Genomic DNA, 57,671 nt, shown 5'->3' with positions numbered 1-57,671 from the left:
CGCGACCGAGGACGCCCCGACGAGCGGGATCGCCGGTACGTCGGCGCCCATCATCCACGCGAGCACGACCTGGTTGACCGTGCCGCCCGAGGACCTGGCGACCTCGCGCAGCGCCGTCAGCCGGGCCTCCTTGCTGCCGTGGTCGTGGCCGGGGCCCAGCGGCTTGTCGTCGCGGACGTACGCGCCGGCCAGCAGCGGCGAGTACGCGACCAGCGTCAGATCGTCCTCGGCCCGCACCATGCTCAGCAGATTGCCGTCCGTCGCGCCGAGCGTGCCGTCCGGCGACAACTGGTCGGGCAGATCGGTGCGGTGGCGCAGATAGCTGTGCTGGTACTGGAGCACCTCGTACCCGGCGAGGCCCTCGGCCCGCGCGATCGCCCGGGCCCGCTCGACCTGCCACGCCCAGTGGTTGGAGACGCCGAGCAGTCCGACCGTGCCCTCCCGCACCAGTGCCCCGAACTCCCTTACCGTCTCGGCGAGTTCGACCTTCGGATCCGGGATGTGCGCGTAGAGGAGGTCGAGGCGCTCGACCCCGAGCCGAGCCCTGCTGCCCTCCACGGCCGCGCGGATCGCGGGCGCCGACAGGCCCTCCGCGTTGTCCACGTACCCCGTGCCCGGCGCGAGCGGCGCCGCGCCCAGCTTTGTGGCGATGACGACCTCGTCGCCGATGCCGCGGCTGCGCCGCCAGTTGCCGAGCACGGTCTCGCTCTCGCCGCCGACGCTGCCGGTCTGCCAGAACGCGTAGTTGTCGGACGTGTCGACGAACGTGCCGCCCGCCTCCACGTACCGGTCGAGGATCGCGAACGCCGTCTTCTCGTCGGTGAGCGTGCCGAACAGCATCGCGCCGAGGCTGAGCACGCTGACCTCGCGGCGCGTCGCCGGGTCGGTGCCGATGGTGCGGTACTTCATGCGGTGCGTCATACGGGTACCCCCCTCGCCGGGCCCGGCCGCCGGATGCGTGCCGGGCTACGGGAAGGGAGTCAACGCGTTGGAGCGCACGCGAAGTCAAGCCCTCGCGTCGGCGCCGGCCGCCTCGGGGGCCTTGTCAGGGGGTGCTCCGGGTGAACGTCATCGTCCAGTTCGTCAGCCACGTCCGCCCTTCGTCGAGGGAGAACGCCTGCTCCCAGCGCGCGGTCGTCGCGCTGATCCCGGACCACACGAAGCGCACCCGCACCTCCTTCCCGTCGTGCGTGTCGTCGCCCTCGAACACGCCGAGCCCGTCCTTGAAGCTGCCGGTCACCGGAGGGAAGAGGCGGCCCGTGCGGTCGGTGGACCAGTTCAGGGACCAGGTGCGGTGCACCGGGTCGAACAGGCGCAGCGTGAGGCCCGTCCAGCCCTGCGCGGGCACCGACAGCTCGTCGATGTTCGCGGCGCCGCCGAACAGGCTCCAGCAGCGGCTCGTCGCCGTGAACTCCTCCCAGCCGCTGTCCGGGTCGAGGAAGTCACGGCGCCGCAGATGGGCGACGTCCCACTCCCCGACGAAGAAGTCGAAGTCGTGCGCGGTGCTGTCGTGCGTGATGGTGTGCGCGGTCATGACCGGCGGTCTCCTGTCGTTCCTTCGGGCAAGGTGTCGTGCAGATACGCGTCCAGGTCGGGCCGCGCGGGCGCCAGCAGATGCCGCACCCAGGCGTCCCGCTCGTGCAGCAGCGGCGGCAGCTCCCACACGCAGCCGATCAACGGCCTTTCCAGCAGCACGAAGTGCGTGGGGTCGCGGTCCGGGCAGCCGAGCGCCGGCTGGCCCGCGACCGCGCCCCGGAAGTGCACGGCGTTGTCCCACACCCAGCTGTACGCGTTCAGGTACGCGCCGTCGTCGCCGCCGCGGTGCAGCACGACGAAGGTGCCGGGCGGCGTGCCGTCGGGCTCCGGCAGCAGCGTGGGCAGCATCGCGTACGCCGCCTGTGCCACCTCGGGCGCGATGCCCGCCGGGTCCGCGGTCACGTGGTAGCGCTTGATCCGGCGGCCCGCCACCTCGATGGGCGGTGGCACCGTCAGACGTTTCTCCTCGAAAGCCATGCCGGGACGGTAGGACCGCTTCCCTGACATCCTGTGTCAGTGAAGTCCCGGCGACTTGTCTCGATCCTGCTCCTGCTGCAGACCAGGGGCCTGATGACCGCTGCCCAGCTGGCCGCCGAGCTGGAGGTGTCGGTCCGTACCGTCTACCGGGACGTCGAGGCGCTGCACGCCGCCGGCATCCCGCTGTACGGCGACTCGGGGCACGCGGGCGGCTACCGGCTCGTCGACGGCTACCGCACCCGGCTCACCGGTCTGACCGCCGACGAGGCCGAGGCGCTCTTCCTCGCCGGGGTGCCGGGCCCGGCCGCCGACCTCGGGCTCGGCCCGGTGCTCGCCGCGGCCCAGTTGAAGGTCCGGGCCGCGCTCCCCGCCGAACTGCGCGCGCATGCCGACCGGATCAGTGCCCGCTTCCACCTGGACGCGCCCGGCTGGTACGCGCAGCACGACGACGCCGCCGCCGAGCAGCTGCCCGCGGTGGCGGCAGCCGTGTGGAACCGCCGCGTCCTGCGCGTCACATACCGCCGCTGGCGCGAACCGACGGATGTGGAACGGCGGTTGGAGCCGTACGGGCTCGTCCTCAAGGCGGGCCGCTGGTACGTCGCGGCGTCGGCGGGGGCGGGCGGCCCGCGCGTCTACCGCGTCGACCAGATCCTCGAACTGCGCACGACGGACGAGGAGTTCATTCCCCCCGACGGCTTCGATCTGGCGGCGTTCTGGGCGGCGTACCAGGAGGACTTCCACCGGCGCCTGCACACCGGCGAGGCCGTCGTCCTGCTCACGCCCGCCGGGGCCGGCCGCCTCACCGGCGCCGCGGCGCGCGCCGCGCACGCCACCGGTGTCACCGAACCCGACGGCAGGCTGCGCGCCCGGCTGCCCATCGAGTCGATCGACCACGCGCACGACGACTTCCTGCGCCTGGGCGCGGACATCGAGGTGCTCGAACCGCCCGAGCTGCGGCGGCGGATCGCGGCGACGGCGGGGGCGCTGTCACGCACGTACGCGACGCCGACGGAGGAGGCCGGTACCGCGTAGCGCCCCGTTCCGCTGGCGGCACTTCCCATGGGCGCAAAGGAAACTGACGGAACCCAAGCCTTCCGCTCGCCGGCCCCGTGTCGGTCCCTGCTCGAGGTCTCGCCCGAGAACAGGCATGCGCGGGTGTCCCGTGGGGCGCGCCGGAACTGGAAGGCCGCCGCGGAGCATGGGGGCTCCTGGCGGCCATCACCATCCGAACGGAGATCTGTTGCTGACCGTGCGGATCCCTGGTGGCCGGAGGAATGAGCCGAGGCGGCAGCACGGCCGGTCGGCTGGTGACGGAACGCGTGACCCGAGGATTCGCCGGTCTCATGAACGCTCCGTGTCCGACGACGCGTTCCTGGTCACTGTGGTGGGAACCACCCACCCCCACCCTCTTGGCCCGGAACCCACGGACCGGGACCGGACAGCCGGCCCGGCCACGGCGCGCAACCGTCAGGGGGACGACATCGCCGGTCTGGGATTCGACTTCGGAAGCCACGACTCCGTCCTGTCGCTGTGGGCGGTGTCGCCACACAGCGGGCAGCGGCACCACATCATGGATGCCCGCGGCTTCACACGCGACCAGTGGGACGAGTTGGGGCGCTGCGCTTCCGCCCTGACCGGAGGTCGCCTGACCGTCGACCTCGCGAGACTCGACGAGCCGGGCACAACGAGAGACTCCTGAAGTCCGCCAGGAACCGACGGGAGTCTGGCGAAGGGACTCACACGTCGCCGAGGAAACCCGGATCGCCCGGCCCCATCTGCCGGGCGAAGTCCGCCGCGACGCCGAGCACCTCGCGCATCGGCACGGCCCGGCGACTGGTGGCCGCGAGATCGGTGTGGGCCTCCTCGGACCACAGGAAGGGGTACACCGTGATGCCCTGCGAGAAGGTCAGGGCCGCCGTCTCCTCGCGCCAGCCCGGCCAGCGCAGTCCGTCGTAGAACGTGTCGAGGCGGCCCGAGAGCAGCCAGGAGAGCCACCCGGCGTGGCCCATGTCCAGCGGCTCCCACTCCAGGGTGTCGGGGGCGAAGTACGTCATCCGCCCGGGTTCCCCGGGGCGGCCCCCGGCCGCCGGATCGCCGCCGTTCAGCGCGAAGACCCCGCCGACGACGTCCTGGCCCACGACCAGGCCCGCCGCGGGATGCCAGCCGGGATCGAAGTCCGCGGGAAAGCGGTTGACCCGCGCCAGGCCCGGGAGCCCGCCGGCCTCGACGGAACCCCCGCCGAAGACCCGCACCCAGCCGTCGTCCACGAGCAGCCCACCGGTGTGCAGGGCCAGCGCTCCCAGCATCGAGCGGGCGCTGACCTGCATCTGGAGCAGCGCGCGTCGCCCCTCACCGGCGTCGCCGGGCAGCAGGCGCGCTGCCACGGGGCTCGCCCCGAGCATCTCCTGGAGTTCCGGCCACGCCGGATCGTCGACCTGGGCCAACTCGTCGAACTGTCGCATCCGAGGATGCTCGCACCCCGCGGCCCGGCGGCGACGACCGGGTACGGCGGGCCGAAGCCGGGCCGGGTGACTTCCGGCGCCCCGTCACATCCTGCGTGACTTGATGAACCAGACGGCGGCGATGGCCAGAACGACGAGCACGATCAGTATCTTCATGTGGTCCTCTTGCCCCTGGATCGGTCTGCCAGTCCAGTAGAACACCACACCCGCCGTCGGACGTCAGCTGTAGCTCCACCTCCACGCGTTGGAGCTGTAACGGCAGGTGATCGCCGCGCCGCTCGCGGTCGTGGTCGAGGCGCCGTGGTCGCTGTTGCGGCAGTACTGGCCGGCCGAGTAGCAGTTCCCGGAGTTCGAGACGATCGAGCACGTGCCGGTGTCGGCCTGGCTCCCGCTCCCACTGCCGGACGACCCGGAGCCGCTGCCCGTCGCGGACTTCGCGGTCACCGTGACCTTGACCTTCACGGTCTCGGTGGTGGTGACGGTGGGCGCCGGTTCCGGCTCGGCCGACTCGGTGGCGGTGGCCGTGGCGGTCGTCGTGACGGTGGCGGTCGGCCGTGCCTGACTCGCCGCCGCCACCTTGGAGCTGCCGCCGTCGCTCCCGTCCCCTCCGGCCGCGCCGATGGCACCGCCGAGGAGGAGCGCGACACCGAGGGCGGGTATCGCGACGCGCTTACGGGCCCAGCGGGGCACGGCGCGCATGCCGGGCCCCGGCGGCGGCACGGGCGTGTACGGGTTGGTCATGAGGTTCCCCCCTGCTGCTTGCTGAGGAGGGCGAGGCTATTGCGTGCAGGATGAATGTGGAGGTTGTGTGAACCCGAAGTGATGCAGTTGTAATCCTCCGGCCGTGGATCACGCCCCGGGCCCAGCAGCGGGCCGGGCGGCCCCCGGGGAGGGGGATCGCCCGGCCCTGATGTGCACGGAACTGCCTCAAGGGCGGGGCGTTACTCGAGCAGCTCCGCGTACGAACCCATGGCGAGCGCGATGTCCGCCTGGGCCCAGAACCGGTGGTACGTGAACGTCGGCGCCGCGCCGCCCGCCAAGTAGGCCTCGATCTTCGACCAGTTGGGGTCGTCCTTGTAGAAGGAGCGGAGCGAGGCGAAGGTGGACGAGGAGTCGATCTTGTCGCCGTTCGGCATGGTGCCGGTCCAGCCCGACGGCACGTAGACCGGGTCGTCGAAGCGGCTGTAGTCGGCCCGCGTCTCGGGCACCGCGACACCCAGCGCGTCCTGGTTGTTCTTCCACATGCCGTCGAGCAGCGCCTTCGCCGTCGACCTGGCCTCCGTGTCACCGGACTTGGCGCCGTAGTAGGTCAGGGTCTTGGCGTACGCGGCGGCCACGCCGACGTCGTTCGTGTAGTCGGCGACCGTGACGTGAAGTCCGCTGTTGGCACCGGGACTCGACGCGTTCCAGGTGTCGGGCTTGCCCGACCACTGGAGGGTCGACGGGATCCGGAACGTGCCGTCGGGGTTGACGGTCGTCTTGGACAACGCCCAGTCGACCCACTTGTCCAGGACCGCCTTGGCAGCCGCGCTGCCCGTCTGCTGGTAGTACTCGGCGACGCGCTCCATCGACCATGCCTGGAAGCCGAACCACTGGTTGGACGGCGGGTCGTGGTAAACGGGCGCCTCGTCGTAGTACATGCCGTAGAACGTCGGCGTCCCGGCCGGCGGCTGTGCGTACCGGCCCTGCCAGCTGTTCGTCGCGCCGCCCGCGATGGCGCCCTCGTCCGACTGCAGCCAGCGGTAGAACTCCAGCTGACGGTCGAGCGACTTGGCCCAGTCCGCCTGCCCCGTCGCCGACTTGGGCTTCAGGTCGGCCACGGAGGACAGGGCGTACGCGGCGAGCGGGTTCTGGTAGCCGCCGTGCACATGGCTCGAACCGATCCGCCAGGCCCAGCCCGCCGAGGTGTCGGTGGCGCCGCCCCACGCGTAGTACCAGGACAGCAGGTAGTCGGAGGCGTCCTTGCCGGTGCCCGCGGGGCAGGTCGTCTCGCCGACGCAGTCACCGATCTTCTTGAAGTACTTGTCGTACATCGCGTACCGCAGATAGTCGCCCATCTTCGCGGCCTTGCCGAGAGTCGCCGAGACCTCGGAGCCCTTGCCCTGCTCCTTGGCCCAGACGTCCGCCCAGTACGCGGCCTGCACGGCGCGTGCGTCGGCGTCCGGGGCGTCGGTGAACTTCCACTGCTTCGCGTACGACGAGTCACCCGTGAACAGGTCCAAGTACCCGTTCTTGCCGCCGTACTTGAAGGTGTCGCAGGTCGGCTGCGGGATCGTCTCCCAGACCGACTCCTGCGCACCGCGCTGGAAGGTGTTGATGTAGGAGGGGCCGGTCGCGGTCGGGCCCGCCTCGCACTTACCGGGCTCGTTGCCGTAGCCGTACGTGTTGTCGACGTCCTGGAGCCAGTGCATGCCGTAGACGTCGTCGGTGCCGTACGCGCTCTTCAGCTCCGCCGCGATCGGGTCCGTGCCGACCGGCACCGACGGGTCGAGCTTCGCCGGGTACTGCGACGGCAGATCCTCCTCGGGGGCGTACGTCGCCGGCTTGGAGGCGTTGTAGAAGGAGTTCGTCGGCTGGTCGGCGTGGGTGGGGATCATGTACTTCTCCATGGTGTCCCACGCACCGTTGAACTTGGACCAGTCGCCGCTCACCTTCCCGTACATGGCTTGTAGCCAGAGGAGATACGAGTACGCCTCGGACGTCGTCTCGTGGCCCTGGTCGGGCGCCTCGACGATCAGTGTCTCGACCGAGTGGTACGGGATGCCCTCCGGCGAGAAGTAGCCGTTCGCCGGGTCGGTGATCTTCCCGTAGAGGTCCAGGAAGCGGGTGTCGTACTCCTTGCCGGCCGCGAGCTGGGTGACCGTGACCGTCGCCTTGGTGTGGCCGGGCGCCGTCACGGTGAACGTGGCCGCCCCGGTGCCCGACGAGCCCGCCGCGATCGTCACCTTCTGCGCCGTGTCCCAGTTCGACGGAGTGAAGGTGAGGCTCGCGCCGTCCGAGACCGACAGACCCGTGTTGCCGTCGGTGCGGGCCGTCGTGACCGTCACGTTCGCCGTCGGCTGCGTCGACAGCTTCACGTCGAAGGTACCCGACTTGCCCTGCTGGACGCCGAGTTGGGCGGGGGTGGCGACGACCGCGGGTCCCGCCGCGACCGTGATGCCGACGGGCGTCGACTCGCCGGAAGCGCCCTGGCTGTCGTACGCCTTGGCGTAGAGCGAGTGGGTGCCGGCCGCGAGGCTGTCCGTGTCGAGCGCGTACGGCGCCGTGGTGTCCGTGCCGAGCAGCGTCGTGTCGTCGTAGAACTCGACCTTGTCGATGCCCGCCCCGTCGGCCGCCGCCGCGGTCGCCGCGAGCGGCACCGGGTCCCCGGCCGTGTAGACGGCGCCCGCCTCGGGACTGGTGAGCACGGTGACCGGCGGCTGATGGGCGCCGGCGCACGTCGTGCCATTGATCGCGAAATCCGTGGGCGCCGAATTCGAGCCACTGTAAGTGAATTGCGCGCCGGTCGTGGCGGCGGCTCCCGCCGCGATCTTTCCGTTGTATCCGGCGTCCTTCACCGTGATGTTCCGGCCGGACTGCGACCAGGTGCCGTTCCAGCCATTGGTGAGTTTCTGGTCACCGCTGTACGCGTAGGTGAGGGTCCAGCCGTCGATCGCCGCGGTGCCGCGGTTGGTGATCGTCAGATCGGCCGTGAAGCCGGAGCCCCAGTCATTGGTCCTGTAGTCGACGCTGCACTCAACTCCCGCTGCCTGAGCGGTGGTTGGGAGAGCGGCGAGCGTGGCGAGCGGTAGTGCGAGCGCCGCCGTGGCAGCGGTCCACAGCCGCCGGGCCCGTCTCTTGCGCATGCCTTGATCCCTCTCTGGTGTGGGGGTGTGGGGGCGAACCTGTGAACCAGTGGGAGCGCTCCCAGGGTGGAGGAGAGGTAATTGTTGGTCAAGAGACTTGAAGAGTCGAATTAATTCGACAGTATTCGACAGTGGATTTCTTGAACTCCTCTGTTGCTTGACGGCAGTTCCTTCTCTACAGTCCACCAGCAACCAGTGGGAGCGATTCCATCAGTCGACGCGCCGGCCCCTGCCGTCGCGCCCGAGCTGTGAGGAGTCGCTCATGCGACACCCCCCGCGCTACTTATCGCTCATGGCGTGTGCCGCCCTCGCGACGGCCGCGCTCGTTCCACTGACCTCCGCTGCGTCCGCAGCCGCAGCCGCCCCCGCCTGCTCGGTGGAGTACTCCGTCACCTCGCAGTGGGACAGCGGCTTCCAGGGCGCCGTGAAGGTCACCAACAACGGTGCGGCGAAGGACAGTTGGAGCCTGACCTTCGACTTCGCCGACGGCCAGAAGGTCACCCAGGGCTGGAACGCGAAGTGGTCCCAGTCCGGCACGACGGTCACCGCGGCCAGCGAGTCCTGGAACGGCGCGCTCGCCTCCGGCGGGAGCGTCTTTGCCGGGTTCATCGGCTCGTGGTCGGGCGCCAACACGGTGCCCAAGGCCTTCAAGTTGAACGGAGTGACCTGCAACGAGGACGTCACCGACCCGACCGACCCGACGGATCCCGGTGACGGCACGGCCCCCGCGCTGAAAGTCTCCGGGAACAAGCTCGTCGACGCCGCCACCGGCGCCACCCACCGGATGCTCGGCGTGAACCGCTCCGGCGCAGAGTTCATGTGCGTCCAGGGCTACGGGATCTTCGACGGGCCCGTGGACGACGCGTCCGTCAAGGCCATCGCCGACTGGAAGGCCAACACGGTCCGCATCCCGCTCAACGAGGAGTGCTGGCTCGGCCTCGACAACATCAAACCCGAGTACGGAGGTGTCGCCTACCAGAGCGCCATCAAGGATCTCGTCACCAAGGTCGAGGCGCACGGCATGACGCCGATCCTGGAGATGCACTGGTCCTACGGCCAGTACACCGGGAATTCGGCCGGCTGCTCCGACGTCCACGCGACCTGCCAGAAGCCGATGCCCGACGCCCAGTACGCCCCGTCGTTCTGGTCCTCGGTCGCCACCGCGTACAAGGGCGACCCGGCGGTCGCTTTCGACCTGTTCAACGAGCCGTACCCGGACCGTGCCACCTCCAGCCTGTCGGACGCGTGGGCCTGCTGGAAGGACGGCGGCACCTGCCCCGGGATCGGCTACGAGGTCGCGGGCATGCAGGATCTCGTCGACGCCGTCCGCGCCGCGGGCGCCGGGAACCTGATCCTCGCCGGTGGCCTCGCCTACTCCAACGATCTGCGCCAGTGGCTGGACCACGAGCCGGCCGACCCGGCCGGCAACATCGCCGCGGCCTACCACGTCTACAACTTCAACACCTGCGCGAGTGAGAGCTGTTGGGACGAGCAGCTCGCGCCCGTGGCGGCCCAAGTGCCGCTCGTCGCAGGGGAGATCGGTGAGAACACCTGCTCGCACGGGTTCGTCGACCAGGTCATGAAGTGGTTCGACGACCGGCAGCTGTCCTACCTCGGCTGGACCTGGAACACCTGGGACTGCTCCTCGGGCCCCTCGCTGATCAGCGACTACGCCGGCACACCGACCGCCTTCGGCATCGGTCTGCGCGACCACCTGCGATCCGTCAACGGATGACCCCCTCTTCACGGGACAGAAAGGGACACCTCACACCATGAGCCGTACCGAATCGAGCCGCACCGGACTCAGAGGAGGCACCGCGTTGCTCGCGGCGCTCTCCCTCTCCGGAGCCGCCTGTGTCGGCGCCGTCGTGGCCACCCCCGCCAGCGCCGCGACCGCCTGCACCGTCGACTACAAGGTCCAGAACCAGTGGGACACCGGCTTCACCACCGCCGTCACCGTCACCAACAACGGTTCCGCGGTGAACAGTTGGAACCTCACCTGGTCCTACTCCGGCAACCAGAAGGTGACCTCCGGCTGGAACGCGGACATCTCGCAGTCCGGCGCCGACGTCACCGCCAAGAACGTCTCGTACAACGGCACGCTCGCCACCGGGGGCACCGCCTCCTTCGGCTTCAACGGCACGTACAGCGGCACCAACACGCTGCCGACCACGTTCAAGCTGAACGGCGTCACCTGCAACGAGGACACCACCCCGACCGACCCGGACCCCGGCACCGACCCCACGGGCCGCGTCGACAACCCGTACGCCGGCGCGAAGGTGTACGTGAACCCGGAGTGGAAGGCGCACGCCGCCGCCGAGCCCGGCGGCAGCGCCGTCGCCGACCAGCCCACCGGTGTCTGGATCGACCGGATCGCCGCGATCAACGGCGCCAACGGCGGCATGGGGCTGCGCGACCACCTCGACGCCGCCCTCGCCCAGAAGGGCAGCAACGAGGAAGTCGTCCAGCTGGTCGTCTACGACCTGCCCGGCCGTGACTGTGCCGCCCTCGCCTCCAACGGCGAACTCGGCCCCGACGACATAGACAAGTACAAGAGCGACTTCATCGACCCGATCGCCGCGATCCTCGCCGACCCCAAGTACGCGGGCCTGCGCATCGTGACGACCATCGAGCTGGACTCGCTGCCCAACCTCGTCACCAACGTCTCCCCGCGCGCCACGGCCACCCCCAACTGCGACACCATGAAGGCCAACGGCAACTACCAGAAGGGCGTCGGCTACGCCCTCGACAAGCTCGGCGACATCCCGAACGTCTACAACTACATCGACGCCGGTCACCACGGCTGGCTCGGCTGGGACGACAACTTCGGCCCCTCCGCCGAACTCTTCAAGACCGTCGCCACCAGCAACGGCGCGCAGCTGTCCGACGTCCACGGCTTCATCGTGAACACGGCCAACTACAGCGCCCTCAAGGAGGACAACTTCGGCATCGACGACACCGTCAACGGCGTCTCGGTCCGCCAGTCCAAGTGGGTCGACTGGAACCGCTACACGGATGAGCTGTCCTACGCCCAGGCCATGCGTGACAAGCTGGTCTCGCTCGGCTTCGACCAGAACCTCGGCATGCTGATCGACACCTCCCGCAACGGCTGGGGCGGCGCCGCGAGGCCGACGGGACCGGGTGCGAAGACCGACGTGGACACGTACGTCGACGGCGGCCGCTACGACCGGCGCCTCAACACGGGCAACTGGTGCAACCAGGCAGGAGCGGGTCTCGGTGAGCGTCCGCAGGCCGACCCCGCCGCCGGGATCGACGCGTACGTGTGGATGAAGCCGCCGGGGGAGTCCGACGGGTCCAGCACCGAGATCGCGAACGACGAGGGCAAGGGCTTCGACCGGATGTGCGACCCGACGTACACCGGTAACCCGCGCAACAACAACCACATGTCCGGGGCGCTGCCCGACGCGCCGCTGTCCGGGCACTGGTTCTCGGCCCAGTTCCAGGAGCTGCTGAAGAACGCCTACCCGCCGGTCCAGTGACCGACCGCGGGCCCCGCCCCCACTCCCTTTTTGCACGATCGGCAACTCGACTTGCCTGTGGGGGTGGGGCCCGCGCACGCTGGAGAGGCATCCAGCAGGGCACACGAAGGGCGGCGAAGGCACTCATGGCACACGGCCACCACGACCACACGCAGGGGCACCAGGGCCACGGCCACGGGCACGGTCACAAGCACGGCACCAAGGACATGGACTGGGCCACGATGATCCCGCACCTGGAGCGCGGCGCGGAGGTCTACCGCCCCCTGTACACCGAGGCGCTCCAGTGGCTGCACACCGAGCGCCCCGGCGGCACCGGCGTGATCGTCGACGCGGGCAGCGGCCCGGGCGCGATCTCCCTGCAGCTCGCCGACGCCTTCCCGGACGCCCGGATCGTGGCCGCCGACCCGGAGGAGGCCCTCCTCGCCCGCGCCACGCAGCAGTTCGCGGCCGCGGGCATCGCCGACCGCACCAGCACCCTGCGCGTGGAACTCCCCGACAGCATCGACGAGCTGCCGCACGCCGACCTGATCTGGGCGGCCCGCTCGCTGCACCATGTCGGCGACCAGCGCGCCGCGATCGCCGCGCTCGCCTCCCGGCTCAACCCGGGCGGCACCCTCGCCCTCGTCGAGGGCGGCCTCCCGCTGCGCAGTCTCCCGCGCGACTTCGGCTTCGGCCGGCCCGGCCTGGAGACGCGTGCGGACGCCATCGAGGACACCTGGTTCGACGAGATGCGCCGCTCGCTGCCGGGCGCCAAGCAGGACACGGAGGACTGGACGGCCCTCCTCACGGACGCGGGTCTCACCGGCGCCCGCTCCCGCACCTTCCTTCTCGACCTCCCGGCCCCGCTCCCGGCCGCCGGGCGCGAGATGCTCGTCGACATGTGGGAGCGCCGCCGCTCCGTCTTCGAGGAGTCCCTCGACGCCGAGGACGTCGCGACCCTGGACCGCCTCCTCGACCCGCAGGACCCGCAGGGCCTGCACCGCCGCGAGGACGTGTTCCTGCTGGTGGCGCACACGGTGCACGTGGCCGTGAAGGCGTAGCCGCCCGCACTGCCGGCATCTCATGGACGAGGCCACCGCCGCGGACACGATGGGTGCCCGCGGCGGTGGCCCCGGTCGCGACGAGTGGCAGGCCCAGTTGCCGGACCTGCCCTGCCGCAAGGTCCGCCGAGCCCTCACCCGAGGAGGTCAGGCCACGTCGAACGCGGCCGGGTCCGGGCCGATCCGCCGGTCCTCGTTCAGGGCCGAGATCGCGCCCAGGTCCTCGGGGTCCAGCTCGAAGCCGTACACGTCGATGTTCTCCTGGATCCGCGACGGGGTCACGGACTTGGGGATCACCACGTTGCCCAGCTGGATGTGCCAGCGCAGGACGACCTGCGCGGGGGTGCGGCCGTGCTTCTGGGCGATGGCGACGATCGCCGGGACCTCCAGGAGGCCCTTGCCCTGGCCCAGCGGGGACCAGGCCTCGGTGGCGATGCCCAGCTCCGCGTGCCGCTCACGGGAGGCGCGCTGCTGCAGGTGCGGGTGGAGCTCGATCTGGTTGACCGCCGGGATGATGCTCGTCTCCGCGGTCAGCCGGTCCAGGTGCTCCGGCAGGAAGTTCGAGACACCGATGGCCTTGGCGCGGCCGTCCGCGTAGATCTTCTCGAACGCCTTGTACGTGTCCACGTACGTGTCCCTGGCCGGCAGCGGCCAGTGGATCAGGTACAGGTCGACATAGTCGAGGCCCAGCTTGTCCAGGGACTCGTCGAAGGCGCGCAGCGTGCTGTCGTAGCCCTGGTTCGAGTTCCACAGCTTCGTCGTGACGAAGAGCTCCTCGCGCGGCACGCCCGACGCGTTGATCGCCTTGCCGGTGCCCGCTTCGTTGCCGTAGATCGCCGCGGTGTCGATGCTGCGGTACCCGGCCTGAAGTGCCGTCGTGACCGCGGTGGCGGCCTCGTCGTCCGGCACCTGCCACACACCGAAGCCGAGCTGGGGCATCTCGACGCCGTTGTTCAGGATGATCGGGGGAACCTTGCTCACGAGGTGTCGGTCCTTTGGGTCGTCAGTCGGTCGTACTCCCATGGTCAACGATCACGGGCGTACGCGCATTCCTGTGCGGACATTCTGTTTCCCGCAGCGTGACCAGCATGCCAGTCAGGTATGTGAACTGTGGGTCGGAGTGTGATTCTCCTGTGTCCCGAGGTATGCCTCGCGTACCCTGCGGTCCGCGCGGACCGCCTCCGGACTCCCTTCGGCGAGCACGGCACCCAGGTCGAGGACCACGACCCGGGAGCACAGCTCCATCACGAACGCCACGTTGTGCTCGACGAGCAGCACCGCGCACTCCGTCTCCTCGGCGAGCGTGCGCACCACGGACGCGAGCAGGCCGCGCTCCTCGGCCGTCATGCCCGAGGCCGGTTCGTCCAGGAGCAGAACGCGCGGGCGGTCGGCGGCGGCCCGCGCCAGTTCCACCATGCGGGCCCGGCCGACAGGCAGCGTGCCCGCGTACGACGTGGCGAGGTCCGACAGGCCGCAGGACGTCAGCAGGTCCCGGATGCGCGCGGCGTCGGTCCCGCCGCGCCGCCACTCCTGCGCGACCAGCAGATGGTCCGCGACCGTGAGCTGCCCGAACAACTGCTGGCGCTGGAAGGTGCGGCGCATGCCGTGCCGCGCCCGCCACACGGGGGAGCGGCGCGTGACGTCCGTGCCGTCGAGCAGGACGCGGCCGCTGTCGGGGCGCCGGATGCCCGAGACGACGTCGAAGAAGGTCGTCTTGCCCGCGCCGTTCGGCCCGATCAGACCGCACACCTCGCCGGGGGACAGGCGCAGGTCCACCTCCGTCAACGCCGTGACGCCACCGAACCGTACGCCGATCCGCTCGGCCTCCAGGACGTGCGCCCCGCTCATGAGTGGGCCTCCGTGCCGCTGGTCGACGCGATCCCGAGATACGCGTCCGTGAGCCGCTCCGTCTCGACCTTCTCGCGCGGCCCGCACCACGTGACGCGGCCCTGCGCGAGGTAGGCCACCGTGTCGGCGACGCCGAGGATCTCGGACGCCTTCTCCTCGACGAGCAGCAACCCCGTGCCCGCGTCGCGGAGTTCGGCGAGCAGCCGGTACACCTCGTCGACGACTCGCGGCGCCAGCCCGAGCGACGGCTCGTCCGCGATCAGGACCCGCGGCGGACGGTGCAACAGCGGGGCCAGAGCCAGGAGTTGCTGCTCCCCGCCGGAGAGGGAGCCCGCCGGTACGTCCCTGCGGGCGGCCAGGCCGGGGAAGCGCCCGTACACCGTCAACCGGTCGGGTTTGGAGGGAAGTTGGAGGGCGAGGTTCTCGTCCACCGTCAGTGACGGGAAGATGCCGCGGCCCTCCGGGGCCAGGACGACCCCCGCCCGCGCCCGGCGCACCGCCCCCTGCCGGCCGGCGGCGCCCCCGGCCACGTACACCTGTCCGTGCAGCGGTGCGAGCAGCCCCGCCGCCACCTTGCACGTGGTCGACTTCCCCGCGCCGTTCGGTCCGAGCAGGGCCACGATCTCGCCGGGGCGGACGGTCAGGTCGACGCCCTGGAGGACGGGCGCGCCGTCGTATCCGGCCTGTACGCCGCTGAGTTGGAGCGCCGCGTCCGGGTCGGGCCCCGATCCGCCGGGGGGCGCGGGGGCCGGGGCGGTCGTCTCGCGGCGGCGGTGCCTGCGGACCGAGAACGCCGCGCAGTACCCGTCCGGGTCGTTGGCGAGCGCCAGGCCCGCGAGGCCGAACAGGATCACCGGGAGCTGCACCGAGTCCGTGACGTAGTCGCTGATCAGATGCGGGACGACCGCGAAGGTGAGCCCGGCGACCACCGCGAACTGCGGACGCCGCACCCCGGCCGCGACCACCACCGCGAGCCAGATCAGGCCCGTCATCGCGGTGAAGTCGGTCGCCGTGATCCGGGTGTTGTACGACGCGTACATCACGCCGCCGAACCCGGCGAGCCCCGCCGAGAGCGTGAAGAGCAGGAGTTTCGTGCGGACGACGGAGACCCCCGACGCCATCGCCGCCGCCGGTGCCGAGCGCACCGCGAGCATCGCCCGGCCCGCCCGCGAGCCGCGCAGCGCGCTGAGCCCCGCCACCCCCGCCGCGCACAGCACGAGCATCGCGACGCCCATCGCCCGGTCGTCGCCCAGGTCGACCGGTCCGAATACGGCGCGCGGGATCTCCCAGCCGGTGTCGCCGTTGCGCAACCAGCCCATCTGGAACAGGACTTGGTCCGCGAGGAAGGCGAGCGCGAGCGTGGCCAGGGCCAGCGAGCGGCCGCCGAGCCGCAGCGCGGGCAGCGCCACCAGCGCGCCGAGCACCGCCGCCGCGCACGTCCCGATCAGCGCCGCCCCGAGGAACGGCACCCCGTGACGCATCAGCAGCCCGGCGACCAGCGCCGCGCCCGTCACGAACGTGGCCTGCGCGAGCGAGACCATCGCGCCGAGCCCGGTGACGACCGTGAACGAGATGAACACCAGGGAGATCGCGAGCCCCTGGGCGAGGATCCCGCTCCAGAACGGGGTCGTCACCGTGTAGAAGGCGAGGCCCAAGAGCAGCCCCGCCACCGCCCAGGGGCCCCAGCGGCGCGCCCACGAGCGGCCCGCCAGATAGTCGACCGGCGGCGCGTCCGTCGCCGCCGTGCCCGCCGTGCGCTGCCGCCGCGTGAGCAGCAGCAGCCCGGCGAACAGGATCAGGAACGGCACCGCCGTACGGAAACCGGTGATCCGCTCGGCGAACGAGGCGTACCCCGCGACCAGGTTCTGCAGCACCCCGAGCCCGAGCCCGCCCGCGAACGCCAGCGGGATCGACAGGAAGCGGCCGAGCACCGCGGCCGTCGCCGACACGAACAGGAACAGCGTGAAGTCGTGCGAGGAGAGGCCGAGCAGGGGAGTGGCGAGCACCCCGGCGAGCCCGGCCAGGCCCGACGACAGCATCCACGCGACCGACGAGAGCCGGTCCGCGCTCATCCCGCGCAGCTCGACGAGCGCCCGGTTGTCCACGGCGGCCCGCAGTTTCAGCCCAAGTGCCGTGTGACGCAGCAGAATCCACAGACCGAGCGCGACGACCGCCGTCGTCACCCATGTGATCAGCTGGTCGGAGTCGATGCCGACGCCGTCCATCAGCTGCCAGTTCTTCGCCGGGCTCGGCCCCACGCCGGGCAGCCCGAACTGGTTCTCCGCGGGCAGCACGGACGCCCCCGCGTCGTCGAGCAGCTCCACCACCCACAGGCCGAGCGCGGGCAGCGCGACGAGCAGTCCGATCGTCGCGACGATCTGCGCGGTCTCCCCGACCCGCGCCAGCTTGCGGAACATCAGCCGGTCAAGTCCCCACCCCAGCAAGGGAGACACGATCAGGACGAGCAGCAGGGCCGTCGGCACGGCGGGCCACCCGAGGCCCGAGTGCAGCTCGTAGAAGGCGAGCGCGCACAGATAGGCCGTCGCGCCGTGCGCGAAGTTGAACAGGCCGGACGCGGAGTAGGACAGGACGAGCCCCGTCGCGAGCAACGCGTACAGCGCGCCCGAGACGAGCCCGCTCAGAACGAAGGCAAGCAGGTCAGCCATGAGAACTCCCCTGCGCGGTCGGCTACTTGAAGGGGATCGGGTCGTAGCACTTGAACGGTGCCGACACCCGGTACGAGCCGCCCTTGAGCTGCACGAGCGCTCCGCAGCCGAACGACTCCCGCTGCCCGCGCGGCAGTTCGCGGTCGCCGACCATCGTCCCGGTGTCCGAGAACCCGCTCGCCGCCTTCTGGAACGACGCCACGGTCAGGTCCTTGCCGGCCTTCTTCGCGACGGCCAGGAAGAGGTCCGCGCTCATGTAGCCGGTCATCATGTGCATGTTGAGCGGAACGTCCTTACCGCCCGACGCCTTCTTGATGTCCGCCTTGAACTGGTCCATCTGCGCCGACTTCGACTCGAACGGCTCGAAGGAGAGCAGCACGTGCACCCCGTCGAGCGCCTGCTTCGTCGCGCTCTTGGCGAGCAGCCCCGGGTCGTAGTCGGTCGGATCGGTGAGCACGCCCTTGAACCCGGTGCGCTTGACGGTGGTGAACAGACCGATGTTGTACGGGGTCTGCATGACGGACACGACCACGTCCGGTGCCTTGCCGCCGTCGCTGCGCAGCAGTTCCTTCGTGTACGCGGACCAGTCGCTCGGCACGGACGTCGCGGGCACGGACGCCTTGGCGTACGTCACCTTGTAGCCGGCCGACGCGAACGACTGCTTGTAGGTGCGGATGGCGAAGGTGCCTGCGTCGTTGTCGTTGGCGAGGATCGCGACCGACCTGCCCTTCGAGCCGCCCGTGACGTGCTTGAGCCCCTCCGGCCAGGTCTGCGAGATGGTGCCGCCCGGCATCGGCACCATGCAGCCGCCGAAGCCGTAGATGTAGGTCGGCCCGCAGAACGACGGCAGCGTGCCCCAGCCGAACGTCGGTACCTTCTGTTTCTGCAGGAAGTCCGCGCCGGAGAACGTCACCGAGCTCATCGGCGCGATCGCGAACACCTTGTCCTGCTGGACGAGTTTGCGGGCCGCGGCGAGGTTCTTCGCCGGCTCCTGGCCGTCGTCCTCCGCGCCCAGGTACTCGATCTTCCGGCCGTTGATCCCGCCCTCGGCGTTGGCCCGGTCGAAGCGGGCCCTGGCGCCCAGGTCGGTGTCCTTCTTGCTGTACCCGCTCGCGGTCGTCATCGAGACGATGCCGCCGACCTTGATGGTGTCGTCGGTCACTCCGCGTACCGAACCGCCCTTCGCGCCGGGCGAGTCGGTGCTGGTGGCGGTGGAGTTGCAGGCGGTGGCGAGCAGAAGTGCCGCCACGGTGGCGGTGATGGCGCGGATCGGTCGCGACACGGTCGGGCCCCCTCCGTCGAAGTGAGGGTGATTCTGTGTGCGACCTGATGAACCGTCAATAAGTGACGCATCGGTAATTGATGAACCGTCAGAAACCGTCGGACGTGCACGAGCGGCCGGATCACGCCCGGTACAGCGCCTCCACCTCGGACGCGTACGCCGTCTCGATCGCCTTCCGCTTCAGCTTCAGGGACGGGGTGAGCAGCCCGTGCTCCTCGCTGAACTGGTGCGCCAGGATCCGGAACGTACGGATCGACTCGGCCTGCGAGACCAGGGTGTTGGCCGCGACGACCGCGCGCCGCACCTCCATCTCCAGATCGGGGTCGCGCACCAGCTCGGCCGGGTGCATCATCTGCTTGTTGCGCATGCCGAGCCAGTGCTCGACGGCCTCCGAGTCGAGCGTGACGAGCGCGGCGATGTAGGGCCGGTCGTTGCCGACGACGATGCACTGCGCGACCAGCGGATGGTCGCGCACCCGCTCCTCCAACTGCTGCGGCGAGACGCTCTTGCCGCCGGAGGTCACGAGGATCTCCTTCTTGCGGCCGGTGATGGTCAGATAGCCGTCCTCGTCGAGGGCGCCCAGGTCACCGGTGGCGAGCCAGCCGTCGTGCAGGGTGGCGTCGGTCGCCTTGGGGTCGTTGAGATACCCCTGGAAGACGTTGCCGCCGTAGAGCCAGACCTCACCGTCCTCCGCGATGTGCACGGTGGTGCCCGGAATGGCCTTGCCGACCGTGCCGTACCGGGTCTGCTCGGGCGGGTTCGCGGTGGCCGCGGCCGTCGACTCGGTCAGCCCGTAGCCCTCGTAGATCGTGACGCCCGCGCCCGCGAAGAACAGGCCGAGCCGGCGGTCCATGCCCGAGCCGCCCGACATCGCGTGCCGCACCCTGCCGCCCATCGCCTCGCGCACCTTGGAGTAGACGAGCTTGTCGAAGAGCGAGTGCTGCATGCGCAGCGACGCCGACGGCCCGGGGCCGGTGCCGAACGCCTTGGCCTCCTGGGCGTCCGCGTACTTCACGGCGCACTCCACGGCCTTGTCGAACGCGCCCGCCCTGCCGTCCTTCTCGGCCTTGCGGCGGGCCGCGTTGAACACCTTCTCGAAGATGTACGGGACCGCGAGGATGAACGTCGGACGGAACGCCTGGAGGTCGGGAAGGAGCGCGGCCGCGTTCAGCTGCGGCTGGTGCCCCATCTTGACGCCGCCGCGCACCGCCGCGACCTGCACCATCCGCCCGAAGACATGGGCGAGGGGCAGGAAGAGCAGGGTGGAGGCCGTCCGGTCCCGCTTGGAGGAGAACACCGGCTCCCAGCGCTGGATCATCGTGTCGCCCTCGAACATGAAGTTCGCGTGCGAGATGACACAGCCCTTGGGGCGGCCGGTCGTGCCGGACGTGTAGATGATCGTGGCGGTCGAGTCCGGGGTCACCGCCTTGCGGTGCCGGTGCACCGTCTCGTCGTCGATGTGGGTGCCGGACGCGGTCACCTCGTCGACGGCGCCGCCGTCCAGCTGCCACAGCCGGTGCAGCTGCGGCAGCCGGTCGATGACCGTCGCGATGGTCATCGCGTGGTCCTCGTGCTCCACGACCGCCGCCGAGACCTGGGCGTCGTACAGCATCCAGAAGACCTGCTCGGCCGAGGACGTCGAGTAGATCGGGACGACCTGGGCGCCGATGGACCACAGGGCGAAGTCGAAGAGGGTCCACTCGTAGCGCGTGCGGGACATGATGGCGACCCGGTCGCCGAACCGGATGCCCTGGGCGAGCAGCCCCTTGGCCAGGCCCAGTACCTCGTCGCGGAACTGGGCCGAGGTGACGTCGCGCCACCGGCCCTCCGCGTCCTTGCGGCCGAAGGCGATGTGGTCGGGATCGTCAAGGGCATGGTCGAACACGGCGTCGGCCAGGCCGCCCACCGGCGGTGCCGATGCCAGAGCGGGGGTGGTGAACTCACGCAATGTTGCTCCTTGTGGCGCTCCGCACAGCGACCGCGACGGTACCCGACCGCGCGCTCCGGCGGGAGGGGTGCCAACTCGCCGGTAGCGCGCGGAATATGCACAGGTCAGCCGTTTAAATGCGGCCACAAGGGACTGGGCGGGACAGAATACTTACGGCCCAGTAAGTTTCGGTTCCGTAATCTCCCGGCGCTCTTCACCGTTCCTCATCGGTCTCCACCGAATCTGTACGGACAGCTCAGCGCGAGACCGCGGCCGGACTTTTGGGCGGAGTGGTCGGTTCCGCAACCGGTGCCTTCGGGGACCGTACCAAAAGGAGCACCAGCAGTCCTGAGCCGATCGCCACACAACCTGCCAGCACGGATGCCGAGTTGAGCCCCTGTGCGAACGCCGTGTGCAGCGCCCGCTCCGGTATCCGCCCGCGCAGCGCGTCCGCCCCGCCGCCCGCGAGGGCGTGCGCCGCGCCGCTCGGCAGGGTGTCCTGCATCCGGGAGATGACGACGGTGCCGAAGACGGCGATGCCGAGTGCGTACCCGAGCTGCCGGAACGTGTTCAGCGCGCCACCGGCCATCCCGGCCCGCTCCGGCTCCACGGTGGCCAGCGCCGCGCCCGCGATGCCGGGGGAGACCAGGCCCACGCCCACCCCGGCGAGCAGCAGCCCCGGCACCAGCGCGCTCCAGGTCGACCCCGCGTCGAGCACCGCCTGGCAGTAGGCCCCGACCCCGATGAGCACGAGCCCGCCGCCCACGGTGATCCGCGCGGGCACCCCGTGCAGCAGCTTGCCGCCCAGGATCGCCACCACCATCGACGCCCCCGAGAGGGACAGGAAGACCAGGCCGCCGCGGACCGGGCTCATCCCGAGCAGCGTCTGGAGCCACAGCGACAGATACGGCAGCACCCCGAACGCGGCCGCGTTGAACGCGAACGCTCCCGCCATCACGCCCACGAACGCGGGCCGGCGCAGCAGCCGCAGATCCAGCATCGGATGCGCGGAGCGCCGCTCCACCCCCACGAAGGCGAGCAGCGCGACGGCGGCGACGAGGAAGGAGACGAGCGCGCCCCGCTCGCCCCAACCCTGCTCGCCCGCCCGGATCACGCCGTACGTCGCCGAGCCCGCGAACACCGCGAACGTCGCCGTCCCCGCCCAGTCGACCCGCCGCGACCTCGGCCCGCGCGACTCGGGCACGTACCGCAGCGTCAGCCACACGGCCGCGACGCTCACCGGCAGATTGACCCAGAAGATCCACCGCCAGCCGGGCCCCTCGGTGAGCAGCCCGCCGAGGACCGGGCCGATCGCCGCGGCGCCGCCGCTCACCGCCCCGAAGACCCCGAGCGCCGTCGACCGCTGCCGCCCCTGGTAGACGGCGCCGATGATCGGCAGGGTCGTCGCGAACATCGCCGCGGCGCCCAGGCCCTGGACGACACGGGACGCGACGAGCAGCTGCGGCCCGCTCGCGAGCCCGCACGCCAGCGAGGCGGCCGCGAACAGGACCACGCCCACCACGTGCACGCGCCGGCGGCCCAGGATGTCGGCGGCGGCTCCGACTCCGAGCAGCAGCCCGGCCAGGGCCAGCGCGTATCCGTCCATCACCCACTGCAGATCACTGAGCGAGGCGTGCAGCGCCCCCGCCATGTCCGGCAGCGCGACGACGGCGATCGACACGTCCAGCAGCAGCATGAATGTGCCCAGGCAGACCGCCGTCAGGGTCCCCCATGTACGCATGGTGATTCCGACCTTTCATCGTTCTCGGATCATCGATCCCGTATCGAGTGCGTTGGTGCTCCGTACGATGGGTCGCGGACGGCCGATCGCCGTGACCACACGTCCTGAAGCGACGGAATCCGACATCGAGACGAGGCCCTGGGATGGAATCCCTCCTGTTCGACGAGCTGGACCTCAGGATCCTCCAGGCCCTGGAGGCCGACGGACGGGCGCCCTTCAGCCGGATCGCCGAGGTCATCGGCGTCTCCGACCAGACCGTGGCCCGCCGCTACCGCAGGCTCGTCGCCGACGGCGGCCTGCGCGTCGTCGGCCTCAAGGACAGCCAGGTCCTCGGCCTCGACAACTGGATGCTGCGGCTGCGCTGCGCGCCGGAGGGCGCCGAGACCATCGCCGCCGCCCTCGCCCGCCGCCCCGACACCTCCTGGATCGGGCTCACCTCGGGCGGCACCGAGATCGTCTGCGGCACCGTGCCGCGCAGCCCCGGCGACCACGACGACCTGCTGCTCGGCAAGCTGCCGCGCACCCCGCACATCGTGGAGATCCGCGCCCAGCTCACACTGCACCGCTTCTTCGGCGGCCCCGAGGGCTGGCTGCGCAAGTACGGACCGCTCACCGCGGACCAGGTCGCCGCCCTGCGCCCGCCGCCGCCCGATCTCTCCACGCCCGTGACGCTCACCCCGGAGGACGACGCGCTCCTCGCCGTCCTGAAGCGCGACGGCCGTGCCACCTACCCCGAGCTGCAGCGCGCCACGGGCCGCTCCGAGTCCGCGGTCAAACGCCGGCTGGCCCAGCTGCTCGGCTCCGGGGCGCTCTACATCGACGTCGAGTACGACCTCCTCGGCCTCGGCTACGGCGTCGCCGCGATGCTGTGGATCACCGCGGCGCCCCGCCACCTCGACGAGGTGGGCCGGGCCCTGGCCGGGCACCAGGAGATCGCGCACGCGGCGGCCACGGCGGGCCCGTCCAACCTGGTGGCCACGGCACTGGCCCGCGACACCGCGGACCTGTACCGGTACGTGAGCGGAAAACTCGGCCACCTCAAAGGCGTCGAGCACGTGGAGACAGCGCCGTTCATGCGCCGGGTCAAGCAGCTGACGTACCGGCCGCCGCTGCGGTAGCTACCGGGCGGGCCGGTGCAGCCGCTCGCCGCCCGACAGGATCGCCTGCGCCAGCGCTTGCGCAGGCCCCCGCCGGGTGTCGCCGCGCACCACGAAGTCCACCTCGCCCAGCTCCGGAAGGCCCACCCGCTCCGGCACCCGCGCCAGGCCCGGCGGGATCAGGCCCCGGGAGTGCGCCATCACGCCGAGCCCGGCGCGGGCCGCCGCGATCAGCCCGTTCAGCGAACCGCTCGTACAGGCGATGCGCCAGGCCCGCCCGTGCCGCTCCAGGGCCTCCAGGGCGAGGGCGCGCGAGATCCCCGGCGGCGGATACACGATCAACGGCACCGGACGCTCCGGATCGATCCGCAGCCGCTCCGAACCGATCCACACGAGGCGGTCGTGCCACACCGACTCGCCGCCCGGAACCTCGGGCCGCCGCTTGGCGAGCACCAGGTCGAGCTTGCCCGCGTCCAGCAGCTCGTGCAGCGTCCCGGACAGCTCGACGGTCAACTCCAGATCCACTTCGGGGTGTTCGTCCCTGAATGCCTCCAGGATCTCCGGGAGCCGGGTCAGCACGAAGTCCTCCGACGCCCCGAACCGCAGCCGCCCGCGCAGCCGCGTCCCCGTGAAGAACGCGGTGGCCTGCTCGTGCACCTCGAGCATCCGCCGCGCGAAGCCGAGCATCGCCTCCCCGTCCTGGGTCAGCTCCACGGAGTGCGTGTCCCGGGTGAACAGCGTCCGCCCGGTCACGTCCTCCAGGCGGCGCACGTGCTGGCTGACCGTCGACTGCCGCAGGCCGAGCCGGCGCGCGGCCTGCGTGAAGCTCAGCGTCTGCGCCACCGCCAGAAACGTTCTCAACTGCCCGGGGTCGTACATACCGCCGACCCTACCCTCGCTCATCACGTGACGTGATGACAGTCAGAGCGGTATGCAGGATTCCCGATCAAGAAGGAGAGGAGGACGATGGAGAGGGCACGACCTGAACCGAGAGCAAGGAACCCATGAAACGCCTGAGCTGGCCGAGCTGGATGCCGATCGACCCGTACATCCTGGCGTTGATCGCAACCGTGGGCCTCGCCGCGCTCCTCCCGGCGCGCGGCACCGCAGCAGACGTCGCCTCCGGCGCCTCGACCACCGCCGTCGCCTTCCTCTTCTTCCTCTACGGGGCCCGCCTGTCGACCCGTGAGGCGATGGACGGGCTGCGCCACTGGCGCCTCCACGTCACCGTCCTGGCCTGTACGTTCGTCCTCTTCCCGCTGCTCGGCATGGCGGCCCGCGGTCTCGTCCCGGTCCTGCTGCCGCAGAACCTGTACGAGGGCCTGCTCTTCCTCACCCTCGTCCCGTCGACGATCCAGTCCTCGATCGCGTTCACCTCGATCGCGCGCGGCAACGTCCCGGCGGCGATCTGCGCGGGCTCCTTCTCCTCGCTCGCGGGCATCGTGATCACCCCCCTCCTCGCGGCGGCCCTGCTCGGCAACAGCGGCGGCGGTTTCAACGCCGACTCGCTCGTGAAGATCGTGCTCCAGCTGCTCGTGCCGTTCGTCGCGGGCCAGTTGCTGCGCCGCTGGATCGGCGGCTTCATCGCCCGCCACAAGAAGATCCTCGGCTACGTCGATCGCGGCTCGATCCTGCTCGTCGTCTACACGGCGTTCAGCGAGGGCATGGTCCAGGGCATCTGGCACCAGGTCAGCGCGGTCCGCCTCGCAGGCCTGCTGGTCGTCGAGGCCGTGGTGCTCGCCGTGATGCTGGCGGTGACCTGGTACGGCGCGAAGGCGCTCGGCTTCGACCGCGGCGACCGCGTCGCGATCCAGTTCGCGGGGTCGAAGAAGTCCCTGGCCTCGGGACTGCCCATGGCGAGCGTCCTGTTCGGCGCGCACGCCTCGCTCGCGGTGCTGCCCCTGATGCTCTTCCACCAGATGCAGCTGATGGTCTGCGCGGTGATCGCCAAGCGCCGCGCCAAGGACCCCGAGGAGCCGCAGACTCCGCGGATCACCCCGGCGGTCCAAGACGTACGGTCACGAACCGCGGCCGGTACAGCGACACGTTCCGGCTGAGCTGGGCCTGCGCGGCGGCGGGCGAGGCGTCCAGCCAGTTCACGTCGTAACTCAGGACGAGCCGCCCGTCGCCGCCGAGTTCGGGATGCGCCTGCGGGTTGTACGCGGCGATCCCGGGCCCGGCGACCGGGTCCCGGGGCAGCGGCGGGGTGAGCGCCGGCGCCGGACCGTGCCAGGGGCCGGCCGGTGAACACGCCCAGTACGACGTCACGTTCCGCAGCCCGGACGTGCCCGCGGCCGTCGTGAACAGCACATACGTCCCCGACTGCCGTACGACGCCGAACGCGCTGCCGACGCCCCGCCGCTGCCCGTCGCCGAGCACCGGAGCGGGCGCCGCGCCCGAGCGCCACCGCTTCCCGTCCCAGTACTCCCACGCGGCGGCGTCCGCGAGCCGCCCGTCGGGCACCCGCGCGACGTAGGCGCGGTGCACCGGCCGCTGCCCGTCGTCACCGCCGAAGACGTACGTCCGTCCGTCGGCGCCGGTGACCGCGGTCGTCCCGAACAGGACGCGCCGCGCCGGGTCGGACACCTGCCGCTGGTCGAGGATCTGCGTGATCCCTTCGAGCCGCAGACCGGGCAGCGACAGGGTGGCCACCTCGGTCGCGGTCGGCACCCCGTAGATCCAGGAGCCGCTGCCCTGCGTCCGGGTCCACAGCAGGACCCGGACGACCTTCTCGGCGGAGCCGGGGGAGCGGGGCTCCACCCGCGCGGCCACCGGCCAGCGCCACTCGCCGACGCCCGTCTCCGGGAACAGCGGCGCGGCGACGGTCCGCTCCAGGCGGCCCGAACGCCCCATCACCACGGCCGAGTTGCGGACGAAGGGCGCGCTCGCGTCGCGCCAGGAGTGGTTCTGCCCGGCCGGGTTCGGCGCGGGGTGCACCGGCCCCAGATACGTGTCCGAGAACAGCCACAGGACCCGCCCGTCGGGCAGCCGCACCGAGTGCGACCCGTCGCCGCCGGTCCAGTCGTCGGTGCGGGAGGCGTCGTCCCCGTAGCGGACGAACTCGGCGTTGAGCCGGGAGTCGACGGCCCAGGACGAGACCGTGCGCGCCGCGCAGGCCGCGCCGCCCTCCCGGTGCGGGAGCAGCAGCAGGCCCGCGACGACGGCGGCGCAGAGGAACCCGACCAGTACCAGGACCGGTCCCTTCCCGCGCCGCCCTCGCCCGCCTCGCTCACGCCGATGCACAGTGCGCGACGCTAGCCGTGTCCCGCGCGCCGTGCACCCGGTCGTCCGTCGTCGGATCGGGCGCGCGCCGCGGCTGCAGCCGGTCGAGCGTGAACCGGGCGAACCGGATCTGTCCCGCAGCCGGGCGGTGTCGACCTTCTCGCTCCGGTCGCGCGCGTCCACCGCGCCGCCCTCGTGCAGCAGGCCCACGTGCGCGTCGTCGGCCCGCATCAGGTCCGAATAGCCCGACCAGTCCGCGGTCACCACGGTGCCCCGGTCGAAGCTCTCCCAGGTCCGCCCGCCGTCGTAGGAGGACCGGATCGTCATCGTGCGCCGCCGGTCCGGGTCGCCGGGGCAGGCGAGCAGCAGCCGTCTGTGCGTGCGTCAGGGGATGAGGACGACCTTCCCGAGGTTGCTCCGACCCTCGATCGCGGCGTGTGCGTCGGCGGCGTCGGACAGCGCGAACTCCGCGCTCACGCACGGCTTCAGATGCCCCGTCAGAAACAGGTCCCAGAGTTCCCCGCGCCACTTCTCGTACGTCTCGGGCCTCCCGCGCGCGATGAGCGCCATCTGGAAGCCGATCACCGACTTGGCGCCCACCAGCAGGTCGTACGCCTCCACCGTGCCGCCGCCCGAGCTGTACGCCACGAGCCGGCCGTGCGGGGCGAGCGCGCCCACCGCGGGCTTGAGCAGTTCCCCGCCGACCGCGTCGAGGGCGTAGTCGACCGGCTCGCCCCAGGAGTCGGCGCCGTACGTGACGACGTCGTCCGCCCCGAGGCCGCGCACGAAGTCGGCCTTGCGGTCGTCGGAGACGGCGGCCACGATCCGCTGCGCGCCCCTCAACCGGGCCAGTTGCAGGGCGAGATGGCCGACCCCGCTCGCCGCCGCCGTGATCAGCGCGGACTCGCCGGGCTCCGGGCGCGCCGCCTCCAGGGCCCCGTACGCGACGAGCCCGCTGCGCACCAGCGCGACCGCGTCCACCGCGCTCGCGCCGTCCGGGACGGGGGAAGCCATCGCGACGTCGAGCAGTGCGAAGTCGGCGTAGCCGTGGCCGAAGACCAGGCCCGTGACGCGGTCGCCCACCGCGTACGCCGTCACGCCCTCGCCGAGCGCGGCCACCTCGCCCGCGATCTCGCCGCCGAGTGCGATGGGCTCACGGGGTTCGCGCACCTTCCGTACGACGGGCAGCGTGACGCCGATCGCCGCGACGCGCACGAGCAGCTGACCCGGTCCGGGCGCGGGGGCCGGCGCCTCCTCCAGGAACAGGACCTCGGGGCCGCCGCTGTGTTCGTACCGGACACGACGCATACGCGTCACCGCCTCAGGGATCGGTGGGTGGGAACGGTGGGGGAACGGTGAGTGGGGACCGTGGGGCCGGGCCCCGGATATCGTTGGGAGCCCCAACGGTAAGGGCAAATTCATTGGGAAGTCCAATGTTTTTCCGGTTAGGGTGCTCCCATGCCCGAGGAAACCGCCCCCAGCACCATCCGCGACCTGCCCAGCTGGCTCCTGGGCCGGGCCGCGGCGCGCGGCCGCGGCCTGGTCGCCGACGCCCTCGCCGAGCGCGGCCTGAAGATGTGGCACCACGTGGTGCTGAGCGCGGTCGCCGATCTGCAGCCCGTCGCCCAGGCGGACCTCGTGCGCAGCGTGCAGCTCGACCCGAAGGACATGGTCGGGGTGCTCAACGACCTCCAGGCCGCGGGCCTCGTCGAGCGCACCCCCGACCCCAAGGACCGCCGTAAGAACGCGGTCACGATCACGGACGGGGGCGTCCGCCTCGTCCGGGACTGCGCGCGGGCGGCCCGCGTCGCGAACGACGAACTCCTGGCGCCGCTCGGCGCGGCCGAGCGCACGGCCTTCCTGGCGATGCTGCGCCGCGTGGTCGAGGCTCCTTGACTGGGCGGATCAGCTCCGCGCGGTGGAGGCTCCCTGACGGGGCGGCTCGGCTCCGCGCGGTGGAGGCCCGCTGACGGGGCGGATCAGCTCCGCGCGGCCGGGATCCGCAGATCGATCCGGTGCTCACCCGCGTACACGTTCATGGACGGCCCCCGCAGGAAGCCGACCAGCGTGAGCCCGGTCTCCGCGGCCAGGTCAACGGCCAGCGACGACGGCGCCGAGACCGCGGCGAGCATCGGGATGCCCGCCATGACCGCCTTCTGCGCCAGCTCGAAGGAGGCGCGGCCCGAGACCAGCAGGATCGAGCGGGACAGCGGCAGGTCGTCGTTCTGCAGGGCCCGCCCGACCAGCTTGTCCACCGCGTTGTGCCGGCCGACGTCCTCCCGCGTGTCGACGAGACGGCCCTCCTCGTCGAAGAGCGCCGCGGCGTGCAGCCCGCCGGTCCTGTCGAAGACGCGCTGCGCCTCGCGCAGCCGGTCCGGCAGCGTGGCCAGCAGGTCGGGGGTGACCCGCACCGGGGGAGTGTCGGCGATCGGGAACCGGGCCGTGGTCCGCACCGCGTCCAGGCTCGCCTTGCCGCACAGGCCGCAGGACGACGTCGTGTAGACGTTCCGCTCCAGTGTGATGTCGGGCAGCTCGACGCCCGGGGCCGTGCGCACGTCCACCACGTTGTACGTGTTCGAGCCGTCCTGCGTCGCGCCCGCGCAGTACACGATGTTCTGCAGGTCGGCGCCGGTACCGAGGACGCCCTCACTGACCAGGAACCCGGCCGCGAGCGCGAAGTCGTCACCCGGGGTGCGCATCGTGATGGCGAGCGGCTTGCCGTTCAGCCGGATCTCCAGCGGCTCCTCGGCGACAAGCGTGTCCGGCCGGGAGGAGATGTGCCCGTCCCTGATCCGGATCACCTTGCGCCGTTCCGTGACACGTCCCATGTCTTGATCAGTCCCGGTTCTGTCCGTACGTGCGTGCTGGCCGACCCCTCCATTGTCCTGCACGTGTGCCGAACACGGGGCGCCGCGTGGCGACTGATTGCATACCGTCGACGAATTCTGTGCGGAACCGCGTCGGGGGACTTCCCAACTCCCCTGCCCCCTCCTACCTTTCGGGATCATGAGGCCCCCTGTCGCACCACCCGGCTGGAGCCGCTGGCTCGTTCCCCCGGCCGCCCTGTCCATCCATCTGTCCATCGGCCAGGCCTACGCCTGGAGTGTCTTCAAACCGTCCCTCGAATCGGCGCTGCACCTCAGTGGCACCCAGAGTGCGCTCCCGTTCCAGCTCGGCATCGTGATGCTCGGCCTGTCCGCCGCGTTCGGCGGCACGCTGGTCGAGCGCAACGGGCCCCGCTGGGCGATGTCCGTCGCCCTGATCTGCTTCTCGCTGGGCTTCCTGATCTCCGCGCTCGGCGCAGGCCTTGAGCAGTACTGGCTGATCGTCCTCGGCTACGGCTTCGTCGGCGGCATCGGTCTCGGCATCGGCTACATCTCCCCGGTCTCCACTCTGATCAAGTGGTTCCCCGACCGGCCCGGGATGGCCACCGGCATCGCGATCATGGGCTTCGGCGGCGGTGCGCTGATCGCCTCGCCGTGGAGCGCCCAGATGCTGGAGTCGTTCGGCTCCGGCAACGGCGGCCTGGAGCTGGCGTTCCTGGTGCACGGCCTGGTCTACGCCGTGTTCATGTCGCTCGGTGTGCTGCTCGTGCGGGTGCCGGCCGGTGCCGTACCGGCGAAGGGCTCCGCGCGACCGGTCGCCGCGGGACCGCAGGTGTCCGCGAAGCAGGCGATCCGCACCCCGCAGTTCTGGCTGCTGTGGATCGTCCTGTGCATGAACGTGACCGCGGGCATCGGCATCCTGGAGAAGGCCGCGCCCATGATCACGGACTTCTTCCAGGACAGCGGCACCCCGGTCTCCGTCTCCGCCGCGGCGGGCTTCGTCGCGCTGCTGTCCGCCGCGAACATGGCGGGCCGCATCGGCTGGTCCTCCACCTCCGACCTCATCGGCCGCAAGAACGTCTACCGCCTCTACCTCGGCGTGGGCGCCCTGATGTACCTGCTCATCGCCCTCTTCGGCGACAACTCCAAACCCCTCTTCGTCGTCTGCGCGCTGGTGATCCTCTCCTTCTACGGCGGCGGCTTCGCGACGATCCCCGCCTACCTGAAGGACCTCTTCGGCACGTACGAGGTCGGGGCCATCCACGGCCGGCTGCTCACCGCCTGGTCCCTGGCGGGCGTGCTCGGCCCGCTCATCGTCAACCGGATCGCCGACAGCCAGGAGAGCGCGGGCAAACACGGCGCGTCCCTCTACGGCCTCTCGTTCGTGATCATGATCGGGCTGCTCGTCGTCGGCTTCGTCGCCAACGAGTTCGTACGACCCGTCGCCGCCCGCCACCACCACGTCCCCGCACCCAGGGAGTCCACCGATGGAACCGACACCGCAGCCGACACCGCCCGGGGCCGCAACCAGTCCGCCTAGGCGCAGGGCGCTGATCGCCGTCGCCTGGCTGTGGGTGGGGGCGCCGCTCGCCTACGGCCTGTACGAACTGGTGCAAAAGGCAACTCAACTGTTCACCGGCTGATCGGTCGGAAGCCTCCAAGCCTTGCGCCGCATTCCTGTCGTTTACGTCACCCCGTACTCGCCGGTCGCTGACCAGACTTGAATGTCCGCAGCTCGGACGGGACGCAGCGCGCCCGCGGGCAAGGCACACGAGGGGACGCTCCATGATGGCTCCGCACGGTTCGCGCATCGTCGGCATCGGTCACTATCAGCCGGCCAGGATCCTCACCAACGAGGACCTGGCGGGCATGGTCGACACCAGCGACGAGTGGATCCGCTCCCGCGTCGGCATCCGCACCCGGCACATCGCCGGTCCCGACGAACCGGTCGACGAGCTCGCCGCGCACGCCGCCGCCAAGGCGCTGGCCGCGGCGGGCCTGACCGCCGACGCCGTGGACCTGGTCGTCGTCGCCACCTCCACCGCCGTCGACCGCTCCCCGAACATGGCGGCCCGGGTCGCGCACCGCCTGGGCGTGCCGTCCCCGGCCGCCCTCGACCTGAACGTCGTCTGCGCCGGTTTCACCCACGCCCTCGCCACCGCCGACCACACCCTGCGGGCCGGGGCCGCGCGCCGCGCCCTCGTCATCGGCGCCGACAAGATGTCCGCCGTCACCGACTGGACGGACCGCACCACCTGCGTCCTGACCGGCGACGGCGCGGGCGCCGTCGTGGTCGAGCCGTGCGCCGACGGCGAGGAGCCCGGCATCGGGCCCGTGCTGTGGGGCTCCGTGCCGGAGATGGGCAACGCGGTCCGCATCGAGGGCGAGCCCGCGCGCTTCGCCCAGGAGGGCCAGTCCGTCTACCGGTGGGCGACCCGTTCCCTGCCCCCGCTGGCCCGCGAGGCCTGTGCGAAGGCGGGCCTGGCCCCGGCCGACCTGGCCGCCGTCGTGCTGCACCAGGCGAACCTGCGGATCATCGAGCCGCTCGCCGAGAAGATCGGCGCGGTCAACGCGGTCGTCGCCCGGGACGTCATCGACTCCGGGAACACCTCCGCCGCGAGCGTTCCGATGGCCCTGTCGAAGCTGGTCGAGCGCGGTGAGCTGCGCAGCGGGCAGCCCGCGCTGCTTTTCGGCTTCGGCGGAAATCTCTCCTACGCGGGCCAGGTCGTGCGCTGCCCGTGACGTCTTCGGGGCCCGTCGGGCGACCCGCCGGATGTGACGAGCCCAACTCCCTCTAGCTGTAGCGATTGTGCTCGGTAAACTGTATTCCAAAGACAATCCGTCGACCGTCTTCCGTCATTCCGTCGGGACCGGCACGGCCGGATGGTCCGAGGCCCAGGAGGGGGACCACGATGTTGTCCACAGGACTGCCGCAGGGGGCGGTGCCGAAGCTGGAGCGCCCGGGACCGCTGCGCGAGCGCGTCTACGAGGCACTGCTCGAACTCATCACGACGCGTGCCCTGCAGCCCGGCCAGCACCTGGTCGAGAGCGAACTCGCCGGACACCTGGGCGTCTCGCGCCAGCCGGTGCGCGAGGCGCTCCAGCGGCTCAACACCGAGGGCTGGGTGGATCTGCGCCCGGCCCAGGGCGCCTTCGTGCACGAGCCGACGGAGGAGGAGGCCGATCAACTCCTCACGGTCCGTACGCTGCTGGAGGCCGAGGCCGCCCGGCTCGCTGCCGCCAATGCGGGCAAGACGGGCATCACCGCCCTTGAGGCACTGTGCGCGAAGGGCGAACAGGCCGTCGCGGACGGCGACGTGGACCTGGTCGTCGCGACCAACGCCGAGTTCCACGCGAAGGTCATGGAACTGGCCGGCAACGTCGTCCTCGCCGAACTGGCCGGTCAGGTCGACCGCCGTGTTCGCTGGTACTACCAGCCCGTCGCCCGCCAGCGCGGCAAGCAGTCCTGGATCGAGCACCGCGCGCTGATCGCGGCGATCTCGGCGCGGGACGAGGCGAAGGCGACGGAGGTCATGCGGGCGCACACCGAGCACACGCGGGAGACGTACCACCGCCGCGAACGCGACTGACCGCTCCGCGGGGGCGCGGGTCTGTGTCGATGGGCGGCTCCGCCGCGTGGGCGCGGCCGGGGGTGGTCGTGCCCCGTCAGGGGCGCGGGGAACTGCGCGACCAGCCGAGACGGCGCTGCAGCCGGCGACGTTGCGACCGGGACTGAGCTGGAGGCCGGCTTGGAGCGCTCACCCCGCGCCGGGGTGCCGCCTTGCCCACCCTGCCGCCCAAGGCGGCAGATTGCCCAAGGCGGCGCGGCAACCGCCCGGGGCGGGAAAGCCCAAGGCGGCCGTGGCGGGCGGCAGATTGCCCAAGGCGGGGGCGGCGCGGGTTACATGAACGACGCCGCATGCTCCCGGGCCCACTGGGCGAACGTCCTGGGCGGGCGCCCGGTGACCCGTTCCACGGTGTCGAGGACCGGGGACTCGTCCAGCGTGCCGTCCACGTAGAAGCGGAAGAACGCGTCGACGTACGGCTGCGGCATCCGCGCCGAGAAGTCCGCTCGGGCCTCCTCGTCACTCAGCCCCTCGAAGCGCAGCGGCCGCCCGAGCGCCTCACCGAGGATGCGGACGCGATCGGCGGGGGTGAGCGCCTCGGGCCCCGACAGGGCGAGGGAACGCCCGTCGTACGCGTCCGAGCGCAGCACCCGCGCCGCCACCTCCCCGATGTCGTACGGATCGAGCACCGCGGCCCGCACCGCGGGAAACGCGGCGCGCACGACGTCGCCCTTCCGTAGCTGGTCCGCCCATTCGAGGGAGTTGGACATGAAGGCGCACGGCCGCAGGAAGGTCCAGGCGAGCCCGGAGGCCCGCACCGCGGCCTCCGCCTCCATCATGTAGCCGGTGACGGCGTTCGACTCCTCGCCGCCCGGGACGGAACTGCTCGACAGCAGGACCACCTGCCGCACCCCGGCCGCCCGCGCATCCGCGAGGATCTGCTCCTGGCCCGCGTACCCCGGCAGCAGGAACAGACCGTGTACGCCGTCGAGGGCGGGCCGTACCGTCTCGGGCCTGCCGAGATCGCCCGCGACCGACTCCGCCCCGGGCGGCAGCGCCCCGGCCGCGCCGGAGCGGCTCAACGCCCGTACCGGGGTGCCGGTCGCGGCGAGCGCGCGGACCACCTGCGAACCGGCGTTCCCCGTCGCTCCTGTCACCAGAATCATGTGAGTTCCCCGTCCGTCCGGGTGGTGTCGCGCACACTGGGGGACCAGCGTGCCTCAGCGGCGAGCATGAGCACCAACGCCACGACGAGAAGGAGGAGTTGGGCCAGCGCCGACACCCGCATGCCGAACAGGGCCGTCACCAGGACGACCGGGACGGCCGCCGCGCGATATCCCAGGGGCGACAGCCGCATCGCCGCGCGGAACGCCACGTCACCGGTGAGGAACAGCGCCACACCGCCGGCCAGCGCGAGCGCCGGCGCGGTGTGCAGCTGCTCCCCGATGTGGCCGAGCGACTTCTTGACCCCGGCCGCCAGGAACGCGACACCGAGCAGCATCGGCAGGAACGCGTAGTAGTACGCCGTCATCGCCAGCCGGAACCGCCGCTCGGGCGCGACCGCGGCGAAGGCGTGCTCGGCGCCGTCCTCGTCCCGGACGAAGTACGTCCACCAGAGCGCCCCGGCGAGCGCGAGCGCCAGGAACACGCCGGTGCCCACGCTCACCGTGAACGGCAGATCGCCGATGCCCACCCCGATCGCCACGACCGACTCGCCGAACGAGACGATCAGCAGCAGCCCGTGCCGCTCGACGAAGTGCCCGGGGTGCAACGTGCCCAGCTTGACCCGGAGTTCGTCCGCCGACCGGTCCGTGCGCCGGGTGGGCCCGAGCTCGGCCAGGTGCGGTGTCACGAACTGCACCACGATCGCGAGGAACCACAGTCCCTCGACGGCCCAGCCGGAACAGAGCCCGGCCGCGGTCAGGATCAGCGCGGCCAGCGCGTTCGGCACCCCGTACCAGATGACGTCACGGCCGTGACTGCGCGAGTACAGGACCGTGTGCACGACGACGACCAGCAGATATCCGAGGCCGAAGACGACGCCGGCGCGCGAGTGCGGATCGAAGACGCGCGGGATCGACAGCGCGCAGATCAGGAAGGCCGCCATGCCCAGCAGGAGCACGAGCCGACGGGCGGGCCGGTCCGGCGGTACCTGGTTGGTGAGATAGGCGTACGCGCCGTACATCCAGTACAGGACCACGAAAATGAGCACGACGCGGCCCGCGTTGGCCCACGACAGATCGTGCGCGAGCAGCACGGTGAGCTGGGTCAGCGTGTAGACGAAGACCAGGTCGAAGAAGAGCTCCAGCGAGGTGACGCGCTGGGCCGCCGCTTCCCCGATGCGGGCGGCCGGTTCCGTCGGCGTCCGTGGTGCCGGTGGAGCTGGTTGTTGCGGGACCGGGTGATGCGGTGCCGTCTCCGGTTTCATGGCTCAATACCCCCTGTGACGTGGCGCGTCGGCGCGGCCGAAAGACTACGCGGCCCGGGTTTCCGGCAGCGGCTTCGGTGTCGACGGGGGCCGCCTTTGTCCTGTGAGGGGAAAAAGTCGCGGGTCATTCCTGCGCAACTTCTTCCCAGCCCCGACAGGCGCTGCTACGTTCCCCATCGAAAGCCGGACAGGGAACTTGGCCTGAAGAGGCGGGGAGGGGCACGTGAGGCGCATGACGGCTCGGCCCGCGAACGCGCACCAGGCGCGGTTGCTGCGACTGCTGCGTGACGGCGGGCCCAACTCCCGCGCCCAGCTGGGCGATCAGGTCGACCTCTCGCGGTCGAAGCTGGCCGTCGAGGTGGACCGGCTCCTGGAGACCGGACTCGTGGTCGCCGACGGACTAGCCGCCTCGCGCGGCGGCCGCCGCTCCCACAACATCCGGCTCGCACCCGAACTCCGCTTCCTCGGTGTCGACATCGGCGCGACCTCGGTCGATGTCGCGGTCACCAACGCCGAGTTGGAGGTGCTCGGGCACATCACCCAGTCGATGGACGTGCGCGAGGGACCGGTCGCGGTCTTCGAGCAAGTCCTCGCCATGGCCGCCAAGTTGAGGGCGTCCGGGCTCGCCGAGGGGTTCGACGGAGCGGGGATCGGCGTCCCCGGCCCCGTCCGCTTCCCCGAAGGCGTGCCGGTCGCACCGCCGATCATGCCCGGCTGGGACGGCTTCCCGGTCCGTGAGGCGCTCAGCCAGGAGCTGGGCTGCCCGGTGATGGTCGACAACGACGTGAACCTGATGGCGATGGGCGAGCAGCACGCGGGCGTCGCCCGCACCGCCCGCGACTTCCTCTGCGTCAAGATCGGCACCGGTATCGGCTGCGGCATCGTCGTCGGCGGCGAGGTCTACCGCGGCACGACCGGTTCCGCGGGCGACATCGGGCACATCCAGGTCGAGCCGGAGGGCCGCCAGTGCGCCTGCGGCAACAAGGGCTGCCTGGAGGCCTACTTCAGCGGCGCGGCGCTCGCCCGCGACGCCGAGGAGGCCGCCCGCGACGGACGGTCCGCGGAACTGGCGGGTCGCCTGGAAGCGGCCGGCCGGCTCAGCGCGGCCGATGTCGCGGTGGCGGCGGCCGCCGGTGACGGCACCTCCCTCGATCTGATCCGCGAGGGCGGCAACCGCACCGGCCAGGTCATCGCCTCGCTCGTCAGCTTCTTCAACCCCGGCCTGGTCGTCATCGGTGGCGGTGTCACCGGCCTCGGTCACACACTCCTCGCCGCCCTGCGCACCCAGGTCTACCGCCAGTCGCTGCCCCTCGCGACCGGCAATCTCCCCATCGTCCTGGGCGAGTTGGGCCCCACCGCCGGCGTCATCGGCGGCGCCCGCCTGATCAGCGACCATCTGTTCTCGCCCGCGTAGCCCACCACGCGGTCACCGCGCAACCCCTGCACGCCCTGTAAGCCCTGTACGCCCTGCATCCGCGCACCTGATCCACGTACCGCACACGCGCACCTGATCCACGTACCGCACCCGCGCAAGGCATTCACGTACCGCACCCGCGCAACTCGTCCACGTACCGGCCCCGTGCAACCCGTTCACGTACCGCACGACGCGCATTCTCCCTCTCGCGACGCACAGAGCTCTGCTCCGCCCTGCCCTGAAACCGGCCCGCACCCGCTGCTAGGGGACCCGTGATGGCACCTTCGGCTTCAGAACCACCGCTGCTCACCATGTCCGGCATCACCAAGTCGTTCCCCGGTGTGCGCGCCCTCGACGGCGTGGACCTGGAGGTCCAGGCGGGGGAGGTGCACTGTCTGCTCGGCCAGAACGGCGCGGGCAAGTCCACCCTCATCAAGGTCCTCGCCGGCGCCCACCAGCCCGACGAGGGCGCCATCACCTGGCGCGGGGAGCCGGTCACCCTGCGCTCGCCGATCGCGGCGATGCGCCTGGGTATCGCCACCATCTACCAGGAGCTCGACCTGGTGCAGCATCTGTCGGTGGCCGAGAACGTCCACCTCGGCCACGAGCCGACGGCCGCCGGATTCGTCGTGCGCCGACGCGACGCCAAAGCCACAACAGCCGCTCTGCTCAAGCGACTTGGGCACGGCGAGATCGATCCGGGCACCCTCGTGGGCGACCTGTCGGCGGCCGCACAGCAGATCGTCTCCATGGCCCGCGCCCTCTCCCACGACGTCCGGCTCATCGTCATGGACGAGCCGTCGGCCGCGCTCGACCCCGACGAGGTCGACAACCTCTTCCGTATCGTCGCGAACCTCACCGCGGACGGCGTCGCCGTCGTCTACATCTCGCACCGTCTGGAGGAGATCCGCCGCATCGGCGACCGGGTCACCGTCCTCAAGGACGGCCGCGCTGTGGCCGGCGGCCTCCCCGCCAAGGACACGCCCACCCGTGACGTGGTCTCGCTGATGACCGGCCGCAACGTGGAGTACCTCTTCCCCGACCGCCCGGTCGCCGCGCCGACCGCCGAACCGGTGCTGACGGCCCAGAACCTGTCCAGGGACGGCGAGTTCGCGCCACTGGACCTCGCGCTGCGGCCCGGTGAGATCGTCGGCCTCGCCGGTCTGGTCGGCTCCGGGCGCTCCGAGATCCTGGAGACCGTCTACGGAGCCCGCAAGCCGACTACCGGTCAAGTCACGGTGGAGGGGCGGGTGTTGCGCCCCGGCAGTGTGCGGGCGGCGGTGCGCGCCGGCCTCGGGCTCGCCCCCGAGGAGCGCAAGGCGCAGGCCCTCCTGATGCTGGAGTCGGTGACCCGCAACGTCTCCGTCTCCTCCATGTCCCGCTTCGCGCGCGGCGGTTGGCTCGACCGGCGGGGGGAGCGCGAAGCCGCCCTCGAAGCCACCCGCGAACTCCACCTCCGCCCGGACAACCCCTCGGTCCCCGTCCGCACCCTCTCCGGCGGCAACCAGCAGAAGGCCGTCCTGGCCCGCTGGCTGCTGCGCGGCTGCAAGGTACTGCTCCTCGACGAGCCCACCCGCGGCGTCGACGTCGGTGCCCGCGCCGAGCTCTACGCCGTGATCCGCCGCCTCGCCGACGCGGGCCTTGCCGTCCTCCTGGTCTCCAGCGAGGTCCCCGAGGTGCTCGGCCTCGCCGACCGGGTCCTGGTGCTGCGCGAGGGCCGGGTCGTCCACGAGGCCCCGGCCCGCGAACTGGACGAACACCGGGTCCTCGACCTCGTCATGGAAGGCAGCCCGGCGTGAGGCGCCCCGCGCCCGGCACCCACCCGTCCACACCCAGAACCGCCCCCGCCCAGAAGGGACCCGGCGCCATGACGCAGCCCGCCTCACCCACCCGCCCGGCGGAGCCGAACGGCGCCGCCTCGGCCAAGAGCCGTTCCAAGTCCCGCTCCGCGTTCCCCGTCGACGTCCGCACGCTGTCCCTGCTCGGCGTCCTCGCCGCCCTGATCGTCATCGGCGGCATCACCCAGCCCGACAGCTTCCTCGACGGCGACAACGTCCAGCTCATCCTCACGCAGGCGAGCGTCATCGGTGTCGTCACCGTGGGCATGACCTTCGTGATCATCTCGGGCGGCATCGACCTGTCCGTCGGCGCGATCGTGGCGCTCGCCAGCGTCTGGGCCACCACCGTCGCCACCCAGGAGTACGGCTTCGTCGGCATCCTGTTCACCGCGATCGTCGTCGGCGTCGGCTGCGGCCTCGTCAACGGTCTGCTCGTCGCGTACGGGAACGTCGTGCCCTTCATCGCGACCCTCGCGATGCTGGCGTCGGGCCGCGGTCTCGCCCTGCAGATCACCGACGGCAAGACCCAAATGGTCACCGTGGACAGCGTGTTGAAGCTCGGCGAGCGCGACTCCTACATCCTGGGCGTCCCGCCGCTCGTCCTGGTCTTCGCGGCCGTCACCGTCATCGGCTGGCTGGCCTTGAACCGCACCACGTTCGGCCGCCGCACCGTCGCCGTCGGCGGCAACCCCGAGGCGGCCCGGCTGGCCGGCATCGACGTACGACGGCAGCGGCTCTACCTGTACCTGCTGTCCGGCCTGTGCTGCGGCATCGCCGCGTTCCTGCTCATCGTGCTCTCCGGCTCCGGCCAGAACACCAACGGCAACCTGTACGAACTCGACGCCATCGCCGCCGCGATCATCGGCGGCACCCTGCTCACCGGAGGACGCGGCAGCATCGTCGGCTCCGTCCTCGGCGTCCTGATCTTCATCACGATCCAGAACATCTTCGCGCTGAACAACCTGGAGACCGCGGTCCAGCAGATCGCCAAGGGCGCGATCATCGTCGCGGCGGTCCTGGTCCAGCGACGCACAGCGCACACCACCTCCTGAACCCCGGCCCCAGGAAGGGACGACGCCATGCCAGAGATCTCGAACGAGATGGCGAGCCGCAGAAGGATCCTGTTCGGCGCGGCCGCGGCCGTCACCACCGGCGGACTGCTCACGGCCTGCACCAGCAACGACGCCGGCGACAAGAGCGACGACAGCAGCAAGGCCGCCGACCAGCCGGTCGCGGACGACAAGCCCGGCAAGCAGGTCACCATCGGCTTCGCGGGCCCGCAGGCCGACCACGGCTGGCTCAACGCGATCACCGACAACGCGAAGAACCGTGCCAAGAAGTACTCGGACGTGACGCTGGAGGCCACCGAGGGCTCCAACGACACGGCCGCGCAGATCGGCCAGGTCGAGACCCTCATCAACAAGAAGGTCGACGTCCTCGTCATTCTGCCCGCCGACGGCAAGGCGCTGACCCAGGTCGGGCTGAAGGCCATGCGCGCGGGCATCCCCGTCGTGAACCTCGACCGTATCTTCAACACCCCGCAGGCGTACCGCTGCTGGATCGGCGGCGACAACTACGGGATGGGCCTGTCCGCCGGGAACTACATCGGCGAGAAGCTCAAGGACAAGAAGAACGCGAAGGTCATCGAGCTCGCCGGGCTCGACAACCTCGAACTCACCAAGCAGCGCACCCAGGGCTTCGACGACGCCCTGAAGAACTACCCGAACATCAAGAAGGTCGCCCGCCAGGCGGCGGAGTTCACGGTCGAGTCGGGCCAGGCCAAGATGTCCCAGCTCCTCCAGGCCCAGAAGGACTTCGACGCGCTCTGGAACCACGACGACGACCAGGGCGTCGGCGCCCTGCGCGCCATCAAGCAGGCCGGGCGCGACGACTTCCTGATGGTCGGCGGCGCGGGCGCGCTCTCCGCGTTCCAGGAGATCAAGCAGGACCGCGGCGTCCTGAAGGCCACCGTCCTCTACCCGCCCACGATGGCCGCGTCCGCCATCGACCTGGCCCGAGCGCTCGGCCAGGGCAAGGGGATCAGCGGCATGGCCGAGTTCGAGATCCCCGCCCACGTGACGCTGTTCTCGGCCGTCGTCGACAAGGACAACGTCGACCAGTACATGCCGACCGGCTTCAAGTGATGAACGCCGGCACGAGTCGGCGGGCGGTTTCGGCGTGGGCGAATTCGGCGCGGATGAATTCAGCGCGGGTGAGTTCGCCGTGGACTAGGAGGACTTCCGCATGGCAGGCAGCAGCACCGGCACGACGGCCCACGAAGCGGGCGGTGACAGCGAAGGAGAGGCGAAATCGAAGCCCGCGCTGGGCGTGGGCATGGTCGGCTACGCGTTCATGGGCGCCGCCCACTCCCAGGGGTGGCGCACCGCGGGCCGCGTCTTCGACCTGCCGCTGACCCCACGCCTCGCCGCGGTCTGCGGCCGCGACGGGCACGCCGTGCGGGCCGCGGCCGACCGGCTCGGCTGGGCGGCGGCGGAGACCGACTGGCGGGCCCTGATCGCCCGGGACGACGTCGACCTCGTCGACGTCTGCACCCCCGGCGACAGCCACGCCGAGATCGCCATCGCCGCCCTCGACGCGGGCAAGCACGTGCTGTGCGAGAAGCCGCTCGCCAACTCCGTCGAGGAGGCGGAGGCGATGGCGGACGCCGCCGAACGGGCCGCCGCACGAGGCCAGTTGGCGATGGTGGGGTTCAACTACCGGCGCGTCCCGGCCATGGCGCTGGCCCGCCGCATGGTCGCCGAGGGGCGCGTCGGCACGCTGCGGCACGTGCGCGTCACCTACCTCCAGGACTGGCTCGTCGACCCGTCGTTCCCGCTGACCTGGCGGCTCCAGAAGCCGTACGCGGGCTCGGGCGCCCTCGGTGACCTGGGCGCCCACGCCGTCGACCTCGCCCAGTTCCTCGCGGGCGAACCGGTCGCCGGAGTGTCGGCGCTGACCGAGACGTTCGTACGCGAACGCCCGCTGCTGGAGGGCGCCTCGTCCGGTCTTTCGGCGGCCGGCGGACCGGCGGGCGGCGAGCGGGGCCTCGGCCAGGTCACCGTCGACGACGCGGCCCTGTTCACCGGCCGCTTCGCCTCCGGCGCCCTGGCCTCCTTCGAGGCGACCCGCTTCGCGACAGGCCGCAAGAACGCCCTGAAGGTCGAACTCAACGGTGAACGCGGCTCGTTGGCCTTCGACCTGGAGCGCCTGAACGAGCTGTACTTCCACGACCAGACGGAGCCCGGCGTCAGCGCGGGCTTCCGCCGCATCCTCGTCACCGAGCCCGACCACCCCTACCTGAAGGCGTGGTGGCCGCCCGGCCACGGCCTCGGCTACGAGCACACCTTCGTGCACCAGGCCCGCGACCTGGTGCACGCGATCGCCGAGCACACCCAACCCCTGCCGTCGTTCGCCGACGGGCTGCAGGTGCAGCGCGTGCTGGCCGCGGTCGAGGAGAGCGCGGCGAAGAATTCCGTCTACACCCCCGTACCGGTCTGAGGAGGACCTCCCGTGCCCCGACAGTTCACACTCTTCACCGGCCAGTGGGCGGACCTCCCGCTCGAGGAGGTCTGCCGGCTGGCCCGCGACTTCGGCTACGACGGACTCGAACTCGCCTGCTGGGGCGACCACTTCGAGGTCGACAAGGCCCTCGCGGACCCGGACTACGTGAAGGGACGCCACGCCCTCCTCGACAAGTACGGCCTCAAGTGCTGGGCGATCTCCAACCACCTGGTCGGCCAGGCGGTCTGCGACGCCATCATCGACGAACGCCACGAGGCGATCCTGCCCGCCCGTATCTGGGGCGACGGCGAGGCCGAGGGCGTACGACAGCGGGCCGCGGCCGAGATCGCCGACACGGCCCGCGCGGCCGCGGCCTTCGGCGTCGACACGGTCATCGGGTTCACGGGGTCGTCGATCTGGCACCTGGTCGCCATGTTCCCGCCCGCGCCCGAGTCGATGATCGAGCGCGGCTACGAGGACTTCGCGACCCGCTGGAACCCGATCCTCGACGTGTTCGACGCCGAGGGCGTCCGTTTCGCGCACGAGGTCCACCCGAGCGAGATCGCGTACGACTACTGGACCACGCACAAGGCGCTGGAGGCCGTCGACCACCGCCCCGCCTTCGGCCTCAACTTCGACCCCTCACACTTCGTGTGGCAGGACCTCGACCCGGTCGGCTTCCTGTGGGACTTCCGCGACCGCATCTACCACGTCGACTGCAAGGAGGCCCGGCGCCGCCTGGACGGCCGCAACGGCCGCCTCGGCTCGCACCTGCCCTGGGGCGACCCGCGCCGCGGCTGGGACTTCGTCTCGGCCGGCCACGGCGACGTCCCCTGGGAGGACGTCTTCCGCATGCTCCGCTCGATCGGGTACGACGGCCCCGTCTCGGTGGAGTGGGAGGACGCGGGCATGGACCGGCTGCAGGGGGCGCCCGAGGCGCTGCGCAGCCTGAAGGCCTTCGACTTCGAGCCTCCGACGTCGTCCTTCGACGCGGCTTTCAGCAAGTAGCGCCCCGTAAGGGGTACGGGGCCGTGTCGAGACGCGGCCCCGCCGCGCGGGCGCGACCGGTCACCTGCGTCCGCGGTCGCTGACCCCTGCCCGAAAACCTCTTTGTCCACGCACGGGAGAAAGCTCAACTAACCGGCGCACAAGGTCTATCCGGGCCGGACAAACACGGCTAGCTTCATTGCCAGGTACATGGCAAGCGCAGCGAAACGCGCACCCGGGGTGACGGCGCACCCCCGTCCACGGCACGACCCACCCCCTTCCGGAGGAATCCGTGCACAGGAAACGCCTGAGAACCCGCAAACCACTCGCCGCACTGACCGGCGCCCTGCTCGCCGCGGCGACGCTGTCGCTGACGGCACCGTCGGCCGGCGCCGACCCCGCACCCGCCGCGGCGGCCGAGGACTTCCAGCAGGTCACCCTCGCCAAGGGCCCCGAGGAGGTCGGCGAGCCGATGGGCCTCGCCGTCCTCCCGGACCGCAAGGTCCTGCACACCTCCCGCGACGGCGTCCTGCGCCTCACGGACGAGAACGGCACGACGAAGGTCGCCGGCAAGCTCGACGTGTACAACCACGACGAGGAGGGCCTCCAGGGCATCGGCGTCGACCCGAACTTCAGCGAGAACCGGGCGATCTACCTCTACTACGCGCCCCCGCTGGACACCCCCGCCGGTGACGCCCCGAACGACGGCACCGCCGCCGACTTCGCCAAGTTCGACGGCGTGAACCGCCTCTCGCGCTTCACGCTCAACGAGGACGGCACCCTCAACAACGCCTCCGAGAAGAAGGTCCTCGAGGTCGCCACGTCACGCGGCATCTGCTGCCACGTCGGCGGCGACATCGACTTCGACAAGGACGGCAACCTGTACCTGTCGACGGGCGACGACTCCAACCCCTTCGCCTCCGACGGCTACACGCCGATCGACGAGCAGGCCACCCGTAACCCGGCCTACGACGCCCAGCGCTCGGCGGGCAACACCAACGACCTGCGCGGCAAGATCCTGCGCATCAAGGTCGCCGACGACGGCTCGTACACGATCCCCGACGGCAACCTCTTCGCACCCGGGACCGACAAGACCCGGCCCGAGATCTACGCGATGGGCTTCCGCAACCCGTTCCGCATCAGTGTCGACAAGCCGACCGGCATCGTCTACGTCGGTGACTACGGCCCGGACGCCGGCGCCGCCGACCCGAAGCGGGGGCCCGCGGGCCAGGTCGAGTTCGCCCGCGTGACCAAGCCCGGCAACTTCGGCTGGCCGTACTGCACCGGCAACAACGACGCCTACGTCGACTACGACTTCGGGACGAAGACCTCCGGCGACTCCTTCGACTGCGACGCGCCGAAGAACAACTCCCCGCACAACACGGGTCTCGTCGACCTGCCGCCGGCCCAGCCCGCCTGGATCCCGTACGACGGCGGTTCCGTGCCCGAGTTCGGCACCGGCTCCGAGTCCCCGATGGGCGGCCCCGTCTACCGCTACGACCCCGCGAACACCTCGCCGGTCCGCTTCCCCGAGGCGTACGACGGTGACTTCTTCGCCGGTGAGTTCGGCCGGCGCTGGATCAAGCGGATCGAGCAGGACGCGGACGGCAAGGTCACGTCCATCAACCCGTTCCCGTGGACCGGCACCCAGGTCATGGACATGGCCTTCGGCCCCGACGGCGCGCTGTACGTCCTCGACTACGGCACCGCCTGGTTCGGCGGCGACGAGAACTCCGGCCTCTACCGGATCGAGAACGCCACCGACGGCCACTCGCCGACCATCGACGCCAAGGCCGACAAGACCTCCGGCCAGGCCCCGCTCAAGGTCGGGTTCAGCTCGACCTCGAACGACGCCGACGGTGACGCCCTGACGTACTCCTGGAACTTCGGCGACGGCACAACCGGCACCGGCGCGGCGCCCAGCCACACGTACAAGAAGAACGGCACCTACACCGCGACCGTCACCGCCAAGGACACCACCGGCCGCACCGGCAGCGCCGACGTGCACCTGGTCGTCGGCAACACCGCGCCCAAGGTGACCCTCGAACTGCCCAAGGACGGCCAGCTGTTCACCTTCGGCGACGAGGTGCCCTTCAAGGTGAAGGTGACCGACCCCGAGGACGGTGCGATCGACTGCTCGAAGGTCAAGGTCACCCACATCCTCGGCCACGACAGCCACGGCCACCCGATCACCTCCGCCACCGGCTGCTCCGGCACCATCAAGACGAGCGCCGACAGTGAGCACGACCCGAACGCCAACGTCTTCGGGGTCTTCGACGCCGAGTACACCGACAACGGCGCCAACGGCCAGCCCGCGCTGACCACCCACGACCAGGCCGTCACCCAGCAGAAGCACCGCCAGGCCGAGCACTACGGCGACTCGAAGGGTGTGTCCGTCGTCAGCCACACGCCCGCGGAGGGCGGCAAGACGGTCGGCGAGATCAACAATGGCGACTGGATCTCCTTCACTCCGTACGCCATCGGCAACGCGAAGTCGCTGACGGCCCGCGTCTCCTCCGCCGGCAGCGGCGGAACCCTGGAGATCCGCACCGGCTCGCCCACCGGACGTCTCATCGGCAAGGCGGCCGTCGCACCGACCGGCTCCTGGGAGACGTTCGCCGACGTGACCACGCCGATCACCAACCCGCCCGCCAAGTCGACCACGCTCTACCTGGTCTTCAAGGGCTCGGGCACCGGTGCCCTGTACGACGTCGACAGCTTCACCTTCACCACGAGCTGACAGGAGCAGGACACCATGCGCACCTCCGCACGCATCGCACTCGCGACCGCCGCCGCTGCCCTGCTCATCGGCGGGGTCACCGCGCCCGCGTCCTCGTCCCCGCAGGGGGCCGAGGCGCGGGACCGGGTCCTGGTCTTCTCCAAGACGGCCGGCTTCCGGCACGACTCCATCCCCGACGGCATCGCCGCCCTGAAGGAACTGGGCGCATCCAGTCGCCTCACGGTCGACACCACCGAGGACGCGACGGCCTTCACCCCGGACAACCTGGCCCGGTACAAGGCGGTCGTCTTCCTCTCGACGACCGGTGACGTCCTGGACGACACCCAGCAGAAGGCCTTCGAGGCGTACATGGCCGACGGCGGTGGCTACCTCGGCGTGCACGCCGCCGCCGACACCGAGTACGACTGGAACTACTACGGCGGCCTGGTCGGCGCCTGGTTCCAGGGACACCCGGCGATCCAGCCCGCCACGGTCCGCGTCGAGGACCGCCACAACCCGGCCACCGCCCACCTCCCGGCGGCCTGGCCGCGCACCGACGAGTGGTACAACTACCGCTCCAACCCGCGCGACCAGGTCCACGTCCTCGCCACCCTCGACGAGACGACGTACACCGGCGGCACCATGAACGGCGACCATCCGATCGCCTGGTGCCAGACCTACGGCGGCGGCCGCGCCTTCTACACCGGTGGCGGCCACACCAAGGAGTCCTACGCCGACGAGGCCTTCCGCAAGCACCTGCTCGGCGGCCTGAAGTACGTCACGGGCCAGGTTTCCGCCAACTGCCGGCCGAACACCGGCTACCGCAAGATCTTCAACGGCGAGACCTTGGAGGGCTGGAAGCAGGCGGGGCCCGGCGGCTTCACCATCGACCAGGCCGACGGCACCCTGAACTCCACCGGCGGCATGGGCCTCCTCTGGTACCAGGCCAAGGAACTCCACGCCTACTCCCTGAAGCTCGACTGGAAGATGCAGGGCGACGACAACTCCGGTGTCTTCGTGGGCTTCCCGCCCTCCGACGACCCGTGGTCCGCCGTCAACAAGGGCTACGAGATCCAGATCGACGCCACCGACGCCCCCGACCGCACCACGGGCGCCGTCTACTCCTTCCAGTCCGCGGACATCGCCGCCCGCGACCAGGCCCTGCGGCCGCCGGGAGAGTGGAACTCCTACGAGATCAAGGTCCAGGGGGAGCACCTGGAGGTGTTCCTCAACGGAGTCAAGATCAACGACTTCACCAACACGGACCCCGAACGGAGCCTGGCCAACGGCTACATCGGCCTGCAGAACCACGGCGCCGACGACCAGGTCTCCTTCCGCAACATCCGCCTGAAGGAGCTCTCGGCCCCGGCCGAGAACGCCCTGCCCGGCACGGGCGACTAGAACGGCGGCGGGCGGGGGACGCCGGACCCCCGCCCGCCGTCCCGCCCCCGCCCGCTCGACCTGTTCTCTCCCTCCGGCGCACTTCCCCGGTTCGCGTACGACAAGGAGGCTGCCCATGTCCGCCGAACCGTCCCTCTCCACTCCCGCTCCCCGCTTCGGTGTCTGGCTGATCGGGGCACGCGGTTCCGTCGCCACGACGGCGATCGCGGGCTGCGCCGCTGTCGCCGCCGGGCTCCACCCGCCGACCGGCATGGTCACCGAAACCACCCCCTTCGTCTCCTGCGGCCTGCCGCCGCTGTCCTCCCTCGTCTTCGGCGGCCACGACACCGTCGACTGCCCGCTGCCCAAACGCGCCGAACACCTCGCCGCGGGCGGCGTCCTGCCGCACGGACTGCCCACCGCCGTCCACGCCGAACTGGCCGCCGCCGACCGCGAGATCCGGCCCGGAGGCCCGCTGCCCGGCCGCGACGACACCCGCTCGCAGGACGAGCTCATCGACGCGTTCGCCGCCGACATCCGCGCCTTCGTCCGGGACCAGGACCTCGCCGGCGCCGTCGTCGTGAACGTCGCCTCGACCGAACCCGTCCCCACCGACGGCGCCCTGCCACCCAGCTCCCTCTACGCGGCCGCCGCCCTGCGCGCCGACTGCCCCTACATCAACTTCACCCCCTCGTCCGGACTCCACCACCCGGCCCTCGCGCAGTCCGCCGCGACGGCCCGTGTCCCCTTCGCGGGCCGCGACGGCAAGACGGGACAGACCCTGCTGCGCTCCGTGCTCGGCCCGATGTTCCTGCAGCGCGCCCTCTCCGTACGCGCCTGGTCCGGCACCAACCTCCTCGGCGGCGGCGACGGCGCCGCCCTCGCCGACCCGGCCGCGGCCGCCGCCAAGAACGCAGGTAAGGAACGCGTCCTCGCCGACACCCTCGGCGCCGCCCCGCAGGGCGAGGTCCACATCGACGACGTCCCCGCCCTCGGCGACTGGAAGACCGCCTGGGACCACATCGCCTTCGACGGCTTCCTCGGCGCCCGCATGGTTCTCCAGACCACCTGGCAGGGCTGCGACTCGGCGCTCGCCGCCCCGCTCGTCCTCGACCTGGCCCGCTTCCTGCTGCGCGCCCAGGCCGCCGGACTGACCGGCCCGCGGCCGGAACTGGCCTTCTACTTCAAGGACCCGGACCCCGGCGCTACCTCGGCCCTCGGTGAGCAGTACGCCGCCCTGGTGGACTTCGCGGACCGCCTGCGGGACGCCCGATGAGCGGTACGGCCCTGCGTGCCTGGGCCGAACTCCTGCGCCTGCCCGCCCTGTTCACCGTCCCCGGCGACGCCCTCGCCGGAGCCGCGGCGGCGGGCGCCCGCCCCGGCCGCGGCACCCTCCTCGCCATCGGCTCCTCGCTGTGCCTGTACGAGGCGGGCATGGCCCTCAACGACTGGGCGGACCGCGCCGAGGACGCCGTCGACCGCCCCCACCGCCCCATCCCGTCCGGCCGCATCCGTCCGGCCGCGGCCCTGACCGCGGCCGGCGCCCTCACCACGGCCGGCGTGGCCCTCGCCTTCCGCGCGGGCCGCACCCCCGGCCTGCTGGGCACGGCCCTGGCCGCGACGGTCTGGACGTACGACCTGGGCCTCAAGCGCACCCCGGCAGGCCCGGCGGCGATGGGCCTGGCCCGCGGTCTCGACCTCCTCCTCGGCTCCAGCGCCTCCCTGCCCGGCGGCCCGGAGCGGCAACGGTCCGGCGTCGGGGGAGAGGCGCACCCGAACCGGTGCGGCCGACTCCCGCACCGAACAGGCGACGTGACCACTTCGCCGGGCCCAGCGGACGTGGTGTCCGTGATGGCGCGAGCGCGGGGCGACATCGGCGCCGCGAGCGGGACGACGGCGCGCCCCGGTGCCGGCCCGCGCTCCAGCGCCCACGCCCTGCGTGCCGCGACCCCCGCCGCACTCGCCCTGGCCACCCACACCGCGGCGGTCACCACGGTCTCCCGCAGCGAGACGACCGGAGGCAACGCCCTCGCCCCGGCCGCGGCCCTCGCCACCTCGGCCGCCCTGACCACCGCCCTTCTCAGACCCCCGGTGGGCCGAGGCGGTGCAGCCCCCCTCGGCCTACCGGGTCCCACCGCGTACGCCGTGACCACGGCCCGCCCTCTGCTCCACGCCATGCTCAACCCCTCTCCGCCGCTGACCCAGCGCGCCGTCGGCGCCGGGATCCGCGCGATGATCCCGCTCCAGGCCGCCCTGGCGGCCCGCGCAGGCGCCCCGACGACGGCCCTGATCACCGGCGCCCTCGCCCCGCTCGCCCGGCGCTTCGCGAAGAAGGTGAGCGTCACATGACCCCGTCCACCCCGCGGACGGCCCCGCGCTTCGGCTACGGCACCAACGGCCTCACCGATCTCCGCCTCGACGACGCCCTCGCCCTCCTGGCCGACCTCGGCTATGACGGCGTCGGTCTCACCCTCGACCACATGCACCTCGACCCCCTGGTCCCGGACCTTGCGGCCCGCACCCGTCAGGTGGCTCGCGTCCTGCACCGCCACCAGCTCACGGCCACCGTCGAGACGGGCGCCCGCTACGTCCTCGATCCACGCCGCAAACACGGCCCTTCCCTCCTCGACCCGGACCCCGACGCCCGAGCCGCTCGCGCCCGACTGCTCGTCCGCGCGGTCCAGGTCGCCGCCGACCTCGGCGCCCACGCGGTGCACTGCTTCAGCGGCATCACCCCCGACGACACCGACCGGGACACGGCGTGGAAGCGTCTCGCCGACGCGCTCGGCCCCGTCCTGGACGCGGCCACCGGCGCCGGGATCCCGCTCGCCATCGAGCCCGAACCGGGCCATCTCCTCGCCACCCTCGCCGACTTCCACCACCTGCGCCGCGCCCTCGGCAGCCCCGACATGCTCGGCCTCACCCTGGACATCGGCCACTGCCAGTGCCTCGAGCCCGAACCGCCCGCCGACTGCGTCCGCGCGGCGGCACCCTGGCTGCGTCACGTCCAGATCGAGGACATGCGCCGCGGAGTCCACGAGCATCTGCCCTTCGGTGAAGGGGAGATCGACTTCCCGCCCGTCCTCGACGCCCTCGCGCGGACCGGCTACCAGGGCCTGACGGTCGTCGAACTGCCCCGTCACTCCCACGCGGGTCCCCAACTGGCCGCCGCGTCCCTGCCGTTCCTGCGAGCCGCAGCACAAGGAGGCCGCACATGAACCGACCGACCACCGTCGCCGACCTCCACGCGGAACTCGGAACGGCCCTGTCCGGCGGCGCCCGAGCCTGGCTCGACCAGGCACTCGACGAATCCGCGGCCACCGGCGGGTCCGGAGAGGCCGTCGGGTCCGGCGGGTCCGTCGGGTCCGGAGAGGTCGGAGAGGCCAGCGGTTTCGGAGGAGCCTCCCAGCACGGCAAACAGCCTCCGGTCTGGGAGCTGAGGTTCGCCGAAGCCGGCCGCCGTATCGGCCAGGACCGGGCCGACACCGCCCGCGTGCTGCTCCTGCACACCGCCCGAGCCGACGCTGCCACCCTCACCCGCCTGTACGCCCAGGGCACCGCGGCCGAACGCCGCGCCGTCCTGATCGCCCTGCCCCACCTCGTGCCGGGCCCCGAAGGACTTCCCCTCGTCGAGGACGCGCTGCGCACCAACGACACCCGCCTCGTCGCCGCCGCCGTCGGCCCGTACGCCGCCGAGCACCTGCCCGCCCACCACTGGCGGCACGCCATTCTGAAGTGCCTGTTCACCGGAGTGCCCGTCGACGCCGTCGCCTCCTTGGCCCACCGCGCCCGCGCCGACGCCGAACTCGCCCGCATGCTGGGCGACTTCGCGGCGGAGCGGACGGCCGCGGGACGGCCCGTCCCCGACGACCTGCACCGGGTCCTGGCCCTGACCTCCCCCGCACCCCCCACGGCGAAGGAGTCCTGATGCGCATCTTCGACCCCCATATCCACATGACGTCGCGCACCACCGACGACTACGAGGCCATGTACGCCGCAGGCGTCCGCGCCCTGGTCGAACCCGCCTTCTGGCTGGGCCAGCCCCGCACCTCGCCCGCCTCCTTCTTCGACTACTTCGACGCCCTGTTGGGCTGGGAGCCCTTCCGCGCCGCCCAGTACGGCATCACCCACCACTGCACGATCGCCCTCAACCCCAAAGAGGCCAACGACCCTCGCTGCACCCCCGTCCTCGACGCCCTGCCGCGCTACCTCGTCAAGGACGGCGTCGTCGCCGTCGGCGAGATCGGCTACGACTCCATGACCCCCGCCGAGGACACGGCCCTGGCCACCCAGCTCCAGCTGGCCGCCGACCACGAGCTGCCCGCCCTGGTGCACACCCCGCACCGCGACAAACTCATGGGACTGCGCCGCACCCTGGACGTCGTCCGGGAATCCGCACTGCCCGTCGACCGGGTCTTGATCGACCACCTCAACGAGACCACGGTCAAGGAGGCCAAGGACGCCGGCAGCTGGCTCGGCTTCTCCGTCTATCCCGACACCAAGATGGACGAGGACCGCATGGTCGACATCCTGCGCTCCTACGGCACGGAGAAGGTCCTGGTGAATTCCGCCGCCGACTGGGGCAAGAGCGATCCGCTCAAGACCCGCAGGGTGGCCGATGCCATGCTCAAGGCAGGTTTCGACGAGGACGACGTAGACCTGGTGCTGTGGCGCAACCCGGTCGCCTTCTACGGCCTGAGCGGCCGCCTCCAACTCGACGCGCCGGCACCGGAAGCGGTCACGCACGAGGGCAACTCCATCCTCCGCGGCGGAGCGTGACCCATGCGCTTCCGCCACCCCGACGGCTCGACCGTCCACCTCGCCTACTGCACGAACGTGCACCCTGCCGAGACCCTCGACGGCGTCCTCGCGCAGCTGCGCGACCACTGCGAACCGGTCCGCAAACGTCTTGGCCGCGACCGCCTGGGCATCGGACTGTGGCTCGCCAACGACGCCGCACGCTCCCTGACCACGGACCCGGTCGCCCTGCGCGGACTGCGCGCCGAACTCGACCGACGCGGCCTCGAAGTCGTCACCCTCAACGGCTTCCCCTATGAGGGCTTCGGCGCGGAGGAGGTCAAGTACCGCGTCTACCAGCCGGACTGGGCCGACCCGGAACGACTCACCCACACCAGCGACCTGGCCCGGCTGCTCGCCGCCCTGCTCCCCTCGGACGTCACCGAGGGCAGCGTCTCCACCCTGCCGCTCGCCTGGCGCACCGCGTACGACACGCCGCGCGCCGACGCCGCCCGTACCGCACTCGTCACCCTCGCCGAGCGCCTCGACGCCCTGGAGGAACTGACCGGGAAATCGGTCCGGGTCGGCCTCGAACCCGAACCCGGCTGCGTCGTCGAGACCACCGCCGACGCCATCGCCCCGCTCACCGCCGTCGACCGACTCGACCGGATCGGCCTCTGCCTCGACACCTGCCATCTCGCCACCTCCTTCGAAGATCCCCAGGCCGCACTCGACGGCCTCACCGCCGCGCACATCCCCGTCGTCAAATCCCAGCTCTCCGCCGCCCTGCATGCCGAGCACCCCCGGACTCCCGCGGTCCGCACGGCACTCGCGGCCTTCGACGAACCCCGCTTCCTGCACCAGACCCGCACCGTCACCGAGGACGGACTGCACGGCACCGACGACCTCGGCCCCGCGCTGAACGGTGCCGGCCTGCCGGACGCCACCGCCTGGCGCGCCCACTTCCACGTCCCCCTGCACGCGGCCCCCGCCGCCCCGCTCACCTCCACACTCGACGTCCTCAAGGACACGCTGGCCCGCCTCGTCGGCGGCCCGCACCCGCTCACCCGCCACCTGGAGGTCGAGACCTACACCTGGCAGGCCCTGCCGCCCGAACTGCGCCCCCGGGCCCGCCCTCAGCTCGCCGACGGCATCGCCGCCGAACTCACCCTCGCCCGCGACCTGTTGACGGACCTCGGCCTGAAGGAACTGCCATGACGGACACGCCCTCGAAGCCGGCGCCTGCCAAGAAGGCCGCCTCGAAGCCGACCCCGCTGCTGGTCCTGGACGTCGTCGGCCTCACCCCCCGTCTCCTCGATCACATGCCGCACCTCAAACGCCTCGCCCGGTCCGGATCACACGCCTCCCTGGGGACCGTGCTGCCCGCGGTCACCTGTGCCGCCCAGTCCACGTTCCTGACCGGCACCATGCCCTCCGAACACGGCATCGTCGGCAACGGCTGGTACTTCCGCGAACTCGGCGACGTCCTGCTCTGGCGCCAGCACAACGGCCTTGTCGCCGGCGACAAACTCTGGGACGCCGCCCGCCGCGCCCATCCCGGCTACACGGTCGCCAACATCTGCTGGTGGTACGCCATGGGCGCCGACACCGACATCACCGTCACCCCCCGACCCGTCTACTACGCGGACGGCCGCAAGGAACCCGACTGCTACACCCGGCCCCCGGCCCTGCACGACGAACTCACCGAGAAATTCGGCACGTTCCCCCTCTTCCACTTCTGGGGTCCGGGCGCCGACCTCGCCTCCAGCCAGTGGATCATCGATGCCACCCGCCACGTCATGTCCACCCGGCACCCCGACCTGACCCTGTGCTACCTCCCGCACCTCGACTACGACCTGCAACGCTTCGGCCCCGACGACCCCCGCTCGCACCGTGCGGCCGCCGAACTCGACACCGCGCTCGCCCCGCTCCTCGACGACGCCAGGGCCGAAGGCCGCACCGTCGTCGCCCTGTCCGAGTACGGCATCACCCGCGTCGAGCGCGCCGTCGACATCAACCGTGCCCTGCGCCGCGCGGGCCTGCTCGAGGTGCACACCCAGGACGGCATGGAGTACCTCGACCCGATGGCCTCCCGAGCCTTCGCGGTCGCCGACCACCAGATCGCCCACATCTACGTGCGCAAGCCCGAAGACATGGACGCCACTCGTGCCGCCCTCGCCGACCTGCCCGGTATCGACCAACTCCTCGACGACGACGGCAAGAAGGCCCACCACCTCGACCACCCGCGCTCCGGTGAACTCGTCGCCGTCGCGGAGCCGGACGCCTGGTTCACGTACTACTACTGGCTCGACGACGACCGCGCGCCCGACTTCGCGCAGCTCGTCGAGATCCACCGCAAACCCGGATACGACCCGGTCGAACTGTTCATGGACCCGCACGACCCCTACGTCAAGGTGAAGGCCGCGGGCGCGCTCGCCCGCAAGAAGCTCGGCATGCGCTACCGCATGGCTGTCGTCCCGCTCGACCCCTCACCTATTCGCGGCAGCCACGGCCGCCTTCCCGCAGATACCGACAGTGACGACGGACCTGTCCTCATCAGCTCCACCCCCCATGCGTTCCCCGGTCGCGTCGCCGCGACCGCCGTGAAGTCCCTGCTCCTGGAGCTGGCAGGCCTGGGTTAGGCGTGCGCCACCCCAAGTCCCGCCCGCAGTGGAGCAGTTACAGAGAGTGAAGCACACGTCACCGACAACGCGCCAGGGCCAACCGACCCGCACGCGAAAAGCACCGGACGAGACGCCCGGATCCGGACGAGAATCCGGGCCGTCGCCCCGGACGAGCATCAGGGAGAGGCACCCGTGACCGACTTCCACGACACCCCCGCCACCGACGACGCCCTCAGACAGCGTCTCGGCATCAACCGCCGGCGCTTCCTCAGCACCTGCACCGCCGTCGCCGCGGGGGCGCTCGCCGCGCCCGTCATCGGCGCCGCGCCCTCCTTCGCCCAGCCGCAGATCGAGAGCGGCGGCGGCCCGGGCCGGGGCCACGCGCTGGTCCCCGCCGACAAGCGCGGCATCATCCTCTACACCGTGCGCGACGCGACCGGCCGCGACCCGCTCTCCACCGACCTGCCCTCCGGCTTCCGCGAGGTGTTCAAGGAGCTGGCCCGGTACGGCTACCGGCAGGTCGAGTTCGCGGGCTACGGCCAGCACGCGAACGCGCCCGGCGGCGCCAACCTCGAATCGGTCGAGGGCGCCAAGCTCCTGCGGTCGTGGCTCGACGAGTACGGCCTGCGCGCCCAGGGCAACCACGGCTTCATCCCGTCGTCCTGGCCGCTGACCCAGCCCGACCTGGACACGTTCAAGAAGCACCTGGAGATCGCCAACATCCTCGGCATGGACCACATGGGCACCGGCGGCGACCCCACCGGCAGCTCGTACAAGGCCGACTGGGACGTGGCCGCCGACAAGTGGAACGCCCTGGGCGAGATCGCCCGCCGCGCCGGCCTCAAGCTCTACACCCACAACCACGACGCGGCCTACGGATTCCTGCTCGACGGCGGCCCCCTGGACGCGCAGGGGCACCCGACCCGCAGCTCCGGCATCCGCAAGCTCGAGTACTTCCTCCAGGTCAGCGACCCGAAGACCGTATGGCTCGAGATGGACATCTTCTGGGCCCACGTCGCGCAGTACAAGTTCCACACGTACACCGCGCACGACGGCTCCCAGCAGGAGAAGGTCTTCGACCCGGCAGCCCTGGTCCGCGCCCACAACAAGCGCTACCCGCTGTTCCACGCCAAGGACGGCACACGCAACGACACCAACGGGATGGGCTACGACATGGTGCCCTTCGGCGAAGGTGTCATCGACTACACCACCTTCTTCAGCCGCGTCGGCGCGCGGAACTACCACAACCCCATGGTCGAGCAGGACAACGCGCCCAGCTCCACCGACCTCGGCCAGTCCCTGAAGTACGCGAAGATCGGCTACGACAACATGGCGGCGCTGCGCAGGAAGTGACCTGGTAGCCCCGTGCACGAGCGATCGCAGGGCCCGGCCGAAAGGCCGGGCCCTGCGATCGTGGAACGAAGACGGTCAGGCGGGGGACATCACCTTCTCCACCTCCTTACGCCCCGGCTGACGCAGCAGCAGCGCGAACGCGGCCGCGATCATGGATATGGCCCCGGCCAGCGCGTACGCCCCGTTGTACCCCCAGGCGGCGACCACCATCGAACCGAGGCCACCGCCGAACAGGCCGCTGATCAGCTTGCCGCTGTAGACCAGGCCGTAGTTCGTGGCGTTGTAGTTCTCGCCGAAGTAGTCCGGGGTCAGGGCCGCGAACATCGGGTAGAAGGCGCCGCCTCCGAAGCCCGACAAGAAGGCGAAGAACAGGAACAGCCACTCGCTCTTGATGTCGCCGGCCCAGATGACGCCGAACTGGGCGAGCCCCAGGACGACGGTCACGAAGACCAGGCTCGGTTTGCGGCCCCAGATGTCGGAGAGCCAGCCGACGACCGCCCGGCCGACACCGTTGATGACCGCCATCACACCCATCGACGACGCCGCGACCAGGGGACCGAAGCCGACTTCCTTGGCGAAGTCCACCTGGAACGAGATGCCGAAGATCGACACCCCTGCCGTGAGCACGAGACTCACCCACATGAGCGGCAGCATGCCGGTCCTGACGGCCTGCATCGGCGTGAACTGACGTACCGCGGGCGGGTTCTTGGCGAGCGACCTGGCGCGCTTGCTCGTCCCGCTCTTGTCGAGCGGATCGACGTCCTGCGGCCACCAGTTCTTCGGCGGGTCGCGGAAGAAGAACGCGCAGACCAGTACGACCACGAGGACATAGGCGCCGATCATGTCCAGGACGCGATGGTAGTTCTTCGTGTCGAAGGCGTAGTTGAAGATGAAGATGAACGGCAGCGACCCATAGGCGAAGCCACCGTTGACGAAACCGGTCTTGCCTCCCTTACGTTCCGGGAACCACTTGCCGACCATGTTGATACAGGTCGAATAGACGAGGCCGGAGCCGAGTCCGCCGATGACACCGAATCCCAGGATCGCCAGCCACACATTGTTCATGTGGGACAGCGCGATGAAACCGAGCATGCACATGAACGCGCCGAGCATGACGGCTCGTTTGGCCGGCAGGATGTTGCGCTCCCGCAGCCAGCCGGCAGGAAAGGCGATTCCTGCCTGGAAGAACACCCAGACGCTCAATATCCAGAAGGTGTTCGACTGGGTCCAGCCATGAGCGGCGGACAAGGTGTCCTCCGCCGAGCCGTAGGCGTACTCGGAAACGCTGATGGCCATCATCGCGACCCATGGCAGGTACACCATGAACTTACGGGAATGGCCGAGAATGTCGCGGTCCGTCTCGCCGATGCGATAGACGCGGCCGTTCTCGTCGGTGATCTCTCGGTACGTCGCGCCGGTTGCCGACGCGTTCTTGCCCGCGGCGATGGGCTCCGCAGTCATTTCAGGCCATCTCCTCACCGAGCGGTTGTGGGTTGGGGACGATCTGGCGCCTGGCCTGCGGCTTCGGCCGGCCGGGTGCCTTGAGGAAGAGTGCGAGCACGGCCGAGGCGAGCCCGATGCTGCCCGCCAGAACGAACGCGCCCTTGTAGTCCCAGGCGCCGACCACGACGGAACCCATGCCGGAACCCACCAACC

General features: G+C 71.1%; 47 protein-coding genes and 1 pseudogene (2 of these 48 cut by a window edge). 27 read left to right on the top strand and 21 right to left on the bottom strand.

Annotation, left to right across the window (positions count from 1 at the left end; genetic code table 11):
• The 3 genes from J3486_RS07265 to J3486_RS07255 all read right to left on the bottom strand — a co-directional run.
• Positions 1-909 carry the 5' portion of an aldo/keto reductase gene (locus J3486_RS07265; protein ID WP_207819705.1) on the bottom strand. It extends 75 nt beyond the left edge of the window, so the window shows 909 of its 984 coding nt (coding positions 1-909); it begins with the start codon at positions 907-909; its stop codon lies beyond the left edge, outside the window.
• A 136-nt stretch (positions 910-1,045) separates the two neighbouring features.
• The gene (locus J3486_RS07260; protein WP_207819245.1) at positions 1,046-1,534 is read right to left on the bottom strand and encodes a hypothetical protein; all 489 of its coding nucleotides are present in this window, start codon (positions 1,532-1,534) and stop codon (positions 1,046-1,048) included.
• A complete protein-coding gene (locus J3486_RS07255) occupies positions 1,531-2,013 on the bottom strand; it encodes a hypothetical protein (RefSeq protein WP_207819244.1) in 483 nt (160 codons plus the stop codon). Before J3486_RS07255 ends, J3486_RS07260 begins: the two co-directional genes overlap by 4 nt.
• Before the next feature lie 39 nt (positions 2,014-2,052).
• Here J3486_RS07255 and J3486_RS07250 point away from each other — a divergent pair, with 39 nt between their 5' ends.
• Positions 2,053-3,045 carry a YafY family protein gene (locus J3486_RS07250; protein WP_207819243.1) on the top strand — a complete coding sequence of 331 codons (993 nt, stop codon included), beginning with the start codon at positions 2,053-2,055 and terminating at the stop codon, positions 3,043-3,045.
• Positions 3,046-3,367: 322 nt separating this feature from the next.
• A complete protein-coding gene (locus tag J3486_RS07245; protein WP_207819242.1) occupies positions 3,368-3,712 on the top strand; it encodes a hypothetical protein in 345 nt (114 codons plus the stop codon).
• Positions 3,713-3,749: 37 nt separating this feature from the next.
• Here the strand turns inward: J3486_RS07245 and J3486_RS07240 are convergent, their stop codons facing one another.
• The 3 genes from J3486_RS07240 to J3486_RS07230 all read right to left on the bottom strand — a co-directional run bounded on the left by J3486_RS07240 (position 3,750) and on the right by J3486_RS07230 (position 8,320).
• Positions 3,750-4,475: a DUF2625 family protein gene (locus J3486_RS07240; RefSeq protein ID WP_207819241.1), complete on the bottom strand. Its 726-nt coding sequence runs from the start codon at positions 4,473-4,475 to the stop codon at positions 3,750-3,752.
• A 219-nt stretch (positions 4,476-4,694) separates the two neighbouring features.
• Positions 4,695-5,216, bottom strand: coding sequence for a hypothetical protein (locus tag J3486_RS07235; protein WP_207819240.1), 522 nt, complete (start codon positions 5,214-5,216; stop codon positions 4,695-4,697).
• A 200-nt stretch (positions 5,217-5,416) separates the two neighbouring features.
• Positions 5,417-8,320 carry a glycoside hydrolase family 48 protein gene (locus J3486_RS07230; protein ID WP_207819239.1) on the bottom strand — a complete coding sequence of 968 codons (2,904 nt, stop codon included), beginning with the start codon at positions 8,318-8,320 and terminating at the stop codon, positions 5,417-5,419.
• Between the two features lie 292 nt (positions 8,321-8,612).
• Between J3486_RS07230 and J3486_RS07225 the strand changes: the two genes are divergently transcribed.
• From J3486_RS07225 to J3486_RS07215, 3 genes are all read left to right on the top strand, one after another.
• Positions 8,613-10,055: a cellulose binding domain-containing protein gene (locus J3486_RS07225; protein ID WP_229377672.1), complete on the top strand. Its 1,443-nt coding sequence runs from the start codon at positions 8,613-8,615 to the stop codon at positions 10,053-10,055.
• A gap of 37 nt (positions 10,056-10,092) precedes the next feature.
• Positions 10,093-11,820 carry a glycoside hydrolase family 6 protein gene (locus J3486_RS07220; RefSeq protein ID WP_207819235.1) on the top strand — a complete coding sequence of 576 codons (1,728 nt, stop codon included), beginning with the start codon at positions 10,093-10,095 and terminating at the stop codon, positions 11,818-11,820.
• A 125-nt stretch (positions 11,821-11,945) separates the two neighbouring features.
• Positions 11,946-12,860 carry a trans-aconitate 2-methyltransferase gene (locus J3486_RS07215; protein ID WP_207819234.1) on the top strand — a complete coding sequence of 305 codons (915 nt, stop codon included), beginning with the start codon at positions 11,946-11,948 and terminating at the stop codon, positions 12,858-12,860.
• Positions 12,861-13,007: 147 nt separating this feature from the next.
• Here the strand turns inward: J3486_RS07215 and J3486_RS07210 are convergent, their stop codons facing one another.
• From J3486_RS07210 to J3486_RS07185, 6 genes are all read right to left on the bottom strand, one after another.
• Positions 13,008-13,883, bottom strand: a complete 876-nt coding sequence (locus J3486_RS07210) for an aldo/keto reductase (protein ID WP_207819232.1) — start codon at positions 13,881-13,883, stop codon at positions 13,008-13,010.
• Positions 13,884-13,955: 72 nt separating this feature from the next.
• Positions 13,956-14,708, bottom strand: a complete 753-nt coding sequence (locus J3486_RS07205; RefSeq protein WP_207819230.1) for an ABC transporter ATP-binding protein — start codon at positions 14,706-14,708, stop codon at positions 13,956-13,958.
• Entirely contained in the window at positions 14,705-17,374 is a 2,670-nt protein-coding gene (locus J3486_RS07200) for an ATP-binding cassette domain-containing protein (RefSeq protein WP_207819229.1), read from the bottom strand. The genes J3486_RS07205 and J3486_RS07200 overlap by 4 nt, the downstream gene beginning before the upstream one ends.
• Before the next feature lie 22 nt (positions 17,375-17,396).
• Positions 17,397-18,656, bottom strand: coding sequence for an ABC transporter substrate-binding protein (locus J3486_RS07195; RefSeq protein WP_207819228.1), 1,260 nt, complete (start codon positions 18,654-18,656; stop codon positions 17,397-17,399).
• Positions 18,657-18,777: 121 nt separating this feature from the next.
• A complete protein-coding gene (locus J3486_RS07190) occupies positions 18,778-20,604 on the bottom strand; it encodes a long-chain fatty acid--CoA ligase (RefSeq protein WP_207819226.1) in 1,827 nt (608 codons plus the stop codon).
• A gap of 235 nt (positions 20,605-20,839) precedes the next feature.
• Positions 20,840-22,324, bottom strand: a complete 1,485-nt coding sequence (locus J3486_RS07185; RefSeq protein WP_207819224.1) for an MFS transporter — start codon at positions 22,322-22,324, stop codon at positions 20,840-20,842.
• A 143-nt stretch (positions 22,325-22,467) separates the two neighbouring features.
• Here J3486_RS07185 and J3486_RS07180 point away from each other — a divergent pair, with 143 nt between their 5' ends.
• Complete coding sequence (locus tag J3486_RS07180; protein ID WP_207819223.1) at positions 22,468-23,442, top strand: Lrp/AsnC family transcriptional regulator; 975 nt, start codon at positions 22,468-22,470, stop codon at positions 23,440-23,442.
• Here J3486_RS07180 and J3486_RS07175 read toward each other — a convergent pair whose 3' ends face one another.
• The gene (locus J3486_RS07175; RefSeq protein ID WP_207819221.1) at positions 23,443-24,300 is read right to left on the bottom strand and encodes a LysR substrate-binding domain-containing protein; all 858 of its coding nucleotides are present in this window, start codon (positions 24,298-24,300) and stop codon (positions 23,443-23,445) included.
• 125 nt (positions 24,301-24,425) lie between these two features.
• On the opposite strand from J3486_RS07175, the gene J3486_RS07170 reads away from it, so the two are divergent.
• Positions 24,426-25,478, top strand: a complete 1,053-nt coding sequence (locus J3486_RS07170) for a bile acid:sodium symporter family protein (RefSeq protein WP_207819220.1) — start codon at positions 24,426-24,428, stop codon at positions 25,476-25,478.
• On the opposite strand, the gene J3486_RS07165 is transcribed toward J3486_RS07170, so the two are convergent.
• The 3 genes and pseudogenes from J3486_RS07165 to J3486_RS07155 all read right to left on the bottom strand — a co-directional run bounded on the left by J3486_RS07165 (position 25,414) and on the right by J3486_RS07155 (position 27,951).
• On the bottom strand, positions 25,414-26,613 hold the full coding sequence (locus J3486_RS07165) for a DUF4185 domain-containing protein (protein ID WP_374194705.1): 1,200 nt from the start codon (positions 26,611-26,613) through the stop codon (positions 25,414-25,416). The genes J3486_RS07170 and J3486_RS07165 overlap by 65 nt on opposite strands.
• A gap of 64 nt (positions 26,614-26,677) precedes the next feature.
• Positions 26,678-27,015, bottom strand: a pseudogene (locus tag J3486_RS44625) (laminin G); the annotation flags it as partial.
• Between the two features lie 12 nt (positions 27,016-27,027).
• The gene (locus tag J3486_RS07155) at positions 27,028-27,951 is read right to left on the bottom strand and encodes a zinc-binding dehydrogenase (RefSeq protein ID WP_207819216.1); all 924 of its coding nucleotides are present in this window, start codon (positions 27,949-27,951) and stop codon (positions 27,028-27,030) included.
• Positions 27,952-28,101: 150 nt separating this feature from the next.
• Here J3486_RS07155 and J3486_RS07150 point away from each other — a divergent pair, with 150 nt between their 5' ends.
• Positions 28,102-28,539, top strand: a complete 438-nt coding sequence (locus tag J3486_RS07150) for a MarR family winged helix-turn-helix transcriptional regulator (RefSeq protein ID WP_207819214.1) — start codon at positions 28,102-28,104, stop codon at positions 28,537-28,539.
• Between the two features lie 83 nt (positions 28,540-28,622).
• Here J3486_RS07150 and fdhD read toward each other — a convergent pair whose 3' ends face one another.
• The gene (fdhD, locus tag J3486_RS07145; RefSeq protein WP_207819213.1) at positions 28,623-29,471 is read right to left on the bottom strand and encodes a formate dehydrogenase accessory sulfurtransferase FdhD; all 849 of its coding nucleotides are present in this window, start codon (positions 29,469-29,471) and stop codon (positions 28,623-28,625) included.
• A 178-nt stretch (positions 29,472-29,649) separates the two neighbouring features.
• Between fdhD and J3486_RS07140 the strand changes: the two genes are divergently transcribed.
• The 3 genes from J3486_RS07140 to J3486_RS07130 all read left to right on the top strand — a co-directional run bounded on the left by J3486_RS07140 (position 29,650) and on the right by J3486_RS07130 (position 33,058).
• Positions 29,650-31,008 carry an OFA family MFS transporter gene (locus J3486_RS07140; protein WP_207819210.1) on the top strand — a complete coding sequence of 453 codons (1,359 nt, stop codon included), beginning with the start codon at positions 29,650-29,652 and terminating at the stop codon, positions 31,006-31,008.
• Between the two features lie 248 nt (positions 31,009-31,256).
• Positions 31,257-32,210 (top strand): beta-ketoacyl-ACP synthase III, encoded by a 954-nt coding sequence (locus J3486_RS07135; protein WP_207819704.1) that lies wholly within the window; start codon positions 31,257-31,259, stop codon positions 32,208-32,210.
• A 170-nt stretch (positions 32,211-32,380) separates the two neighbouring features.
• Positions 32,381-33,058, top strand: a complete 678-nt coding sequence (locus J3486_RS07130) for a GntR family transcriptional regulator (protein WP_207819209.1) — start codon at positions 32,381-32,383, stop codon at positions 33,056-33,058.
• Positions 33,059-33,369: 311 nt separating this feature from the next.
• Here J3486_RS07130 and J3486_RS07125 read toward each other — a convergent pair whose 3' ends face one another.
• Together J3486_RS07125 and J3486_RS07120 are read right to left on the bottom strand one after the other, a co-directional pair.
• Positions 33,370-34,200 (bottom strand): NmrA family NAD(P)-binding protein, encoded by an 831-nt coding sequence (locus tag J3486_RS07125; protein ID WP_207819207.1) that lies wholly within the window; start codon positions 34,198-34,200, stop codon positions 33,370-33,372.
• Positions 34,197-35,462, bottom strand: a complete 1,266-nt coding sequence (locus J3486_RS07120; RefSeq protein WP_207819205.1) for a low temperature requirement protein A — start codon at positions 35,460-35,462, stop codon at positions 34,197-34,199. The genes J3486_RS07125 and J3486_RS07120 overlap by 4 nt, the downstream gene beginning before the upstream one ends.
• A gap of 232 nt (positions 35,463-35,694) precedes the next feature.
• Between J3486_RS07120 and J3486_RS07115 the strand changes: the two genes are divergently transcribed.
• The 16 genes from J3486_RS07115 (at position 35,695) to J3486_RS07045 (ending at position 56,015) form a co-directional block, all read left to right on the top strand.
• Positions 35,695-36,876 (top strand): ROK family transcriptional regulator, encoded by a 1,182-nt coding sequence (locus tag J3486_RS07115; RefSeq protein ID WP_207819703.1) that lies wholly within the window; start codon positions 35,695-35,697, stop codon positions 36,874-36,876.
• Between the two features lie 311 nt (positions 36,877-37,187).
• Positions 37,188-38,675, top strand: coding sequence for a sugar ABC transporter ATP-binding protein (locus tag J3486_RS07110; RefSeq protein WP_374194697.1), 1,488 nt, complete (start codon positions 37,188-37,190; stop codon positions 38,673-38,675).
• A gap of 68 nt (positions 38,676-38,743) precedes the next feature.
• Positions 38,744-39,766: an ABC transporter permease gene (locus J3486_RS07105; RefSeq protein ID WP_207819200.1), complete on the top strand. Its 1,023-nt coding sequence runs from the start codon at positions 38,744-38,746 to the stop codon at positions 39,764-39,766.
• Positions 39,767-39,793: 27 nt separating this feature from the next.
• Positions 39,794-40,858: a substrate-binding domain-containing protein gene (locus tag J3486_RS07100; RefSeq protein WP_207819198.1), complete on the top strand. Its 1,065-nt coding sequence runs from the start codon at positions 39,794-39,796 to the stop codon at positions 40,856-40,858.
• A gap of 100 nt (positions 40,859-40,958) precedes the next feature.
• Positions 40,959-42,212: a Gfo/Idh/MocA family protein gene (locus J3486_RS07095; RefSeq protein WP_207819197.1), complete on the top strand. Its 1,254-nt coding sequence runs from the start codon at positions 40,959-40,961 to the stop codon at positions 42,210-42,212.
• Positions 42,213-42,224: 12 nt separating this feature from the next.
• Positions 42,225-43,223 (top strand): sugar phosphate isomerase/epimerase, encoded by a 999-nt coding sequence (locus J3486_RS07090; RefSeq protein WP_207819195.1) that lies wholly within the window; start codon positions 42,225-42,227, stop codon positions 43,221-43,223.
• Between the two features lie 271 nt (positions 43,224-43,494).
• Positions 43,495-45,942 (top strand): PQQ-dependent sugar dehydrogenase, encoded by a 2,448-nt coding sequence (locus tag J3486_RS43925; RefSeq protein WP_307804719.1) that lies wholly within the window; start codon positions 43,495-43,497, stop codon positions 45,940-45,942.
• A gap of 15 nt (positions 45,943-45,957) precedes the next feature.
• Positions 45,958-47,322, top strand: a complete 1,365-nt coding sequence (locus tag J3486_RS43920; RefSeq protein WP_229377671.1) for a ThuA domain-containing protein — start codon at positions 45,958-45,960, stop codon at positions 47,320-47,322.
• A gap of 115 nt (positions 47,323-47,437) precedes the next feature.
• Entirely contained in the window at positions 47,438-48,577 is a 1,140-nt protein-coding gene (locus J3486_RS07080) for an inositol-3-phosphate synthase (RefSeq protein WP_207819193.1), read from the top strand.
• The gene (locus tag J3486_RS07075; RefSeq protein ID WP_207819190.1) at positions 48,574-49,650 is read left to right on the top strand and encodes an SCO3242 family prenyltransferase; all 1,077 of its coding nucleotides are present in this window, start codon (positions 48,574-48,576) and stop codon (positions 49,648-49,650) included. Before J3486_RS07080 ends, J3486_RS07075 begins: the two co-directional genes overlap by 4 nt.
• The gene (locus J3486_RS07070; protein WP_207819188.1) at positions 49,647-50,519 is read left to right on the top strand and encodes a sugar phosphate isomerase/epimerase; all 873 of its coding nucleotides are present in this window, start codon (positions 49,647-49,649) and stop codon (positions 50,517-50,519) included. Before J3486_RS07075 ends, J3486_RS07070 begins: the two co-directional genes overlap by 4 nt.
• Positions 50,516-51,229, top strand: a complete 714-nt coding sequence (locus J3486_RS07065) for an EboA domain-containing protein (protein WP_207819186.1) — start codon at positions 50,516-50,518, stop codon at positions 51,227-51,229. Before J3486_RS07070 ends, J3486_RS07065 begins: the two co-directional genes overlap by 4 nt.
• A complete protein-coding gene (locus J3486_RS07060) occupies positions 51,229-52,080 on the top strand; it encodes a TatD family hydrolase (RefSeq protein ID WP_207819184.1) in 852 nt (283 codons plus the stop codon). The genes J3486_RS07065 and J3486_RS07060 overlap by 1 nt, the downstream gene beginning before the upstream one ends.
• Positions 52,081-52,083: 3 nt before the next feature.
• Entirely contained in the window at positions 52,084-53,256 is a 1,173-nt protein-coding gene (gene eboE / locus J3486_RS07055) for a metabolite traffic protein EboE (RefSeq protein ID WP_207819182.1), read from the top strand.
• Positions 53,253-54,680, top strand: coding sequence for a nucleotide pyrophosphatase/phosphodiesterase family protein (locus tag J3486_RS07050; RefSeq protein ID WP_207819180.1), 1,428 nt, complete (start codon positions 53,253-53,255; stop codon positions 54,678-54,680). Before eboE ends, J3486_RS07050 begins: the two co-directional genes overlap by 4 nt.
• A gap of 174 nt (positions 54,681-54,854) precedes the next feature.
• The gene (locus tag J3486_RS07045; RefSeq protein WP_207819179.1) at positions 54,855-56,015 is read left to right on the top strand and encodes a sugar phosphate isomerase/epimerase; all 1,161 of its coding nucleotides are present in this window, start codon (positions 54,855-54,857) and stop codon (positions 56,013-56,015) included.
• A gap of 75 nt (positions 56,016-56,090) precedes the next feature.
• On the opposite strand, the gene J3486_RS07040 is transcribed toward J3486_RS07045, so the two are convergent.
• Positions 56,091-57,476 (bottom strand): OFA family MFS transporter, encoded by a 1,386-nt coding sequence (locus J3486_RS07040; RefSeq protein WP_207819177.1) that lies wholly within the window; start codon positions 57,474-57,476, stop codon positions 56,091-56,093.
• A 1-nt stretch (position 57,477) separates the two neighbouring features.
• Positions 57,478-57,671, bottom strand: the 3' portion of a protein-coding gene (locus J3486_RS07035) for an OFA family MFS transporter (protein ID WP_207819175.1). 1,204 nt of this gene lie beyond the right edge of the window; only the last 194 of its 1,398 coding nucleotides appear in the window; its start codon lies beyond the right edge, outside the window; it ends in the stop codon at positions 57,478-57,480.

Origin of the sequence: Streptomyces sp. VRA16 Mangrove soil (genome assembly GCF_017377775.1) — a bacterium.
Taxonomy (GTDB): domain Bacteria; phylum Actinomycetota; class Actinomycetes; order Streptomycetales; family Streptomycetaceae; genus Streptomyces.
Note: the sequence above shows the minus strand (reverse complement) of the source record. Positions and strands in the feature narration are given on the sequence as shown.

What these genes read in the sequence shown, in the direction of transcription:
- J3486_RS07105 (WP_207819200.1), top strand. Translation starts at nt 38,744, where the DNA reads ATGACGCAGCCCGCCTCACCCACCCGCCCGGCGGAGCCGAACGGCGCC.
- J3486_RS07230 (WP_207819239.1), bottom strand. Translation starts at nt 8,320, where the DNA reads ATGCGCAAGAGACGGGCCCGGCGGCTGTGGACCGCTGCCACGGCGGCG.
- J3486_RS07070 (WP_207819188.1), top strand. Translation starts at nt 49,647, where the DNA reads ATGACCCCGTCCACCCCGCGGACGGCCCCGCGCTTCGGCTACGGCACC.
- J3486_RS07115 (WP_207819703.1), top strand. Translation starts at nt 35,695, where the DNA reads ATGACGGCTCGGCCCGCGAACGCGCACCAGGCGCGGTTGCTGCGACTG.
- eboE (WP_207819182.1), top strand. Translation starts at nt 52,084, where the DNA reads ATGCGCTTCCGCCACCCCGACGGCTCGACCGTCCACCTCGCCTACTGC.
- J3486_RS07095 (WP_207819197.1), top strand. Translation starts at nt 40,959, where the DNA reads ATGGCAGGCAGCAGCACCGGCACGACGGCCCACGAAGCGGGCGGTGAC.
- fdhD (WP_207819213.1), bottom strand. Translation starts at nt 29,471, where the DNA reads ATGGGACGTGTCACGGAACGGCGCAAGGTGATCCGGATCAGGGACGGG.
- J3486_RS07235 (WP_207819240.1), bottom strand. Translation starts at nt 5,216, where the DNA reads ATGACCAACCCGTACACGCCCGTGCCGCCGCCGGGGCCCGGCATGCGC.
- J3486_RS07075 (WP_207819190.1), top strand. Translation starts at nt 48,574, where the DNA reads ATGAGCGGTACGGCCCTGCGTGCCTGGGCCGAACTCCTGCGCCTGCCC.
- J3486_RS07050 (WP_207819180.1), top strand. Translation starts at nt 53,253, where the DNA reads ATGACGGACACGCCCTCGAAGCCGGCGCCTGCCAAGAAGGCCGCCTCG.
- J3486_RS07150 (WP_207819214.1), top strand. Translation starts at nt 28,102, where the DNA reads ATGCCCGAGGAAACCGCCCCCAGCACCATCCGCGACCTGCCCAGCTGG.
- J3486_RS07155 (WP_207819216.1), bottom strand. Translation starts at nt 27,951, where the DNA reads ATGCGTCGTGTCCGGTACGAACACAGCGGCGGCCCCGAGGTCCTGTTC.
- J3486_RS07100 (WP_207819198.1), top strand. Translation starts at nt 39,794, where the DNA reads ATGCCAGAGATCTCGAACGAGATGGCGAGCCGCAGAAGGATCCTGTTC.
- J3486_RS07065 (WP_207819186.1), top strand. Translation starts at nt 50,516, where the DNA reads ATGAACCGACCGACCACCGTCGCCGACCTCCACGCGGAACTCGGAACG.
- J3486_RS07080 (WP_207819193.1), top strand. Translation starts at nt 47,438, where the DNA reads ATGTCCGCCGAACCGTCCCTCTCCACTCCCGCTCCCCGCTTCGGTGTC.
- J3486_RS07175 (WP_207819221.1), bottom strand. Translation starts at nt 24,300, where the DNA reads ATGTACGACCCCGGGCAGTTGAGAACGTTTCTGGCGGTGGCGCAGACG.
- J3486_RS07135 (WP_207819704.1), top strand. Translation starts at nt 31,257, where the DNA reads ATGGCTCCGCACGGTTCGCGCATCGTCGGCATCGGTCACTATCAGCCG.
- J3486_RS07140 (WP_207819210.1), top strand. Translation starts at nt 29,650, where the DNA reads ATGAGGCCCCCTGTCGCACCACCCGGCTGGAGCCGCTGGCTCGTTCCC.
- J3486_RS07170 (WP_207819220.1), top strand. Translation starts at nt 24,426, where the DNA reads ATGAAACGCCTGAGCTGGCCGAGCTGGATGCCGATCGACCCGTACATC.
- J3486_RS07200 (WP_207819229.1), bottom strand. Translation starts at nt 17,374, where the DNA reads ATGGCTGACCTGCTTGCCTTCGTTCTGAGCGGGCTCGTCTCGGGCGCG.
- J3486_RS07220 (WP_207819235.1), top strand. Translation starts at nt 10,093, where the DNA reads ATGAGCCGTACCGAATCGAGCCGCACCGGACTCAGAGGAGGCACCGCG.
- J3486_RS07060 (WP_207819184.1), top strand. Translation starts at nt 51,229, where the DNA reads ATGCGCATCTTCGACCCCCATATCCACATGACGTCGCGCACCACCGAC.
- J3486_RS07040 (WP_207819177.1), bottom strand. Translation starts at nt 57,476, where the DNA reads ATGACTGCGGAGCCCATCGCCGCGGGCAAGAACGCGTCGGCAACCGGC.
- J3486_RS07120 (WP_207819205.1), bottom strand. Translation starts at nt 35,462, where the DNA reads ATGAAACCGGAGACGGCACCGCATCACCCGGTCCCGCAACAACCAGCT.
- J3486_RS07210 (WP_207819232.1), bottom strand. Translation starts at nt 13,883, where the DNA reads ATGGGAGTACGACCGACTGACGACCCAAAGGACCGACACCTCGTGAGC.
- J3486_RS07240 (WP_207819241.1), bottom strand. Translation starts at nt 4,475, where the DNA reads ATGCGACAGTTCGACGAGTTGGCCCAGGTCGACGATCCGGCGTGGCCG.
- J3486_RS07130 (WP_207819209.1), top strand. Translation starts at nt 32,381, where the DNA reads ATGTTGTCCACAGGACTGCCGCAGGGGGCGGTGCCGAAGCTGGAGCGC.
- J3486_RS07215 (WP_207819234.1), top strand. Translation starts at nt 11,946, where the DNA reads ATGGCACACGGCCACCACGACCACACGCAGGGGCACCAGGGCCACGGC.
- J3486_RS07205 (WP_207819230.1), bottom strand. Translation starts at nt 14,708, where the DNA reads ATGAGCGGGGCGCACGTCCTGGAGGCCGAGCGGATCGGCGTACGGTTC.
- J3486_RS07260 (WP_207819245.1), bottom strand. Translation starts at nt 1,534, where the DNA reads ATGACCGCGCACACCATCACGCACGACAGCACCGCGCACGACTTCGAC.
- J3486_RS07225 (WP_229377672.1), top strand. Translation starts at nt 8,613, where the DNA reads ATGGCGTGTGCCGCCCTCGCGACGGCCGCGCTCGTTCCACTGACCTCC.
- J3486_RS07255 (WP_207819244.1), bottom strand. Translation starts at nt 2,013, where the DNA reads ATGGCTTTCGAGGAGAAACGTCTGACGGTGCCACCGCCCATCGAGGTG.
- J3486_RS43920 (WP_229377671.1), top strand. Translation starts at nt 45,958, where the DNA reads ATGCGCACCTCCGCACGCATCGCACTCGCGACCGCCGCCGCTGCCCTG.
- J3486_RS07180 (WP_207819223.1), top strand. Translation starts at nt 22,468, where the DNA reads ATGGAATCCCTCCTGTTCGACGAGCTGGACCTCAGGATCCTCCAGGCC.
- J3486_RS07185 (WP_207819224.1), bottom strand. Translation starts at nt 22,324, where the DNA reads ATGCGTACATGGGGGACCCTGACGGCGGTCTGCCTGGGCACATTCATG.
- J3486_RS07125 (WP_207819207.1), bottom strand. Translation starts at nt 34,200, where the DNA reads ATGATTCTGGTGACAGGAGCGACGGGGAACGCCGGTTCGCAGGTGGTC.
- J3486_RS07110 (WP_374194697.1), top strand. Translation starts at nt 37,188, where the DNA reads ATGTCCGGCATCACCAAGTCGTTCCCCGGTGTGCGCGCCCTCGACGGC.